The 57,671-nt window shown below is 71.3% G+C and carries 39 protein-coding genes (2 of these 39 cut by a window edge); 17 read left to right on the top strand and 22 right to left on the bottom strand.

Annotation, left to right across the window (positions count from 1 at the left end):
• The 6 genes from pulA to ABEA46_RS02175 all read right to left on the bottom strand — a co-directional run.
• Window positions 1-5,549, bottom strand: partial view of a pullulanase-type alpha-1,6-glucosidase gene (pulA, locus tag ABEA46_RS02200; protein ID WP_345542692.1) — the 5' portion only. 223 nt of this gene lie to the left of the window's left edge; only the first 5,549 of its 5,772 coding nucleotides appear in the window; the start codon lies at window positions 5,547-5,549; its stop codon lies off the left edge, out of view.
• 180 nt (window positions 5,550-5,729) lie between these two features.
• Window positions 5,730-7,841: an MDR family MFS transporter gene (locus ABEA46_RS02195; protein ID WP_345542691.1), complete on the bottom strand. Its 2,112-nt coding sequence runs from the start codon at window positions 7,839-7,841 to the stop codon at window positions 5,730-5,732.
• A gap of 83 nt (window positions 7,842-7,924) precedes the next feature.
• Window positions 7,925-9,103, bottom strand: coding sequence for a thiolase family protein (locus ABEA46_RS02190; protein ID WP_345542690.1), 1,179 nt, complete (start codon window positions 9,101-9,103; stop codon window positions 7,925-7,927).
• 123 nt (window positions 9,104-9,226) lie between these two features.
• Window positions 9,227-10,321, bottom strand: a complete 1,095-nt coding sequence (locus ABEA46_RS02185) for a phosphotransferase family protein (protein WP_345542689.1) — start codon at window positions 10,319-10,321, stop codon at window positions 9,227-9,229.
• The gene (locus ABEA46_RS02180; protein WP_345542688.1) at window positions 10,318-11,514 is read right to left on the bottom strand and encodes an acyl-CoA dehydrogenase family protein; all 1,197 of its coding nucleotides are present in this window, start codon (window positions 11,512-11,514) and stop codon (window positions 10,318-10,320) included. Before ABEA46_RS02180 ends, ABEA46_RS02185 begins: the two co-directional genes overlap by 4 nt.
• Window positions 11,511-12,272: an SDR family oxidoreductase gene (locus tag ABEA46_RS02175; RefSeq protein ID WP_345542686.1), complete on the bottom strand. Its 762-nt coding sequence runs from the start codon at window positions 12,270-12,272 to the stop codon at window positions 11,511-11,513. The genes ABEA46_RS02180 and ABEA46_RS02175 overlap by 4 nt, the downstream gene beginning before the upstream one ends.
• A 188-nt stretch (window positions 12,273-12,460) precedes the next feature.
• Here ABEA46_RS02175 and ABEA46_RS02170 point away from each other — a divergent pair, with 188 nt between their 5' ends.
• Genes ABEA46_RS02170 through ABEA46_RS02155 form a run of 4 tightly spaced genes read left to right on the top strand, consistent with a single transcriptional unit; the run spans window position 12,461 to window position 18,045 of the window.
• Complete coding sequence (locus ABEA46_RS02170; protein ID WP_345542685.1) at window positions 12,461-13,612, top strand: acyl-CoA dehydrogenase family protein; 1,152 nt, start codon at window positions 12,461-12,463, stop codon at window positions 13,610-13,612.
• An 11-nt stretch (window positions 13,613-13,623) separates the two neighbouring features.
• Window positions 13,624-14,826 (top strand): acetyl-CoA C-acetyltransferase, encoded by a 1,203-nt coding sequence (locus tag ABEA46_RS02165; RefSeq protein ID WP_345542683.1) that lies wholly within the window; start codon window positions 13,624-13,626, stop codon window positions 14,824-14,826.
• Between the two features lie 38 nt (window positions 14,827-14,864).
• Window positions 14,865-17,054: a 3-hydroxyacyl-CoA dehydrogenase NAD-binding domain-containing protein gene (locus tag ABEA46_RS02160; protein WP_345542682.1), complete on the top strand. Its 2,190-nt coding sequence runs from the start codon at window positions 14,865-14,867 to the stop codon at window positions 17,052-17,054.
• Entirely contained in the window at window positions 17,047-18,045 is a 999-nt protein-coding gene (locus ABEA46_RS02155; RefSeq protein ID WP_345542681.1) for an NAD(P)H-dependent flavin oxidoreductase, read from the top strand. The genes ABEA46_RS02160 and ABEA46_RS02155 overlap by 8 nt, the downstream gene beginning before the upstream one ends.
• 57 nt (window positions 18,046-18,102) lie before the next feature.
• Here ABEA46_RS02155 and ABEA46_RS02150 read toward each other — a convergent pair whose 3' ends face one another.
• A complete protein-coding gene (locus tag ABEA46_RS02150; protein WP_345542680.1) occupies window positions 18,103-18,714 on the bottom strand; it encodes a TetR/AcrR family transcriptional regulator in 612 nt (203 codons plus the stop codon).
• 159 nt (window positions 18,715-18,873) lie between these two features.
• On the opposite strand from ABEA46_RS02150, the gene ABEA46_RS02145 reads away from it, so the two are divergent.
• Entirely contained in the window at window positions 18,874-20,367 is a 1,494-nt protein-coding gene (locus ABEA46_RS02145) for an aldehyde dehydrogenase family protein (RefSeq protein WP_345542679.1), read from the top strand.
• A 37-nt stretch (window positions 20,368-20,404) separates the two neighbouring features.
• Here the strand turns inward: ABEA46_RS02145 and ABEA46_RS02140 are convergent, their stop codons facing one another.
• Window positions 20,405-21,640, bottom strand: a complete 1,236-nt coding sequence (locus ABEA46_RS02140) for a TetR/AcrR family transcriptional regulator (RefSeq protein WP_345542678.1) — start codon at window positions 21,638-21,640, stop codon at window positions 20,405-20,407.
• A 194-nt stretch (window positions 21,641-21,834) separates the two neighbouring features.
• Here ABEA46_RS02140 and ABEA46_RS02135 point away from each other — a divergent pair, with 194 nt between their 5' ends.
• Together ABEA46_RS02135 and ABEA46_RS02130 are read left to right on the top strand one after the other, a co-directional pair.
• Window positions 21,835-23,430: an AMP-binding protein gene (locus ABEA46_RS02135; protein WP_345542677.1), complete on the top strand. Its 1,596-nt coding sequence runs from the start codon at window positions 21,835-21,837 to the stop codon at window positions 23,428-23,430.
• Window positions 23,431-23,440: 10 nt separating this feature from the next.
• Window positions 23,441-25,069 (top strand): alcohol dehydrogenase catalytic domain-containing protein, encoded by a 1,629-nt coding sequence (locus ABEA46_RS02130; protein ID WP_345542676.1) that lies wholly within the window; start codon window positions 23,441-23,443, stop codon window positions 25,067-25,069.
• Between the two features lie 80 nt (window positions 25,070-25,149).
• Here ABEA46_RS02130 and ABEA46_RS02125 read toward each other — a convergent pair whose 3' ends face one another.
• The 5 genes from ABEA46_RS02125 to ABEA46_RS02105 are packed head-to-tail and all read right to left on the bottom strand — an operon-like array spanning window position 25,150 to window position 29,875.
• Window positions 25,150-25,605 (bottom strand): hotdog fold thioesterase, encoded by a 456-nt coding sequence (locus ABEA46_RS02125; RefSeq protein WP_345542675.1) that lies wholly within the window; start codon window positions 25,603-25,605, stop codon window positions 25,150-25,152.
• Entirely contained in the window at window positions 25,602-26,792 is a 1,191-nt protein-coding gene (locus ABEA46_RS02120; RefSeq protein WP_345542674.1) for a bifunctional 2-methylcitrate synthase/citrate synthase, read from the bottom strand. Before ABEA46_RS02120 ends, ABEA46_RS02125 begins: the two co-directional genes overlap by 4 nt.
• Window position 26,793: 1 nt before the next feature.
• On the bottom strand, window positions 26,794-27,711 hold the full coding sequence (gene prpB / locus ABEA46_RS02115) for a methylisocitrate lyase (RefSeq protein ID WP_345542673.1): 918 nt from the start codon (window positions 27,709-27,711) through the stop codon (window positions 26,794-26,796).
• Window positions 27,711-29,231, bottom strand: a complete 1,521-nt coding sequence (locus ABEA46_RS02110; RefSeq protein ID WP_345542672.1) for an MmgE/PrpD family protein — start codon at window positions 29,229-29,231, stop codon at window positions 27,711-27,713. The genes prpB and ABEA46_RS02110 overlap by 1 nt, the downstream gene beginning before the upstream one ends.
• Window positions 29,228-29,875 (bottom strand): GntR family transcriptional regulator, encoded by a 648-nt coding sequence (locus ABEA46_RS02105; RefSeq protein ID WP_345542748.1) that lies wholly within the window; start codon window positions 29,873-29,875, stop codon window positions 29,228-29,230. Before ABEA46_RS02105 ends, ABEA46_RS02110 begins: the two co-directional genes overlap by 4 nt.
• A 165-nt stretch (window positions 29,876-30,040) precedes the next feature.
• Between ABEA46_RS02105 and ABEA46_RS02100 the strand changes: the two genes are divergently transcribed.
• The 4 genes from ABEA46_RS02100 to ABEA46_RS02085 are packed head-to-tail and all read left to right on the top strand — an operon-like array spanning window position 30,041 to window position 33,675.
• Window positions 30,041-31,009: an ABC transporter ATP-binding protein gene (locus ABEA46_RS02100; RefSeq protein ID WP_345542671.1), complete on the top strand. Its 969-nt coding sequence runs from the start codon at window positions 30,041-30,043 to the stop codon at window positions 31,007-31,009.
• A complete protein-coding gene (locus ABEA46_RS02095) occupies window positions 31,006-32,619 on the top strand; it encodes an ABC transporter permease (protein WP_345542670.1) in 1,614 nt (537 codons plus the stop codon). The genes ABEA46_RS02100 and ABEA46_RS02095 overlap by 4 nt, the downstream gene beginning before the upstream one ends.
• Window positions 32,620-32,639: 20 nt before the next feature.
• A complete protein-coding gene (locus ABEA46_RS02090; protein ID WP_345542669.1) occupies window positions 32,640-33,134 on the top strand; it encodes a GbsR/MarR family transcriptional regulator in 495 nt (164 codons plus the stop codon).
• A 10-nt stretch (window positions 33,135-33,144) separates the two neighbouring features.
• Window positions 33,145-33,675: a ribonuclease H family protein gene (locus tag ABEA46_RS02085; protein WP_345542668.1), complete on the top strand. Its 531-nt coding sequence runs from the start codon at window positions 33,145-33,147 to the stop codon at window positions 33,673-33,675.
• Window positions 33,676-33,685: 10 nt separating this feature from the next.
• On the opposite strand, the gene ABEA46_RS02080 is transcribed toward ABEA46_RS02085, so the two are convergent.
• On the bottom strand, window positions 33,686-35,152 hold the full coding sequence (locus tag ABEA46_RS02080; protein ID WP_345542667.1) for an aminotransferase-like domain-containing protein: 1,467 nt from the start codon (window positions 35,150-35,152) through the stop codon (window positions 33,686-33,688).
• A 91-nt stretch (window positions 35,153-35,243) separates the two neighbouring features.
• On the opposite strand from ABEA46_RS02080, the gene ABEA46_RS02075 reads away from it, so the two are divergent.
• Window positions 35,244-35,531 carry a hypothetical protein gene (locus tag ABEA46_RS02075; protein ID WP_345542666.1) on the top strand — a complete coding sequence of 96 codons (288 nt, stop codon included), beginning with the start codon at window positions 35,244-35,246 and terminating at the stop codon, window positions 35,529-35,531.
• A gap of 19 nt (window positions 35,532-35,550) precedes the next feature.
• On the opposite strand, the gene ABEA46_RS02070 is transcribed toward ABEA46_RS02075, so the two are convergent.
• The 6 genes from ABEA46_RS02070 to ABEA46_RS02045 all read right to left on the bottom strand — a co-directional run bounded on the left by ABEA46_RS02070 (window position 35,551) and on the right by ABEA46_RS02045 (window position 42,409).
• Window positions 35,551-35,916 (bottom strand): VOC family protein, encoded by a 366-nt coding sequence (locus ABEA46_RS02070; protein WP_345542665.1) that lies wholly within the window; start codon window positions 35,914-35,916, stop codon window positions 35,551-35,553.
• 72 nt (window positions 35,917-35,988) lie between these two features.
• Entirely contained in the window at window positions 35,989-36,477 is a 489-nt protein-coding gene (locus ABEA46_RS02065) for an NUDIX hydrolase (protein ID WP_345542664.1), read from the bottom strand.
• Between the two features lie 2 nt (window positions 36,478-36,479).
• Window positions 36,480-37,493, bottom strand: a complete 1,014-nt coding sequence (locus tag ABEA46_RS02060; RefSeq protein WP_345542663.1) for an aldo/keto reductase family protein — start codon at window positions 37,491-37,493, stop codon at window positions 36,480-36,482.
• 63 nt (window positions 37,494-37,556) lie between these two features.
• On the bottom strand, window positions 37,557-39,692 hold the full coding sequence (locus ABEA46_RS02055; RefSeq protein WP_345542662.1) for an ABC transporter ATP-binding protein: 2,136 nt from the start codon (window positions 39,690-39,692) through the stop codon (window positions 37,557-37,559).
• A complete protein-coding gene (locus ABEA46_RS02050; RefSeq protein WP_345542661.1) occupies window positions 39,689-41,422 on the bottom strand; it encodes an ABC transporter ATP-binding protein in 1,734 nt (577 codons plus the stop codon). The genes ABEA46_RS02055 and ABEA46_RS02050 overlap by 4 nt, the downstream gene beginning before the upstream one ends.
• A gap of 243 nt (window positions 41,423-41,665) precedes the next feature.
• On the bottom strand, window positions 41,666-42,409 hold the full coding sequence (locus ABEA46_RS02045) for an SDR family oxidoreductase (protein WP_345542660.1): 744 nt from the start codon (window positions 42,407-42,409) through the stop codon (window positions 41,666-41,668).
• An 82-nt stretch (window positions 42,410-42,491) separates the two neighbouring features.
• On the opposite strand from ABEA46_RS02045, the gene ABEA46_RS02040 reads away from it, so the two are divergent.
• A complete protein-coding gene (locus tag ABEA46_RS02040; RefSeq protein ID WP_345542659.1) occupies window positions 42,492-42,974 on the top strand; it encodes an RrF2 family transcriptional regulator in 483 nt (160 codons plus the stop codon).
• Window positions 42,975-43,067: 93 nt separating this feature from the next.
• Here the strand turns inward: ABEA46_RS02040 and ABEA46_RS02035 are convergent, their stop codons facing one another.
• A complete protein-coding gene (locus tag ABEA46_RS02035) occupies window positions 43,068-44,714 on the bottom strand; it encodes a DUF4407 domain-containing protein (protein WP_345542658.1) in 1,647 nt (548 codons plus the stop codon).
• A gap of 106 nt (window positions 44,715-44,820) precedes the next feature.
• Window positions 44,821-46,065 (bottom strand): dual-specificity RNA methyltransferase RlmN, encoded by a 1,245-nt coding sequence (rlmN, locus tag ABEA46_RS02030; protein ID WP_345542657.1) that lies wholly within the window; start codon window positions 46,063-46,065, stop codon window positions 44,821-44,823.
• A 176-nt stretch (window positions 46,066-46,241) separates the two neighbouring features.
• Here rlmN and ABEA46_RS02025 point away from each other — a divergent pair, with 176 nt between their 5' ends.
• The 4 genes in view from ABEA46_RS02025 to ABEA46_RS02010 are tightly spaced (at most 59 nt apart) and all read left to right on the top strand, a layout consistent with a single transcriptional unit that may run on beyond the window.
• Window positions 46,242-49,970, top strand: a complete 3,729-nt coding sequence (locus ABEA46_RS02025; protein WP_345542656.1) for an AAA family ATPase — start codon at window positions 46,242-46,244, stop codon at window positions 49,968-49,970.
• Between the two features lie 52 nt (window positions 49,971-50,022).
• Window positions 50,023-57,045 (top strand): hypothetical protein, encoded by a 7,023-nt coding sequence (locus ABEA46_RS02020; protein ID WP_345542655.1) that lies wholly within the window; start codon window positions 50,023-50,025, stop codon window positions 57,043-57,045.
• On the top strand, window positions 57,045-57,593 hold the full coding sequence (locus ABEA46_RS02015; RefSeq protein ID WP_345542654.1) for a Pycsar system effector family protein: 549 nt from the start codon (window positions 57,045-57,047) through the stop codon (window positions 57,591-57,593). The genes ABEA46_RS02020 and ABEA46_RS02015 overlap by 1 nt, the downstream gene beginning before the upstream one ends.
• A 59-nt stretch (window positions 57,594-57,652) precedes the next feature.
• Window positions 57,653-57,671, top strand: partial view of a LysE family translocator gene (locus tag ABEA46_RS02010; protein WP_345542653.1) — the beginning only. It continues 620 nt past the right edge of the window; only the first 19 of its 639 coding nucleotides appear in the window; the start codon lies at window positions 57,653-57,655; its stop codon lies beyond the right edge, outside the window.

Raw genomic sequence — 57,671 nt, 5'->3', positions numbered from 1 at the left:
TCCTTGCCGACGAGATCGTCGATGAGCATCACGACGACGCCGGGTGCGGCATCCGGTCCGCTGTCCGGGAACGTGACCTTCTGCTCGATGAGCTTCGCCGAGCCGAGCCGCAGCAGTCCCACCTCGTTGCGCACGCGCAGCAGGTCGAGGGCGGATGCCTCGGCCGTGGCGATGTCGGAGGCGCCCGGCTTGTTGGCGGGGTTCGCCAGCAGCGGCTTCATGATGCCCCAGTTGTCGTCGTTGTCGGCCGCCATCGGCAGCCCCGAGCCGAACGTCGACTGCTGGCTCGTCCAGTCGATCCGGTTGAACCAGTCGCCCGAGTTGTAGCTGTTGCGGTCCAGCGACTTGGAGCGCAGCAGCTCGGTGCCGGCGTGCCAGAACGACGGCGTCTGCGCGTAGGTCGTGGTCGCCAGCTCCAGCGTGTTCATGCGCACGCGGTCGGCCATCGTGGTGTCGGCCGGGAGCTTCAGCATCGACAGGTCGAACAGCGTCTCGTTGTCGTGCGCGTCGACGTAGGTGATGACCTCGTCGGGCTGGTCGGCGTAGCCGGCCGGCGAGCCCCGGTAGTCGAGCTCGTCGCCGGCCTTCGCGGCACCCGTGTGATCGGTCAGCTCGTAGTCGCGCAGGTTGCCCGCGAGGCCCAGCTTGACGAGGTCGGTCTGGTGCGCGAGGTCGGCGAGCGCCTGCTCGGTCGTGCCGTTGATCGGGGCCCCGTTGGGGTCGGTGCCCAGGCCCGTGCCGAAGCCCTGCTGCTGGATCGTCTCGCCGGCGACCGGGCTGCCGCCGTGGACGGCGTCGCGCAGCCGGTCGCTGAACGTGCCGATGCCGGTGCCGCCGAGCTGCCCCTGCGTGGCCTGCTCGAAGAGGGCGTTGTTCGCGACCTCGCCGAAGTTCCAGCCCTCGCCATAGAGGTAGATCGCCTTGCCGTCGACGCCGTCCTTCTTGAGGGTCAGCTTGTCGAGCGCAGCGCGGATCTCGAGCATGTTCTGCTTCGAGTGGTGCCCCATCAGGTCGAAGCGGAAGCCGTCGACCTTGTACTCGCGCGCCCACATCACGACCGAATCGACCATGAGCTTCTGCGCGACCTCGTGCTCGGTCGCGACGTTCTGGCAGCACGTCGAGGTCTCGACGTTGCCGGCGGCGTTGAGGCGCTGGTAGTACCCGGGCACCACCTGATCGAGCACCGACGTGGCGTCCTGCCCCGACGCGGAGGTGTGGTTGAACACCTGGTCGAGGACGACCTGCAGGCCCATGCCGTGAAGCGCCCCGACCATCTCGCGGAACTCCGACACGCGCGCGCCGCCCTGGGGATTCACTGCGTACGACCCCTCGGGGACCGAGTAGTGGTACGGGTCGTAGCCCCAGTTGAAGCCGTCTGTGTCGGCGACCGCGGCGACGCACGCCTGCTGCTGGTCGCTGTCGGCCGGCAGCGACGCGAGGTCGCAGGCCGGCGTCTGCTGCTGTGAGCGGTCCTCCTCGATCGTGGCGATGTCGAACGTCGGCAGCAGGTGCACGGTGTTGATGCCGGCGGCCGACAGCTGACGCAGCTGCTTCGTGCCCGCGCTGTCGCGTGTGAACGCCTTGTACGTGCCCCGCTCGGCGGCGGGCACCGTCGTGTCGCCGATCGAGAAGTCGCGCACGTGCAGCTCGTAGATCGCGCGGTCCACCGGACGGGCGACGACCGGCGCGGCCGTCTTCTCCCACGCCTTCGGGCGCCAGCTCTTGTCGTCGAGGTCGATCGCGACCGATCGCTCCGAGTTGAGGGTCAGAGCGACCGAGTACGGGTCGGTGACGTCGTTCGTCTCGATCTTGCCGGTGGTCGGCGCGTAGACCACAACCTCCCACAGGTACTCGTCGCCGTCGAGCGCCTTCTTGCCCGCGACGGTCCAGATTCCGGATGCCGCGTCCCACTGCGCCGCGTGACGCACCGGGTCGCCGTCCGTGCCGGCATCCCACGTGAGCAGCGTCGCCGACTGCGCGGTCGGCGCCCACAGGCGGAAGGTGGGCTTGTTGCCCTGGTACGCGACGCCGAGGCCGGCGCCGTCCACCGCGTCCGCGTACAGATCGTCGAGCACGCCCGGGATCTGCACGCCGGTGAAGGCCGTGAGCGCCCCGCCGGCGTTGCGCTGGGCGACCATGAGCTGGCCCTTCAGCAGCTCGGCGGCGGCGTCCCGGTCGACGCCGTCGACGTGCAGCGCGACGAAGCCGGCAAGGGCGGGGAACCGCTCCTTCTGATCGTCGGTGAGGCCGCGGCCGATGCGCGTCAGCGTGATCGGGTCGGTGCCGCCGAGGACCTCGCGATCGGCGGTGAGGCCGAGTGCGGCATCCTTGGAGCCGTACAGCTGCCATGCGGCGCCGTCGGCCGGCGCCCCCAGGTCGGCGGGCCAGGCGATGGTGGTGGCGTCGATCCAGTGGGCGCGGAGCTCACCGGTGCCCGCGAGCGGCGGGTCGCTGGCCCTGACGGTGAGCACGTGCGTCTCGAGGGTGTACCGGAAGGTCACGACCTTGCCCGCGGTGGCGCTGAAGGTGATGTTCGCGCCTCCCGGGGCGCCGCCGGCGCCGTAGTTCTCGGTCCACGAGCGGCCGTGGGCGACCTTGACCTCGTACGAGCCGGTGGGCAGATCGTCGGTGGTGAACTGGAACACACCGTCGCCGTCGCGGTCGAACATCATCGTCGCGAGGCAGTCCGGCATCCAGTCGCCCGCGCAGCCGAGCTCGCTCTGCAGCGAACCGGGCAGCGTGATGACGGGGCCGTCGGCCGTGGTGCGGATGTTCTTCGTGCGCGGGTCGAAGAAGAACTCGATCGGTCCGCCCGCGTGCACGAGCGTGATGTTGCCGCCGTTCGGCACACCGCCGGCGCCGTAGTTCTCGTCCCACCTCTTCTCGGTGGCGATCTTGTACTCGTACGTGCCCGCGGGCAGGTCGGCGAGCTTCAACGTCCAGATGCCGTCGACCTTGGTCATCTGCACGGCGTCGCAGTCGGGTTGCCAGTCACCTGGGCAGCCGGCCTTGCTGTCGAAGCTGCCGGGCACGCTCACCGCGCCGTACTCGGTCGGCGTCTGGGGCTCCTCCTCGACCGGCTCCTCGGGGGTCTCTTCGACGCCGGTGCTGACCTTGTTGCCCACCGAGGCGTAGGTCGAGGCGGCGGCGTGGTGGCCGGCCGCGTCGGTCGTGACGGCGCGGTACTCGACCAGCGTGCCGGTGGCGAGTCCGTCGACGGCGTGGAAGACACCCGGGTCGGTGTCTTCCGCGGTTCCGAGCGCGTGCCACTCGTCGGAGCCGACGACGCGCCAGGCGAAGCTCGTCTCCTGCCACGTCGTGTCGTCTACGTCGGCGGTGACGGCGGCGGTGCCGCTGATGCCCGCACCGGCGGCCGGGACGGTCACGGTGACGGCCGGCGCCTCGGCGGGCGTGGTCACCGTCGTGCCGGCGCGGTAGACGACGGCCGAGAGCGCCGGGACGTTCACGGAGGTCGCGGAGGCGGCATCCGTCGAGATCCCCGTCGATGCGCCGTAGACCGGGGTGTACGACGCGTTCGCCGTGAGGGTCGTGAGGTTCACGGCCTTGTCGGCCGTCGTGTTGTTGAGCGCGACCAGGTACTCGACCTTCTCGTCGCGGTCGACGCGCGAGAACGCGTACACACCCGCACCGTTGTCGGCGTAGCGCTCGATCTGCGCGCCGGTGACCAGGGCGGGGTTCGCCTCGCGCAGCGCCGCCAGTTCGGCGATGCGCGCGTAGACGGGCGCCGACGTGTCGTACCGGTCGACCGAGCCGGCGTTCTCACCCGTGATGAGGTTCTGGTTCTGGTACGAGGGCACCTGGCTCGCGAACAGCGACTGCCGGGCGTCCTTGTCGCCTCCGGTGCCGACGAAGCCCTGCTCGTCGCCGTAGTAGACGACGGGCTGGCCGCGGCCCAGGAACATCAGGTCGTGGGCGAGCAGATCCCGCTGCAGCGCGTTGTCGGCGCCCTTGAGGAAGTAGCCGACGCGGCCCATGTCGTGGTTGCCGAGGAAGGTCGGCAGCGCCGTCGCCGACGAGTCCGGGGTCGTGTACCGGTCGTCGCCCGCGTAGAGGTTCTGCAGGCTCTTGGCGTTGCCGCCGCCGGCGTAGCTCACGGCCGACGACTGGAATGTGAAGTCGAGCACGCTGGACATGTCGGTGTCGCGCACGTACGGCGAGAGCTTGACCGGGTCGGCGTCGTACACCTCGCCGAACATGAAGAAGTCCGGCTTGCCCTGGGCGTGTGCGTAGTCCAGCACGCGGGTCGTCCACTGCTGCCAGAACTCGAAGTTCACGTGCTTGGCGGTGTCGATGCGGAACCCGTCGATGCCGAGGTCGATCCACTTCTGGTACACGTCGACGAAGCCGTCCACGACGGTCGGGCTCTCGGTCATCAGGTCGTCGAGACCGTCGAAGTCGCCGTAGGTGACCGATTCGCCCGACCAGGTCGAGTTGCCGCGGTTGTGGTAGAGCGTGGGGTCGTTGAGCCACGCCGGCACCTTGAGGTCCTTGTCGGCGTCGGCGACCACCGGCGTGTACGGGAACGACGTCGCCGGGTCGAGCGCCGGGAACGTGTCGGTGCCCGCGTAAGCGTGCGGGTCGAACGCCGCGCCATCGGCATCGGTGTACGGCGACGTCTTCTGGTCGATGTAGCCGTACTGCTTCTCGGCGTAGTCGATGACGTCGGCGGTGTGGTTGGCGATGATGTCGAAGTAGACCTTGATGCCCTTGGCGTGCGCCTCGGCGATCAGCGCCTGCAGTTCGGCGTTGGTGCCGAGGTGCGGGTCGATCTGCGTGAAGTCGGTGATCCAGTAGCCGTGGTATCCGGCGCTGGCGTTCGCCCCCTCGCCCTGCACGGGCTTGTTCTTGAAGCTCGGCGTGAGCCAGATCGCGGTGGTGCCGAGTCCGTCGATGTAGTCGAGGTTCTGGCGCAGGCCGGCGATGTCGCCGCCGTTGTAGAAGCCCTTGTCGGTCGGGTCGAAGCCGGTGGCCAGGCGGTCGCCGGTGAGCCCGCCGTCGTCGTTGGACGTGTCGCCGTCGGCGAACCGGTCGGTCATGACGAAGTAGAACTGCTCCTGGCTGCCCGGCTCGCGCACCGGCGGCGCGACCAGCGCGTCATCGTCGGCCGTGTAGCCGGCCCGCAGGCTCTTCGCCTCGACGCCCACGCGCTTGGTGTTGTCGTCGAACACGAAGCGCAGCCTCGCGGGGCCCGCGATCGTGAGCGGGATGTTGTCGCTGGAGCCGTTCAGCCCGTACGACTCGTCCCACGCGTCGTTCGCGGCGACCTTGTACTCGTACGTCCCGGCCGGAACCTCGAACTCGGCGGCGTACACGCCGGCGGTGCCCGTGGCGGCGAGGTCGGTCGCGGCGCACTCGGGCTGCCAGTCGGCCGAGCAGCCGAGCTCGGACTGCAGGCTGCCGACGAGGGCGAAGGTGCGCTCGGCGGCGGCCGCCGGCGCGATGGCGACGGCTCCCCCGGTGACGATGAGGGCGGCGGCCGCGAGACTCGCGGTGACTCTGCGCGCTCGGGGACTTGTCGGCTGTGACATCAGGGCTCCTGGAAGGGGCGAAGGCACGACGACGTGCCGGTGAGCTGTGCGCCGACAGTAACAGCGGATTCATAAGAATTGCAAGCGCTTACATCGTGAGAGCCCTTTCATATTGGGGATGCCGCGGCCTCCGACATCCGCGGGCCCGCCGTTTGCGTAACCGCTTGCAGAGCGTGGGTGTCAATCGGCGGTGCGTGCCTCGCGGGCCTGTCGCCGCGTGAGCGGGGCGCCGGCCGGAACGCGGATGCCGCCGGTGTCGACCTCGACCGGGGCGCCCGCCTGGTTCGCGGCGCGCTGGGCCGACAGCGCGGCGTCATCGTCGACGGCCTCCTGCAGCGCCGACTTCGCCCGCAGCGGAGGCGTCTTGAAGAACAGCGACAGCACGAACGCGACGATGACGACCCACATCGCGACCCAGTAGACCGCGACCGCGGAGTCGTTGAACGCGACCAGCATGGGCTTGCTCAGCCGGGGGTCGGCGCCGACGAGGAACGACGTGTCGTCGACCGTGCTCTGGTCGATCTGCGAGTCGCCGCCGCCGTCGGCGAAGCGGTCGAGCATCGTGGGCACGAGGGTGTCGACGAACGCGGCGCGGTCGTCGGCATCCGAGAAGTCGAGGGTCACCGTCCCGTCGTCCGAGAGCCGGGCGGCGGGCACCTGCTTCTGGATCTCGGTGAGCGCCGCCTGCTGCGCCTGCGCCACGGCCGCGGCCGTCGCCGCCTCTTGCTGCGCCGGCGGGATCTGCCCGGCCTCGACCTGCGCCGCGACGGCGTCGGTGGCCGCGGCCGCGGCGTTGTCGACGCCCTCCTGCAGCTGCTTCGTGGTGGCATCGGTCGCCTGCGTGACGATCGGCGTGTAGATCTTCGCCATGATGTCGGCGTTCTCGGGCGCGCCCGCGACCTCGGGGTCGAACGCCGCGTCGAGGGCGCTCGTGAGGGTGTCTTCGTCGGCGAACGAGGCCTGGATGTTCTGCGGCATGAGCGTGAACATCAGCGACAGCAGCACGGCCGTGCCGAGCGTGCCGCCGATCTGCCGGAAGAACGTCGAGGCGCTCGTCGCGACGCCCATGTCGCGCAGCCCGACCGAGTTCTGGCTCGCGATCGTCAGGGTCTGCATCAGCTGCCCGAGCCCGAGGCCGATCAGCAGCATCCCGCCCGCCATGAACCAGTACGACGTGTCGTACCGCAGATGAGTGAGCCAGAAGAAGCCGATCGACAGGAACGCCGTGCCGAGGATCGGGAAGACCCGGTACCGCCCGGTGCGGGCGATGATCTGGCCGCTGCCGATGGAGGCGATCATCATGCCGAGGATCATCGGCAGCATCTGCAGACCGCTCTCGGTCGGCGTGGCGCCGAGCACCAGCTGCAGGTACAGCGGGATGGTGAGCATCGCGCCGAACATGCCGAAGCCGACGAACACGCCGATCACTGTCGCCATCGAGAACGTCGACGAGCGGAAGAGCTTCAGCGGGATCAGCGCGTCGTCCTTCATGAGCGTCTCGACGATGACGAACGCGATGACGCCGAGTCCGCCGACGATGTAGCAGCCGAGCGCGAGCGGCGAATCCCAGCCCCATTCGCGTCCCTGCTCGGCCACCAGCAGCAGCGGCACGAGCGCGATGATCACCGTCGTCGCACCCCACCAGTCGATGCGCACGGAATGGACGGGATGCCGCGGGATGTGCAGGAACCGCAGCACGATGCCCAGCGCCACGAGGCCGATCGGGACGTTGATGAGGAACACCCAGCGCCACCCGGCGATGCCGAGGATCTCGTCGGCGCCGGCGAACAGCCCGCCGATGAGCGGGCCCAGCAGGCTCGAGATGCCGAAGACGGCGAGGAAGTACCCCTGGTACTTGGCGCGCTCGCGGGGCGCGAGGATGTCGCCCATGATCGCCAGGGGCATCGACATGAGGCCGCCCGCGCCGAGACCCTGGATCGCACGGAACGCCGCGAGCTGCAGCATGGACGTCGAGAACGACGCGAGGATCGAGCCGATCACGAACACGACGATCGCGAAGATGAACAGCGGCCGGCGGCCGAAGATGTCGGACAGCTTGCCGTAGATGGGCGTCGAGATCGTCGAGACGATGAGGTAGGCCGTCGTCACCCACGCCTGCTCGCTGAGGCCGTGCAGGTCGTCGCCGATGGTGCGGATCGCGGTGCCGACGACCGTCTGGTCCAGCGCCGACAGGAACATGCCCGCCATCAGGCCGAAGATGACGAACAGGATCATCCGGTGGGTCATCACCGGCGCGGCGACAGTCTCGGACGACGTGCGGGTCTCAGACATGACTACCCCCGAACTGCAGATCAGCGGATGCGATCAGGCGACTCCGTCGTCGTCAGGTCTGGGCTCATCGTAGACCGCCTCTGTCAGAGGCGCTCGATGATCGTCGCGTTCGCCATGCCGCCGCCCTCGCACATCGTCTGCAGGCCGTAGCGCCCGCCGGTGGCCTCCAGGTGCGCGACGAGCGTCCCGAGCAGCCGTGCGCCCGAGGCGCCGACGGCGTGTCCGAGCGCGATCGCTCCGCCCCACGGGTTGAGCTTCGCGGGGTCGGCGTCGAGGTCGCGCAGCCATGCCAGCGGCACCGACGCGAACGCCTCGTTCACCTCGTAGGCGTCGAGGTCGTCGATCGAGAGGCCGCTGCGCTCGAGGATTCTGCGCGTGGCCGGACTCGGCCCGGTGAGCATCATGATCGGGTCGTCGCCCACCACGGCGAACGCGTGGAACCGCGCGCGCGGCGTGAGTCCGAGCTCCTGCGCCTTCTCCTCGCTCATGATGAGGACCGCGGATGCCGCGTCGGTGAGCGGCGACGAGTTGCCCGCCGTGATGCGCCAGTCGAGGTCGGGGAACCGCTCCGCGAGCGCATCCGTGCGGAACGCCGGGGCGAGTCCGGCGAGCCCCTCGACCGTCGTCCCCGGGCGGACGGTCTCGTCGAACGCGACAGCCTCGCCGTCGCCGGGGAGGACCGGGATCACCTGCGAGTCGAATCGGCCGCGGGTCCAGGCATCCGCCGCCCGACGGTGCGACTCGGCCGAGAAGGCGTCGAGCTCCTCGCGGGAGAAGCCCCAGCGCGCGGCGATGAGCTCGGCCGACACGCCTTGGCCCACGAGCCCGTCCGGGTAGCGGCTCGCCACGCCCTGCGAGACAGTGCCGCCGTGGGCCGACGAGCCGAGCGGCACGCGGCTCATCGACTCGACGCCGGCGGCGATCACGATGTCGTAGGCGCCCGCGATGACGCCCTGCGCCGCGAAGTGCGCCGCCTGCTGGCTCGATCCGCACTGCCGGTCGATCGTCACCGCCGGCACCGTCTCGGCGAAACCGGCGGCGAGCACGGCCTGACGCCCGATGTTGAGGGACTGGTCGGCGACCTGGCTGACGCATCCCATCAGCACGTCGTCGATCTGCGTGGACTCGAGCGCATTGCGCTCGAGCAGGGCCGTGAGCACCTCGGCGACGAGGTCGACGGGATGGATACCGCTCAGGGCTCCCCCGGGCTTGCCCCGCCCGGACGGGGTTCGGACGACGTCGACGATGACCGCGCTGCGCATGAGAGTGCCTCCTGGTCCGAGCCTACGTCTCCGCGAAACGCGGGGATCCGGCCTCGCTCGGACGCCTGGGCGCAATTCCTCCGAATCTGGCGAGATCTCCGAGCGTGGCGCGCCGCCGAGACGTCAGCCCAAGGTCGCCGCGCGCTCCTGCGCCGCTTCCAGCAGCCGCGGCACTCCGGCCTCGAGACCGGGACCGAAGGTGTCGCCGGGCCGCTGCCCGTCGAGCCACCGGGTGTACAGCGCCTCGCAGAACACCGCGGCCTTGAACAGGGCGAGCGCCTCGTACCAGGGCAGCATCGAGAGATCGAGCGGATGCCGCCGCGCATAGCGCTCGACCAGCTCCGCGGTCTCGGGAAAGCCGTCGAGCCGTGTGACCGGCGTCAGCTCGAGCGGCGTCGGCACGTCGCCCGGACGCGCGTACGTCACGGTGAAGTAGCCGAGGTCGGCCAGCGGGTCGCCGAGCGTCGCCATCTCCCAGTCCAGGATCGCCGCCACCCGCGCGGGCGCGCGGCGCCCGGTCGAGGGCGCGTACATCAGATTTCCGATGCGGAAGTCGCCGTGCACGACGGCGGCCTGCTGGGTCGCCGGCAGGCGCGCGGCCAGCCACGCCGCGAGCTCGTCGACAGCCGCGAACGAGCGCCGGGAGTTGATCTGCCACAGCCCGGCGAAGCGTCCGACCTGCCGGGCGAGATATCCGTCGGGACGGCCGAGCGTGGCAACCTCGCCCTCGACGGCGACCGCGTGCAGGTCGGCCAGCGCATCGACGGCCGCGAAGGCGATGCCGCGGCGGCCCGGGCCGTCGTCGAGCGCCGGGGGGACGGCATCCGTCACCACGTCGCCCGACACCCGCCCCATGACGTAGAACGGCACGCCGAGCACCGCCGGGTCCTCGCACACCGCGACGATCCGCGGCACCGGTACGCCCGCTGCGCCGAGCACGCGCTGCACCCGGGCCTCGCGCGCCATGTCGTGCGTCGACGGCGGATGCGGCGGCCGCGGCCCACGGCGCAGCACGAGGTCGTGCCCGGCGTAGGCGATGGCGTACGTGACGTTGGACTGCCCCTCGCCGATGCGCTGCCACGACAGCGCCCCGTCGCCGAACCCGTCGGCACGCAGGTAGTCCGACACCGCGTCGACGACGAGCAGCGGCGGCCGCTCCAGCCCCTCGGCGTCCGCCCACGACGCGACGACCTCCGTGCCGTCGGGCTGCGAGATCACGGGGCGACCTCGTCGAGGCGGCGAGCGCCCGCCTCGATCTCGCGGGAGCGGGTGGATGCCGCACGCCGCGCGATCGCCCACCGGTGGGTCTCGCTCGACCCGTCGTAGATGCGGAACGGCCGCACCTCGTTGAGGTACTGCAGGAGCGGCAGGGCATCGGTGACGCCGTCGCCGCCGCACAGCTGGACGGAGCGGTCGATCACGCGGAACACGGCCTCGGAGCAGTGCACCTTCGCGACCGAGGACAGCGCCTCGCCGGCCCGCGGATCGTCGATGAGCGCGCGCGCGGTCTTGTCGATCATCGCGTCAGAGGTCTCGAGGTCGATGACGCTGTCGGCCAGCAGCGCCTGCGCGACGCCGAGGTCGCGCAGCTTTGACCCGAACAGCTCGCGTGCGTTCGCGCGGTCCAGCGCCGTGTCGTGCGCACGGCGGGCCAGCCCGAGCCAGCGCATGCAGTGGGTGAGCCGCGCCGGGCCGAGCCGCACCTGCGCGTAGCGGAAGCCCTGCCCCGGCTCGCCGAGCACGTCCTCGTCGGGCACGAAGCAACGGTCGAAGCTCACGTACGGGTGGCCGCCCGCGATCGCGCCCTCGATGGTGTGGACGTCCGGGCCGATCGTGACGCCGGGGGCGTCCAGTGGCAGGAGGAACATCGTGGCCCCCTCCTGCCACCCACCCACCGGGGGCGTGCGTGCCATCACGATCGCGAACGCGGCCCCGTTGGCCCCGCTGATGAACCGCTTGCGCCCGGAGATGCGCCAGCCGCCGTCGACCCGCTCGGCTGACGTCGACAGCGCCCGCGGGTCGGAGCCCGCGCCCGGATGCGGCTCCGTCATCGCGAAGCTCGACCGCACCTCGCCGCGCACCAGCGGCGCGAGGTAGCGCTCGTGCTGGGCGGGCGTGCCGACGACGTGCAGCAGGTGGACGTTGCCCTCGTCCGGCGCCATGATGCCCAGCACCGTGGGCCCGATCGGCGAGTAGCCGGCCTCTTGGAACACCCCCGACCACTCGTCCAGCGGCAGGCCGAGCCCGCCGTACCCGGCCGGCGCGTGCGGCGCGTACAGCCCGGCCGCGCGCGCACTGTCGCGCAGTCTGTCGAGCGCGGTGTCATCGAGCGCCATGCCCGGTGCCGGCTCGGCGGGCAGCACGACCTCGCGGATGAAGGCGCGCGTGCGGGCGCGCAGGCCGGCGCTCATGCCGCACCTCCTGCCGCGAGCAGGCCGCCGTCGAGCGTGAGCACCTGGCCGGTGATCCAGGCCGCATCGTCGCCCACCAGGAAGGCGACGGCGCCGGCGACGTCCTCGGGCGCGCCGAGCCTGCCGAGCGGATACGCGGCCGCGACCTCGTCCTCGCGCCCCTCGTACAGCGCACGGGCGAAGCGCGTCTTGACGATGGCCGGCGCCACGGCGTTGACCCGCACCCGAGGCGCGAGTTCGACGGCGAGCGTCTCGGTGAGGTGCGACACGGCGGCCTTCGTCACGCCGTACCAGCCGATCCCGGGCGACGCGACCTCCCCGGTGACGGACGACAGATTCACGACGCTGCCCCCGTGTCCGCCAGTGCCGAGACCGCGCGCGAGGGCCTGCTGCGTCCACGCGAGCGTCGAGACGACGTTGACCTCGAGGATCTTGCGGGCCGCCGCGAGGTCGAGCGCGGACAGCGGCCCGTACACCGGGTTGATGCCGGCGTTGTTGACGAGGATGTCGATGCCGCCGAACTCGGCCACGACACGGTCGAGCGCCTCGGCGCGGTGGCCGGGATCGTCGGCGGCGCCCGCGACGCCGATCGCGGACCCGACGGGCAGCGACGACACCGCAGCGGCGAGCTCGTCGGGGTGCCGCGCCGTCAGGCACACGTGGGCGCCGTCGGCGACCAGGCGCGCGGCGATCGAGAGTCCGATCCCCCGGCTCGCGCCTGTCACGACAGCGGTTCGGCCGCTCAGCGGTGTGGTCATCTTCGTCCTCGCTCTCGGGCAGACGACATCGTCTGCGCTTAATCGTGCGTAAGAAACGTGGCGCGCACAACCCTGATTCGCCGTTGCTGCGGCGGGTTGCGGCATCCACTTTCTAATGCATAATAAAAACATGTCGATGCGGCGAGGACGCCGCACCACGACCCCTCACAGGATTCGGAGCATCGGCGATGGCGCTGGCACGAGACATCTACGACGACGACCACGAGCAGTTCCGCGACGTGGTGCGCGCGTTCGCCGAGCAGCACGCGCGGCCGAACGCCGAGCGCTGGGAGGCCGAGGGCAAGGTCGACCGCTGGCTGTTCACGAAGGCGGCCGAGGCGGGCATCCTGGGCTTCTCGATCCCCGAGGAGTACGGCGGCGGCGGAGCTGACGACTTCCGGTTCCACGCGATCATGGGCGAGGAGCTCGCGCGCCACCCGGTGTCGGACGGCATGGCCGGCATCGCGCTGTCGAACGACATCGTGATCCCCTACTTCACCGACCTGACGGACGACGAGCAGAAGCGGCGATGGCTGCCCGGCATCGCCGCCGGCGAGCTCATCGTCGCCGTCGCCATGACCGAGCCCGGCACCGGCAGCGACCTGTCGGGCATCCGCACCTCTGCGGTGCGCGACGGCGACGACTATGTGGTCAACGGCTCGAAGATCTTCATCTCGAACGGGCAGAACGCCGACCTGGTCGTCACCGCGGTGCGCACGAGCGAAGACCCCCACCGGGGGCTCAGCCTGCTGGTCGTCGAGACGGACTCCCCCGGATTCTCGCGCGGCCGCAACCTCGAGAAGGTCGGGCTGCACGCGCAGGACACGAGCGAACTGGTGTTCCAGGACGTGCGCGTGCCCGCCGCGAACCTCCTGGGTGCCGAAGGAGCGGGCTTCGCGGGACTGATGCGCAACCTGCCGCAGGAGCGGCTGTCGATCGCCGCCGCTGCCGTCGCGTCGAGCGAGGGCGTGCTCGAGCGCACGCTCGACTACGTCAAGGGCCGCACCGCGTTCGGCAAGCCGGTCGGCTCGTTCCAGAACACCCGGTTCGAGCTGGCCGACATGGTCACCGCCACCGAGGTGAGCCGGGCGTACATCGACCGCTGCATCCGCGCGCACTCGGCCGGCGAGCTGTCGGCGGAGGATGCCGCGGCCGCGAAGTTCTGGACCACCGAGCAGTACGTGCAGATCGTGGGCCGGTGCCTGCAGCTGCACGGCGGCTACGGCTACATGCGCGAATACCGCATCGCGCGCGACTACGAGGACGCGCGCATCACGACCATCTACGGCGGCACGACCGAGATCATGAAAGAGATCGTCGGTCGCAGCCTCGGACTGTGAGGAGACACCCCATGGCTGACGCATTCATCTACGACGCCGTGCGCACGCCGCGCGGCCGCAACCGGGGCGGTTCGCTCCACGGCACCAAGCCCGTCGATCTCGTCGTGGGGCTCATCCACGCGCTCCTCGAGCGCAACCCCGGCGTCGATCCCGCGCTGATCGACGACATCGTCCTGGGCGTCGTGTCGCCGGTGGGCGAGCAGGGCGGCGACATCGCCCGCACCGCGGCCCTCGTCGCGGGACTCCCCGAGACCGTCGCGGGCGTGCAGCTCAACCGCTTCTGCGCCTCGGGCCTGGAGGCCGTCAACACCGCGGCGCACAAGGTCGCGTCGGGCTTCGAGGACCTCGTGCTCGCAGGCGGCGTGGAGTCGATGTCACGCGTGCCGATCGGCTCGGACGGCGGCGCCTACGCGCAGGACCCGACGACCAACTACGACCTGTACTTCGTGCCGCAGGGCATCGGCGCCGACCTCATCGCGACGCTCGAGGGCTTCTCGCGCGATGACGTCGACGCGTACGCCGCAGAGTCCCAGCGCCGCGCCGACACCGCGTGGCGCGAGGGCCGCTTCGACGGCTCGGTCGTGCCGGTGCGCGACCAGAACGGCGTCACCCTGCTCGACACCGACGAGCACCGCCGGCCCGACACGTCCGGCCTCGGCGGCCTGCCCGCCGCGTTCGCGGCGCTCGGCGACGCCGCGGGCTTCGACGCGGTCGCGACCCAGAAGTACCACGCCGTCGAGCGCATCGACCACGTGCACACCGCGGGCAACTCGTCGGGCATCGTCGACGGCGCGGCGCTGATGCTGATCGGCAGCAAGGAGGTCGGCGAGCGCCTCGGGCTCACCCCGCGCGCCCGCATCGTGGCGACCGCCGTCACCGGCTCCGAGCCGACGATCATGCTCACCGGCCCGACGCCCGCGACGCAGAAGGCGCTCGCGAAGGCGGGGCTGGAGGCATCCGACATCGACCTGTTCGAGCTCAACGAGGCCTTCGCCGCCGTCGTCATGAAGTGGATGAAGGACCTCGACATCCCCCACGACAAGGTCAACGTCAACGGCGGGGCGATCGCACTCGGCCACCCGCTCGGCGCGACCGGCGCCATGATCCTCGGCACGCTGCTCGACGAGCTCGAGCGCCGCGACCAGCGTCGCGGGCTCGCCACGCTGTGCGTCGGCGCCGGCATGGGCATCGCGACAGTCATCGAGCGGGTCTGACCCGCGGCATCCACTCACGACCGAGGAAGAAGACACTCATGAGCACCACGATCGACGAGACGACCGTGTACCAGGGCTACGCCTGGGAGCAGGATGCCGACGGCGACGTCATCATCACGCTCGATGATCCCGACAGCACCGTCAACACCATGAACCCGCATTTCGTCGCGGCGCTGAAGGCGACGGCCGACCGGCTCGAGGCGGAGCGTGACAGCATCCGCGGCGTCGTCCTGGTCTCGGCCAAGCGCAGCTGGTTCGCCGGCGGCGACCTCAACCTGCTGCGCGCCGCCGACCCGGCGAAGGCGGCGGAAGAGACCGCGCACATCGACGCGGTCAAGGCCGACATGCGGCGGCTGGAGCTGCTGGGCAGGCCCGTCGTCGCGGCGATGAACGGCACCGCGCTCGGCGGCGGCCTGGAGGTCGCGCTCGCGACTCATCACCGCATCGCGGCCGACGTGCGCGGCGCGCAGTTCGGCGTGCCCGAGGTCTCGCTGGGACTGCTGCCCGGCGGCGGCGGCATCACACGGCTGGTCCGCATGCTCGGGCTGCAGAAGGCGCTGACCGACGTGATCCTGCCGGCGACGAAGTTCTCGCCGTCCGATGCGCTCGCGGTGGGGATCGTGGACTCGCTGGTCGCGACGTCTGAGGAGCTCGTGCCCGCCGCCAAGGCGTGGATCGCCGCGAACCCGGCACCGGTGAAGCCCTGGGACGAGAAGGGGTTCCGCATCCCCGGCGGCGCACCGACGTCGCCGTCGCTCGCGGGGGCGCTGCCCGCGTTCCCGGCCTCGCTGCGCAAGCAGCTGAAGGGCGCACCGCTGCCCGCACCGCGCGCGGCGATGGCGGCGGCCGTCGAAGGCGCGTACGTCGACTTCGACACCGCGTCGAAGGTCGAGACGCGGTACCTCGTCGAGCTGACGCACGGTCAGGTCGCGAAGAACATGATCAAGGCGTTCTTCTTCGACCTGCAGCACATCAACGCGGGCGGCTCCCGCCCGCAGGGCATCCCGACGTACCGGGCCGAGAAGCTCGGCGTCATCGGGGCCGGCATGATGGGCGCCGCGATCGCCTACGTGTCGGCCAAGGCCGGCATCGAGGTGGTCCTCAAGGACGTCTCGCTCGAGGCGGCGGAGAAGGGCAAGGACTATGCGCGCGGGCTGGAGGACAAGGCGCTCGCGCGCGGCCGCACGACCGCCGAGAAGTCCGCGGCACTGCTCGCGCGCATCACCCCCACCGCCGATGCGTCCGACTTCGCCGGCGTCGACTTCGTGATCGAGGCGGTCTTCGAGGCCGTGCCCGTGAAGCAGGCGGTGTTCCAGGAGATCCAGCACGTGGTGCGGCCGGACGCCGTGCTCGGCTCGAACACCTCGACGCTGCCGATCACGGTGCTGGCCGAAGGCGTCGAGCGCACCGACGACTTCATCGGCATCCACTTCTTCTCGCCCGTCGACAAGATGCCGCTCGTCGAGATCGTCCGCGGCGAGCGCACCAGCGACAAGGTGCTCGCGAAGACGTTCGACTTCGTGCAGCAGATCCGCAAGACCCCGATCGTCGTCAACGACGCCCGCGGGTTCTTCACGTCGCGGGTCATCGGCACCTTCATCGCCGAGGCCGTCGCGGCCGTCGGCGAGGGCGTCGAGCCTGCGTCGGTCGAGCAGGCCGCGCTGCAGGCCGGATACCCCGCCGGCGCGCTGCAGCTCCTCGACGAGCTGACGCTGTCGCTCACGCAGAAGATCCGGCTCGAGACCCGCGCTGCGGCCGAGGCGTCGGGCGAGGTGTGGGTGGCACATCCTTCGGAGGCGGTCGTGGACTACATGGTCGACGACGCCCACCGCATCGGCCGCCGCGAACGGGCCGGGTTCTACGACTACGACGAGAACGGGCGCCGTACCGGCATCTGGCCAGGGCTGCGCGAGAGATACGGCTCGGGGCGCACGGTGCTCCCCTTCGCGGACCTGCAGGAGCGGATGCTGTTCGCCGAGGCGCTCGACACGATCGCGTGCCTGGATGCCGGCGTGCTCACCTCGGTGCCCGACGCCAACATCGGCTCGATCTACGGCATCGGGTTCCCCGCGTGGACGGGCGGCGTGCTGCAGTACATCAATCAGTACGACGGCGGGCTGGACGGCTTCATCGCGCGCTCGCGGGAGCTGGCGGAACGCTACGGCGACCGGTTCCTGCCGCCGGCGTCGCTGCTCGCCAAGGCCGAGGCGGGTGAGACCTATGAGTGAGGTCGTGGTCGACACGTCGCCGCGCCTCAGGACCCGGTTCACCGAAGCGCTCGGCATCGAGCACCCGGTCGTGCAGGGCGGGATGATGTGGGTGGGCCGTGCCGAGCTCGCCGCCGCCGTGTCGGAGGCGGGCGGCCTGGGCATGATCACCGCGCTCACCCAGCCCACCCCGGCCGACCTCGTGAACGAGATCGAGCGGGCGCGCACCCTCACCGACAGGCCGTTCGGCGTGAACCTCACGATCCTGCCGTCGATCAGCCCGCCGCCGTACGACGAGTACCGGCGGGCGATCATCGACGCGGGCGTGACGATCGTCGAGACCGCCGGCGCCAACCCCGAGCCGCACATGGACATGTTCCGCGAGCACGGTGTGCGCGTCATCCACAAGTGCACGTCGGTGCGGCACGCCCTCAAGGCCGAGAAGGTCGGCGTGACGGCCGTGTCCATCGACGGCTTCGAGTGCGCCGGGCATCCCGGCGAGGACGACGTGCCCGGCCTCGTCCTGATCCCGGCGGCCGCCGACGCCCTCTCGATCCCGTTCATCGCGTCGGGCGGGTTCGCCGACGGCCGCGGCCTCGCGGCGGCGCTCGCGCTCGGCGCCGACGGCGTCAACATGGGCTCGCGCTTCATGTGCACCGTCGAGTCGCCGGTGTCGCAAGCCGTCAAGGAGCGCATCGTCGCGGCCACCGAGCTCGACACGAACCTCATCTTCCGGTCGCTGCGCAACACCGCACGGGTCGCGAAGAACGCGGTGTCCGACGAGGTGGTGCGCATCCTCGCCGACGGCGGGCAGTTCCCCGACGTGCGCGAGCTCGTCGCGGGCGCCCGAGGCCGCAGGGTGTTCGAGGACGGCGACCTCGACGCCGGCATCTGGACGGTCGGTCAGGTCCAGGGCCTCATCCGCGACATCCCCCGCGCCGGCGAGGTCGTCCGCCGCACCGTCACGCAGGCCCACGAGGTGCTGCAGCGACGCCTGGCGCTCTTCGCCTGACCCTGTCGAGAAGTGGATGCCGGCGGCCCGTGCCGCCGGCATCCCTTCGTCTGCGCGTCAGGCGCCGGCGCCGTGGCGGACGAGGTCCTGAGTCTGGCGGACGAGGTCGTCGAGGCTGCGGGTGCGGGGGTTCCACCACTCCACGGCCCAGTTCATCGAGCCCAGCAGCAGCAGGCGGAAGATGTTGATGTCGAGGTCGGCGCGCAGCTGTCCGGCATCCTGCGCGGCGTGGAACAGGTCGCGCCAGATGCGGCTGTACGAGGCCTCTTCGGCGGCCGGCCGCACCCGCAGGTGCTCAGGCACCTGGCCGGCGTTGCGCACCGACGCTGTCGTGTAGTCCGAGATCTGCAGCTCGTAGCGCAGGTGCGCGTCGACGGCGGCGAGGATGCGGTCCAGCGGCGTCGACTCGGCCGGCAGCGCTGCGATCACCTCATCGACGTGCACGCGCACGCGGTGGGCCCCAGCCCACATGACCTCTTCGACGAGGTCGTCGCGCGAGCCGAAGTAGTAGTAGATCGCGGGGGCCTGCACGCCCGCGACATCGGCGACGTCGGTGAGCCGCGTGCCCGCGTAGCCCTTGCGGCTCAGCACCTGCGCCGCGGCGTCGAGGATCCGCTCACGTGTGCGCTGCGACTTCAGCGTCGCGCCGTCTTCGCCGCCCTGCGACACGCGGCCTCCTCTCGTCGGTCACATTCTAACTGGGATTCGAAAATCTCCGCTTGTTCTCTTGCGGGGCGACAGCGGTGGCGATAGCGTGAATCGCCGTTCACTTATCGGCGCAGCGCGTCCCGACGACGACGTCGGGGCCCGGAGCTGGAGGAACCCGACATGACCCTCGTCCACGACGACAGCAGCACCGAGGTGCTCACCACGACAGATCCTCGCGACGGCAGCCCGATCGCCTCGTACCCGGTCGCGACCGCCGACGACGTCCGCCGCACCGTCGAGGCCGCGCGAGACGCCGCCGCCTGGTGGGCGGCACAGGGCTTCGACGGCCGCCGTCGGATCCTGCTCGCTTTCAAGGGTGCGATCGCCCGTGACGCGAAGCACCTCGCGGCGATGATCGCGCGTGAGACCGGCAAGCCCGAGGGCGACGCGCTGCTCGAGGTGATGCTCACCCTCGGCCACCTCGACTGGGCCGCGAAGAACGCCGAGCACGTACTCAAGCGCCGCAAGGTGAAGGCAGGCCTCGTGAACTACAACCAGCACGCGACGCTCGGGTACGAGCCGCACGGAGTGGTCGGCGTCATCGGCCCGTGGAACTACCCGTTCTACACGCCGATGGGCTCGATCTCGTACGCGCTCGCAGCCGGCAACGTCGTCGTGTTCAAGCCGAGCGAGCTCACACCGGGCACCGCCGTGTGGGTCGCCGACAGATGGCGCGAGGCGTGCGACCACCCCGTGCTGCAGGTCGTGACCGGCGACCGCGGGACGGGCGCCGACCTCGTGCGCGCCGGCGTCGACAAGGTGGCGTTCACCGGATCGACGGCGAGCGCCAAGAAGGTCATGGCCGCGTGCGCGGAGTCGCTCACGCCGCTGGTCGCAGAGTGCGGCGGCAAGGACGCGCTCATCGTGGCCGCCGATGCCGACCTCGACGCCGCGGCGGACTTCATCGCGTTCGGGGCGCTCGGCAACGCGGGCCAGACGTGCGTGGGCGTCGAGCGCGTGTACGTCGAGCGATCGGTCCGCGACGCGCTGGTCGACAGGGTCGTCGAGCGGGCGGGCCGCATCGCTGTCGGCGGCGACACCCCCACGTACGGGCCGATGACGCTCGCGACGCAGACCGACGTCGTCGCCGCGCACGTCGAGGACGCCCTCGCCCGCGGCGGCCGCGCCGTCTACGGCGGGCCCGACTCGATCCACGGACGCACGGTGTCGCCGATCGTGCTGGTCGACGTGCCCGAGGACTCCGACGCCGTGCAGCGCGAGACGTTCGGCCCGACGGTCGTGATCAACGCGGTCGCCGACCTCGACGAGGCCGTCGCGCGCGCGAACGCGACCGACTACGGTCTGGGCGCCGCGGTCTTCACCAAGGACGCCCACAAGGGCGAGCGCGTCGCCGCACGCCTGCGCGCCGGGGTCGTGACCATCAACTCCGTGCTGGGCTTCGCGGCGGTCGGAGCGCTCCCCTTCGGCGGGGTCAAGGGCTCGGGCTTCGGCCGCATCCACGGCGCCGACGGCCTCCGCGAGTTCAGCGTGCCGAAGTCGATCGCCCGCCAGACCGGCAAGGCCGCGCTCAACCTGCTGACCCTCGAGCGCTCCCCGCGCGACATGCACCTGGTCGAGCGCATGATCCCCATGCTGCACGGCAAGGGCCGCTGACCCGACGACGCAAAGAGTGGATGCCGCGCCCGGCCGCTCAGGACGGGTGCGGCATCCCTCGCACGCCCAGCACGATCTCGACGAGGCAGGCCAGCCGCTCGGCGGCCGCGGCGTCGCGCACCCCGAGCGACGGCGCCTGGTCGGCCACGACGCCGAGGCCGGCGTGCACCAGCACGGCCGCCTCGCGTCCGCCCAGTTCGGGACGGACCGCCTGCAGCACCGCGACCCAGTCAGCGACGTGCGCGCGCTGCAGAGCGCGCAGCCGGCGCTGCTCATCGGGGGCGAGGTTGGCGATCTCGGAGAAGTACACCCGCGTGAGCTCGAGGTTGCCGAAGGTGTGGGCGACGTACGCGCGCACCAGGCCGTGCATGAGCTCGGAGGGGGATGCCGCGTCTTCCCGCGCACGGAGCACGGCACGCTCCAGCGACACGGCGGCGCGGTCGCAGGCAGCCAGCAGCAGCGCGGACTTTCCGTCGAAGTGGCGGTAGACGCCGGACGGCGTGAGATCGACCGCGACGGCGATGTCTTCGATGGTCGCCTCGTTGTACCCGCGCGCGGCGAACTGGCGGATGGCGGCGTCGATGAGCTGTGCACGCCGGCCCAGAGCGGCCGACACCCCGACGGCCGGGGCGGGCGGCGGTGCGGCATCCACCGATTCCGGGACAGGGAGGGTGCCGTCCAGCGCCCGCCACGCGGCGTCCGACAGCAGGGTGCGCAGCGTGCGCGCGCCGACCGTCGTGTGGTGGGCGGTGATGCTGGCGACCGCGCTCAGCGCGCCGAGGACGAGAAGTCGCCGGTCGATCTCGTCCGCTGACGGCCGGTACACGACGTGCGCGTGCTCGAACCGGCGGCGCAGCGTCCGGAACTCGGATGTCAGCAGCTCGCGGTCGTCGGGTTCGAGGTAGCGCCCCTCCCACCGGTAGATGCCGCCGGTGGCGCGCAGCTCGACGGTGGTGGCGATGACCGCGTCCAGGAGGGCGTCGAGGGCTTCGCGCGCCTCGTCGGCGGAGTCGAGCGGGAGGGCTGCGGCCTCGTCGGTGCCTTCGACGAGCCGATGGGCCAGCGTGAAGGCGGTGCGCACGAACAGCGCGTACTTGTTCGGGAAGTGCCGGTACAGCGCGGGCGCCGAGATGCCGACGGCGGCCGCGATGTCCTGCATGCCGACCGCGTGGTACCCGTGCTGCGCGAAGGCCAGCGCGGCGGCCTCTTCGATGCGGCGCTTGCGGTCGCGGGGCCGGGTGCGCGGGGCGGCGGACGGCGCGGCGGCGGGCATGCGCACAGCCTACCGGCGCCGCCGCGGACCAGGCCCCCGCGCGAGCGGCGGTTCACTTGCCACGCCTTCTCAGATGTGAATTCTCGTTAACAAAAAGCGTGACATCCGCCCTCGCCGGTGGCATACTCGACACACCAGCCCGGTGCCGCAGAGTCGCGGCATCCGTACGACGACGTGACGAGAGGCAACCCGAGATGACCGACGCCGCCCCCTCCGCGAGCCCCGCCCCCTCCGCCATACCGACCGCGGTGCGCCGCAATCACTGGATGAACCAGGTCGCGACGCACGCCGAGATGAAGCCGGATGCCGCGGCCTTCAAGTTCCTCGGCGAGACGACCACGTGGCGCCAGGCCGCCGAGAGCATGGACGCCTTCGCCGCCGCGCTCGCACGTCGCGGTGTCGGCTTCGGCGACCGCGTGCTGCTGCTGACCCTGAACCGGCCCGAGGTCGTGCTGTCGGTGTTCGGCATCAACCGCCTCGGCGCCATCGCGGTGCCTCTCAACATCCGCCTCACCCCGCCCGAGATCGCGTACATCGTCGACGACGCCGATGCCGACGTGCTCATCGTCGAGGCGCCGCTCGCACCGCTCGTCGGCGCGGTCGCGCAGATCACCGACCGCATCAAGAAGGTCATCGTGATCGGCGACGCCGGCGAAGGGCAGGAGTCCTGGGCCGACCTCGTCGCCGAGGACCCGGCCGGCTTCGACGCACCCGACGTGCCCGAAGACACCACGTGCCTCATCATGTACACCTCGGGCACCACGGGCCGGCCGAAGGGGGCGATGCTCGACCACGTCAACCTCTTCGCGCAGAGCCTCACCCTGCTGCGCGTGAACCAGGTGTTCGGCGAGGACGACATCTCGTTCATGACGGCGCCGCTGTTCCACATCGCCGGCCTCGGATCGATCGCACCGAACTTCGTCATCGGCATCGTCACGGTGATCCATCCGCTGGGCGCGTTCAACCCGACCGAGCTGCTCGACGCGTGGGAGCGGGAGAAGGCGACCATCGTCTTCAACGTGCCGCAGCAATGGCAGGTGATCTGCGCCGATCCGTCGATCCCCGACCGCGATCTGCACCTGCGCATCATCAGCTGGGGCGCGGCGCCTGCCTCCGACACGCTGCTGCGTCAGATGAGCGACTGCTTCCCGAGAGCGATCAACGTCGCCGTGTTCGGGCAGACCGAGATGACCCCCATCACGTGTGCGCTGAGCGGCGAGGACTCGCTGCGCAAGCTGGGGTCGGTCGGCCGCCCGATCCCGACGCTGCAGTACCGCGTCGTCGACGACGAGATGAACGACGTCGAACGCGGCGAGGTCGGCGAGATCCTGTACCGCGGACCCAACCTGATGAAGGGCTACTGGCGCAAGCCGACCGAGACCGCCGAGGCGTTCGAGGGCGGCTGGTTCCACTCCGGCGACCTCGTCCGGCAGGACGCCGAGGGCTTCGTGTGGGTCGTCGACCGCAAGAAGGACATGATCATCTCGGGCGGCGAGAACGTGTACTGCGCCGAGGTCGAGAACGTGCTGTTCGCCCACCCGAAGATCGTGGATGCCGCCATCTACGGCCGCGCCGACGAACGCTGGGGCGAGGTGGCCGTGGCCGCTGTCGCGCTGGCGCCGGGCGAAGAGCTCACGATCGAGGAGCTGCAGTCGTGGCTGGGCGACAAGCTGGCGCGGTTCAAGCAGCCCAAGGCCCTCGTCGTGGTGCCCGCGCTCCCCCGCAACGCCGGCGGCAAGGTCAACAAGGTCGCGCTGCGCACCGCCGACCGCGAACTCGCCCCGGCGTGAGCGGACGCGCATGACCGACAGGATCGACCGCCTCCCGACGATCGACCGCGCCGCCGCCGAGCCCTCGTCGGTGACCACCCGGGCCGCCGTCGTGCACGAGCGCGGCGGCGTCGCGGTGATCGCCGACATCGCTCTCGCCGCTCCCGGCCCTGACGAGCTGCTCGTCGAGGTGAAGGCCTCCGGCGTATGCCCGACCGACCTGTTCGGGATCGACGGCGGCGCGGGCGACCGGTTCCCGGCCGTGTTCGGCCACGAGGGCGCCGGCGTCGTGCTCGCCGTCGGCGACCGGGTGGACGCCATCCGTCCCGGCGACCATGTGGTGCTGAGCTTCGCGTCGTGCGGCGCGTGCGACGCGTGCCTCGGCGCGCACCCGGCGTACTGCGCGCGCTTCGGCGAGCTCAACTACGGCGCGCGCGCCGCGCAGGCTCACGACGGCGAACGCGTCACGACCGGCTGGATGTCGCAGTCGTCGTGGGCCGAGCATGTCGTCGTGCCGGCATCGAGCGCCGCCGTGATCGGCGACGACGTGCCGTGGCGGGTCGCCGCGCCGCTCGGCTGCGGCATCCTCACCGGTGCCGGGACCGTGCTGGGCGCGCTGCGCCCGGGTCCCGGCGACGCGCTGCTGGTGCTGGGCGCGGGCACGACCGGGCTGGCGGCCGTCCTCGCCGCCCGCCACCGCGGCGTCTCGCGCATCGCCGTGAGCGACCCGGCGGCAGGGCGCCGCGCGCTGGCCCTCGAGCTCGGCGCCACCGAGGCGCACGACCCGGCCGCTCTCGACCGGGTGACCGGGTTCACCCATGCGCTCGACACCGTCGGCACGCAGGCCACGGTCGACACGGCGCTGGCCGCCCTCGCCCCGCAGGGTGTCGCCGCGACCGTCGCACTCAAGCCCGGCGCGAACCCCGTCACGGTGTCGCAGACCCGGCTGCTGTGGGGCCGCACACTCACCGGCGTGATCGAGGGCGACGCCGTCGTCTCGCGCGACGTGCCGCTGCTGGCCGCTCTCTGGCGCGCCGGACGGCTGCCGATCGAACGACTGGTCACGCAGTACGCCTTCGCCGACGTCGATACCGCGATCGCCGAGGCGCGCGGCGGTCGGGTGATCAAGGCGGTGCTGACGATGGATCAGGATGCCGCAGAGCCGCCGGCCGCGGCATCCACTCCGCCGTCACTGCTCGACGCGCTGCGGGCGGGCGCCGTGCCCGACGCCGATCTGCCGGCGCTGTGGCGCTCGCTGCCGCCGGTCGCGACCACGACGCTGCGCGGATTCTGGCGGGGCTGGGGGCTCACGCACGACCATCGCGCCGGGCGCCTGCTGGAGCGCAGCCGGTGGCGCGGCAAGCTGTTCCGCTCGGACGACGAGGTGGCGCCCATCGTGTGCGAGGCCGGCGACGGCACGCTCGTGGCCGATGTCGCCCTGGCCCGTGGCGGAGCCACCCTGCGCACCCTCGCCCACGACGGCGTGACGACGGCGGCCATGGTCTACGACGGCCAGCCGATCATCGACCACTTCGTGCGTCTCGCCCCGGATGCGGTGCTCGGAGTGATGACCGGTCGCGACACCGACGACCAGGGCCGGCCGTTCTTCTTCGTGCTGGACCGGTCCGACGACGATCCGCGCGCCGCGGGCATCGCGTGAGACTCGGAGATCACGCCTGACTCGGACGCATGGCACGCATGCGTCTGAGATTCGCGAGATCTCCGAGTGAGGCGCGCGCCTCAGCCGCGGGCGGCGGGCGTCGCGTACGTGCTGCGCTGCTCGATGACCGCGAGCGTGCACCGCGAGATGCACACGAGGCGCGAGGCGTCGTCGACGATGCGGATCTCCCACACGTGCGCGCGGCGCCCGATGTTGGCGGGGGTCACCGTGGCCGTCACCCAGCCCGACGAGATCGGGCGGATGTGGTTGGCGTTGATCTCCTGCCCCACCACGTGGAACTTCTCGCGGTCGACGGCGAGGTAGCCCGCCCACGACGCGAGGGTCTCGGCGAGCGCGACCGACGCACCGCCGTGCAGCACGCCCGCCGGCTGCACGGTGCGCCGGTCGACCGGCATCCGTCCGACCAGCGCGTCCTCGCGGATCTCGACGATCTCGATGCCGAGGTTCTCGATCAGCGTGCCGCCGGCCATCGCCGTGAGGTCGATGCCGGCGACATCGCCGAACCAGAGGGTCATCCTGCCGCTTCTTCTGCCCGGTCGGCGACGGCGAGCGCCGCGGTGTCGGCGACGTAGCCGTCGACGTGGCGCTCGTCAGGGCCGTTGTACTCCGACAGCGGCCGGATCAGCGCGTTCGAGGCGAGCTGCTCCATGATGTGCGCGGTCCAGCCCGTGACGCGAGCGGCCACGAACAGCGGCGTGAAGGTCAGCGTGTCGAAGCCGATGAGGTTGTACGCCGGGCCCGACGGGTAGTCGAGGTTCGGGTAGATGCCCTTGCGCGCCACGAACTCGGACTCGAGGGTGTCGTACAGTGCGGCGACATCCGGGCGGTCGTAGTGCTCGACCAGCGTGTCCAGCGCAGCCTTCATCGTGGGCACGCGCGAGTCGCCGCGCTTGTAGACGCGGTGGCCGAAGCCCATGATCTTGCGCTTCTCGGCGAGCGCCCGGTCGAGCCACGGACCGACGTTGTCGGCCGTGCCGATCTCGTCGAAGATGTGCAGCACGGCCTCGTTGGCGCCGCCGTGCAGCGGGCCCTTGAGCGCGCCGATCGCGCCCACGACGGCCGAGTACAGGTCGCTCAGCGTCGACGTGATCACGCGGGCGGTGAACGTCGACGCGTTGAACGAGTGCTCGCCGTACAGGATCATCGAGCGGTTGAAGGCGTCCACGACGACCTCGTCCGCCTCTTCGCCGAAGGTCATCCACAGGAAGTTGGCGGCGTAGTCCAGATCGTCGCGGGGTTCGACGGGCGGCAGGCCCCGGCGACGGCGCTGGCCGTACGCGACGATCGCCGGCAGCACCGCGAACAGGCGCACGCTGCGCTCGAGGTTCTGCTCCTCGCTGCCGCTGACCTCGAGCACCGAACCCGTGCCGGCGAGGTCGCGCGCGCCGATGAGGCTCACGGCGGTGCGCACCTCGTCCATCGGGTGGGCATCCAGCGGCACCAGGTCGATCGTGGCGCGCACGTCGTCGGGGATCGCACGGTGCGCGCGCTCGGTCAGCCGCAGCTGCGCGAGCTGCTCGGCGTCGGGCAGCTCGCCGTTCCACAGCAGGTACGCCACCGCCTCGAACGGCTGCGTGGCCGCGAGCTCCTGCACGGGGTAGCCCCGGTACAGCAGCGAGTTCGTCTCGGGGTTGACCTTCGAGATCGCCGTGTAGTCCACGAGGACACCGGCGAGGCCCTTCTTGATGTCAGGTTCGGTCATGTCAGTCCCCTGTTCGTTCGGGCCGTGCGATCTGGAAGTCGAACACCGAAGTGTCGAAGTGGTTGTACTGCTCGTAGTCGATGAGGTCGTAGAGGTCGGCGCGATGCTGCATCTCGCCGAGCTTCGAGGTCAGGTGGCCCTCCTCGACGAGCGTATCGAGTGCACGGGATGCCGCGCCCATCGCGATCCGCAGGAGCGAGACCGGCCAGATCACGATGTTCACGCCGACGTCCCTCAGCTGGTCGACGCTGAACAGGTCGGACTTTCCGAACTCGGTCATGTTGGCGAGGATCGGCACGTCCACGGCCTTGCGGATCGCTTCGAACTCGCCGAGCGTGCGCATCGCCTCGGGGAAGACGGCGTCGGCTCCGGCATCCACGAGCGCCTGGGCGCGCCGGATGGCGGCATCCATTCCCTCCACGGCGCGGATGTCGGTCCGCGCCATGATCAGGAAGGTCGGATCCCGCCGCGCGTCGGCGGCGGCGCGGATGCGCTTGATCGCGGTGTCCTCGTCGACCACGGCCTTGCCGTCGAGGTGCCCGCACCGCTTGGGGTTGATCTGATCCTCGATGTGGGTGCCGGCGATCCCGGCGTCTTCGAGGGTCTGGATCGTGCGGGCGACGTTCATCGGCTCGCCGAAGCCGGTGTCGGCGTCGATGATCGCCGGCAGGTCGGTCATGCGCGCGATCTGCTGCCCGCGGCCGGCGACCTCGCTGAGCGTCGTGAGGCCGATGTCGGGCAGGCCCAGGTCGGCCGAGAGCACGGCGCCCGAGATGTACACGCCCTCGAAGCCCTTGCGCTCGATGAGCCGCGCCGACAGCGGGTTGAACGCGCCGGGGAAGCGCAGCAGCTCGCCCGAGGCCAGCCGCTCGCGCAGCAGCCGGCGCTTCTCGTGCGCGGGCACGGTGGAGTACAGCATCAGAACAGCCCCTTGGGCGCCGGAGCGCCGGCCAGCACGCCGAACGCCGCGACGATCGTCAGCTGCTGCACCTCTTCCGGCGTGAGTTCGGGCAGGCGCTGAGCGAGGTCGAGGAACCGCTCGATCTCGGCTGCTTCGAGCACCGGCTCCGCGAGCAGGCGGAACTTTCGCACGTAGTCCTCGCGCGCGAAGGGCCGGGCGCCGAGCGGGTGCGCGTCGGCCACGGCGATCTCGTCCTCGACCACGGTGCCGTCGGTCAGGCGGATCTCGATGCGACCGCCGAACGCCTTCTCGTTCGGGTCCTCCGAGTGGTAGCGGCGGGTCCACTCCGCGTCCTCGGCCGTCGTGATCTTGTGCCACAGCGCCACGGTGTCTTCGCGACCCGCGCGCTCGGGGGTGTACGAGTCGACGTGGTGCCAGCCGCCGTCCTGCAGCGCGACGGCGAAGATGTACGGGATCGAGTGGTCGAGCGTCTCGCGGGATGCCGTCGGGTCGTACTTCTGCGGGTCGTTCGCACCCGAGCCGATGACGTAGTGCGTGTGGTGCGACGTGTGCAGCACGATCGACTCGACATCGGCCGTGTCGAACGAGGCCTCGTTGTGGAGCTTGCGGGCCAGGTCGATCCAGGCCTGCGCCTGGTATTCGGCCGAGTGCTCCTTCGTGTACGAGTCGAGGATGCCGCGCTTGGCCTCGCCGGCACCGGGCAGCGGCACCTCGTAGGTGGCGTCGGGTCCGTCCAGCAGCCACGCGATGACGCCGTCCTCGCCCTCGTAGATCGGCGACGGCGACGTCTCGCCGCGCATCGCGCGGTCGACGGCCTCGACCGCCATCTTGCCGGCGAACGCCGGGGCGTGCGCCTTCCACGTCGAGATCTCGCCCTTGCGGGACTGCCGCGTCGCGGTCGTCGTGTGCAGCGCCTGGCCGATCGCCTGGTAGATCGTCTCGACGTCGAGGCCGAGCAGCGTGCCGATGCCCGCGGCGGCCGACGGGCCGAGGTGTGCGACGTGGTCGATCTTGTGCTTGTGCAGGCTGATCGCGCGCACCAGGTCGATCTGGATCTCGTACCCGGTCGCGAGGCCGCGCACGAGCGCGTGGCCGTCGGCGCCGACGTGCTGGGCGACCGCGAGGATCGGCGGGATGTTGTCGCCCGGGTGCGAGTACTCCGCGGCGAGGAAGGTGTCGTGGTAGTCGAGCTCTCGCACGGCGACGCCGTTGGCCCAGGCCGCCCATTCGGGGCTGGTCTTGCGGTCCAGTGCGCAGCCGAACACCGTGGCGCCCGAGCCGCCCACCGACACCGCGTGGTCGAGCGCCTGCTGGCGGGCCGCACTCACGGGCGCGCGGGTGAGGGATGCCGCGGCCACCGCCGCGTTGTCGATGACGCGGTTGATGATCATGTCGACCACGTCGGCGTCTACCTCGACCGGGTCGGCCGCGATCTCGGCGAGGTGCCAGGCCAGCTGGCCCTCACGTGCGAGGTTCTCGTCGCTGCGGTGCACGCGGAGGTGATGGATGACGGTCATGACGCGCCTTTCTGGTCGAGTTCGAGGGCACCGAGGATGCTCTCGAGCGCGTTGTGAAGATGGACGTGGGTGGCGTGCGCGGCGAGGTCCGCGTCGCGCGCCGCGATAGCGGACGCGATGAGTCGGTGCTCCGAGACGGATGCCGCCAGCCGGGCGGGGTTGTCGCGGGCGAGTCTGCGCACCCGCACGAGGTGCGTGCGCACCGTCCGCAGTGCGGCGGTGAGGTAGTCGTTCGCGACCGCTGCGTCCAGCGACGCGTCGAAGCGGGCGATCAGGGCGTAGTAGCCGTCGGCGCCGCGGGCGGTGCCGAGGTCGACCCGCGCGAAGTCGTGTGCGAGGGCGGCGAAGGCGGCGGCATCCCCCCGCTCGGCGGCGAGCCGGGCGGCGGATTCCTCGAGGGCGCGACGCACCTCGAAGATCTCGCGGATGTCGCCCGCATCGATCGCGGTGACCACCGTGACGCGCGGGGACTGCTGGGCGACGAGCCCGTCGGCCGCGAGGCGCCCGAGCGCTTCGCGCAGCGGCGTGCGGCTGACGCCGAGGCGCGCGGCCTGGTCGACCTCGCCGAGCACCGTGCCGGGGCTCAGCACGCCGGACTGGATCTCTTCGAGAAGGGTCGCGTACGCGCGGTCACTCGCCCGCATCCGCACCACCTCCTCGTCACGCACCTCGGTCAGTGTATACATAAACTCCTGCGAGGGGCCAGCCGGAGCGGCGTCTACCCTCTCACGGTATACAACAAGCCGTCGGGCGTATGGATAGCGTGAGGAGTATTCACGAAATTGTGAAACCGGCGTAGCGTCAGCCGCATGTCCACAGTCATCCGCACCAGCGGCCTCACCAAGCACTACGGCCGCGTCCACGCCCTCGACGGTCTCGACCTGACCGTCGACCAGGGCCAGATCCACGGGTTCCTCGGACCCAACGGAGCCGGCAAGTCCACCACCATCCGCATCCTCCTCGGGCTCGCCCGCGGCACCAGCGGCGAGGCGACCGTCTTCGGCAAGGATCCGTGGAACGACAGCGTCGAGCTGCACCGCCGCATCGCGTACGTGCCGGGCGACGTCAGCGTATGGCCGAACCTGTCTGGCGGCGAGGCGATCGACTTCCTCTCGCGCCTGCGCGGCGTCGGCAAGCGTGAGAGCGCATACCGCACCGAGCGCCAGCGGCTCATGGAGGCCTTCCAGTTCGACCCGCGCAAGAAGGGTCGCGCGTACTCGAAGGGCAACCGCCAGAAGGTCGCGCTCATCGCCGCGTTCGCGGTGCCCGCCGACCTGTACATCCTCGACGAGCCCACCAGCGGCCTCGACCCGCTGATGGAGGTCATGTTCCGCCGCGAGATCGCCCGCGTGAGGGATGCCGGCGCCACCGTACTGCTGTCGAGCCACATCCTGTCCGAGGTCGAGCAGCTGTGCGACCGGGTGTCGATCATCCGCGCCGGTCGCATCGTCGAGTCCGGCACGCTCGCCGAGCTGCGCCACCTCACCCGCACCGAGATCTCGTTCGAAGGCAGCGACGCCTCCGCGGCGGCGGGCATCGCCGCAGCCCACGACGTCTCCGTCGAAGAGGGACGCGTGAAGTTCACTGTCGACAGTGACGCCGTGGCGGCCACCCTTCCTGCGCTGGCCCAGCAGCAGGCCGCCGGCCTGCGGATCGCGCCGCCGTCGCTGGAAGAGCTGTTCCTGCGCCACTACGGCGACGAGCTCGCCGCCGACGAGGCCGCCCAGGACGGTGCGGGCACGTCCGGCGACCGTGAGACCGCGGGAGCGTCGCGATGACCGTTCCCTCCCTGCTGCGCCAGCGGATGCGCCGCGACTGGCTGCAGCTGACGCTCTGGATCCTCGGCACCGCTGCGCTCGCAGCCTCGGCCGTGAGCGGCGTCGAGCAGTCGTACGGCACACTGCAGGACCGGCAGGAGGTGCTCGTCGCGGTGGCGGCGAACCCCGTCATCATGCTCTTCCGCGGCCTGCCCTCGGGCGCCGAGCGGCAGGCGTTCACGCTGTTCCTGATCCTGCCGTTCCTCGCGATGATGGCCGCGTTCATGTCGTCGTTCCTCGCGGTGCGGCACACCCGCGCCGAAGAGGAGCTCGGTCGCGCCGAACTCGTCTCGGCGACGCCGGCCGCCCGCACCGCGCCGACGATCGCGACGATCCTCCACGGTGTGACCGCCAACGCGATCCTCGCCGTGCTCGTGATCGCGGTGTACGCCGGCTCGGGCTTCGACACCGCGGGCTCCGTCATCGCCGGGGTCGCCGCGGGCGCGGTGGGGCTCGTGTTCCTCGGCGTGGCGCTGGTCGCCGCCCAGCTCATGCGCACCTCGCGCGGGGCGAACTCGCTGTCGGTGTGGGTGCTGATCATCACGTTCCTGCTGTCGGGCATCGGCAACGCGCTGGGCACGCCGTCGGAGGATCTGCAGCGCATCGAGAGCTCGTGGCTGACGTGGCTGTCACCCTTCGGCTGGGCCGAGAACGCCCGCCCGTTCGCGGATGACGCCTGGTGGCCGGTCCTGCTGTGCCTGGGCACCGGTGTCGTGCTCACGGTGCTCGCTCTCGTGCTGCAGCCGCTGCGCGACGTCGGCGAGAGCTTCATCGCCCAGCGCCCCGGCCGCCTGTACGCGCACGCCTCGCTGTCGGCGCCGATCGGGCTGGTGTGGCGGCTGAGCCGCGGCTCGCTGGTCGGATGGTGCGTGGGCGGCCTGCTCACCGGCCTGCTGTCGACGAGCCTCGCGTCGGTCGTCAGCGATCTCGGCACCGACATCCCCGCGCTGCAGAACGTGCTGTCGGCGCTGTCCGACAACGGCAGCCTGCAGGCCGGCATGGTCGTCATCTTCTTCCTCATCGTCGGCGTGCTCGCCGCGTGTGCGGCCGTGCAGACGGTGTCGCGCGCCCGGCAGGAAGAGACCCACGGCACGGCCGAGCTCGTGCTCGCTGCGCCGGTCGGCCGCGTGCGGTGGCTCGGCGGGTACCTCCTCATCGCGTTCGCCGGCGTGCTCGCGGTGTGCGCCTTCGGCGTGCTGGGCGCGTGGCTCGGCGCGCTCAAGGAGGGCGACACCGACCTCGTGCGCGACGCGGTGCTGGCCGGCTTCGGGCAGGCTGTCGCGGCATCCGTGTTCCTCGCGATCACGGCCTTCGTCTTCGTCGTGGCTCCGCGCGTGACGATCGCGCTGGCGTGGGTGCTCGTGCTGGGCGGTCTGATGCTGGGCCTGTTCGGCGCGCTGTTCGCACTGCCGGATGCCGTCATCAACCTGTCGCCGTTCACGTCGGCCCCCACCGTCGACGGCGGGGACCTCGACATGAAGGGCGGCTGGTGGCTGCTCGGAGCGACCGTCCTGCTCGCGGGCGGCGCGCTCGTGCTCATGCGGCGGCGCCAGCTGGCCACGAACGGATAGCCTCGACGGAGGGGGTGCGGATGCCAGCGGAGCACGCGGGAGTCGAGGCGGCCGAGCAGTCGGCCGCCATGCTCGCGGCCGTCGGCATGCCCCGCATGCCGGCGCGCGTCATGATGGCGCTCGCCGGCGCCCCCGACGACGGCTACACCGCCGCCGACCTCGCCGAACGGCTCGGCGTCTCGGCCGCGGCGGTCTCGGGTGCCGTGCGATACCTCGTCTCGCTGCGCCTCATCCACCGCCGATCGCGGCCGGGTGATCGGCGCGATCGCTACGATCTCACCGAGGACGCCTGGACCGGCATGATCGCGGCGAACGCCCCGCTGTACGCCAACCTCGCCGGATACCTCGACCGCATCGCCGACGAGAATCCGGCACCGGCCTCGGCGGCGAGGGCGCACGACATCGCCGACTTCCTGCGGTACCTGTCGGTGCGGATGCCGCAGCTCGCCGCCGAGTGGCGGTCCGAGCGCGGCGGGACCGAGCCCGAGGCCGGCGACGTCGCCACGGCCGGGTAGCCTTGCCCGAGTGACAGACGCGCCCCGCTACATCGTTGCCACCGACGGAGCCTGCAAGGGCAACCCCGGCCCGACCGGGTGGGCGTGGGTCGGCGAGGACGGTCACTGGGCCGCGGGCGCCATCCCCGTCGGCACGAACAACATCGGTGAGCTGATGGGGCTGCTCAAGGCCATCGAGGACCACGCCGACGTCGCCCAGCTGACCGTGCAGGCCGATTCGAAGTACGCGATCGACACGTACACGAAGTGGATGGACGGTCACCGCCGCCGCGGCTGGAAGACCTCGACCGGCGCCCCCGCCAAGAACGTCGACATCCTCGAGCAGCTCATCGCGGCGCGCGACGCCCGCCGCGCCGCGGGCCTGCCCGATGTCGTGCTCGAGCACGTGCGCGGGCACTCCGGCCACGTGCTGAACGCGTGGGCCGACGAGCGCGCGGTGCGCGCGTCCGAGCACGCGGCCAAGGGCGTCGCGAGCGCGTGGTCGTCGCTCGGCGCGCAGGACCGCATCGACGTCTCGGCGCGCCCGAAGAACGGCCGCTGACCGCCGCGCGTCAGAGCTGCGCGCGGTACTCGCGCCAGGCCTCGCCCAGGCGGCGCATGCCCTCGTTCAGCACGGGCTCGGGGGCGGTGTACGGCAGCCGGATGTGATCGTCGTACGTGATGGATGCCGTGAACTCGGTGCCGCCGGCGACCGAGACGCCGTGCATCGCGGCGACACGCGCGAACGCCGTCGCCGACCCGACCGGCAGTCGCGCCCACATCGCGAGGCCGCCCCGCGGCGGGGTCGCCTGCCAGCCCGGAAGGTGCTCGTCGATCGCCGCCGCGACGTGAGCCGCGGCCACGGCATGCGTCTCGCTCACCGCGAGACGCAGCGCGCGGGCCTCGTCGACGAGGTCGAGGGCGAGCAGCTGCGCCGGCACGCTGGTGGACTGGTCGACGAGCTGCCGCACGCTGCGCAGGCGGCGCACCAGCACCGGGTCGGCCCGCAGCCAGCCCACCCGCAGTCCTGACCAGCACCACTTCGACAGCGAGTCGACCACGATGACGGGAGCGTCGGGGCGCAGCGCGGCGAGCGTGGGAGGCACGACGCCGTCGAACGAGATGTGCGCCAGCACCCGGTCTTCGAGCACCGGGACGCCGTACTCGGCCGACAGGTCGGCGACCCGCTGGCGGCCCACGGCCCGCAGCCGCGTGCCGGTCGGGTTGTGATGGTGCGGGTTCACCGCGATGAGCACGGGCCGCAGCGCGACGATCGCCGCCTCGAGCTCGTCGACGTCGATGCCGTCGGGCCCGATCGTGATGCCGTGCACGCGACCGCCGCGCCGCCGCACCGAATCGGCGAGTCCGGGCCAGGTGACCGACTCGGTCAGCACGATGTCGCCCGGCGACACGAGCTCGTCCACGACGAGGCTGATGGCCTGCTGCGCGCCGTGCGTGACGAGGATCTGCGCTGCCGTGGCGGGCGTGCCCTCCTCTTCGAGCAGCGCGGCGACGCGTGCGCGCAGCATCGGCAGGCCCGCCGGATCGGTCTCGGCGAGCGTCACGGGGTCGAGCACCGGGGTGTGCGCGCGCACGACGTCGAGCGCGGGCTGCGGCATCGCGGGCACGGCCCGCAGCAGGTCGATCCCGGACGGCAGCGCCGAGAACAGCCCCTCGCCGCGCGCCGTGCGTTCACGCGCGGGCAGCGCGGCGGTGTGATGCCCCGCGACGCGGGTGCCGCTCCCCTGCCGCCGTTCGACGAGGTCGTCTTCGGCGAGCAGCGCGTAGGCGGCCACGACGGTGCCGCGCGAGACAGAGATCGCGGTCGCGAGGCCCCGCTCGGGCGGCAGCCGATCCCCGGGACGCAGCTCGCCGCCCTCGACGAGTGCGGCGATCGCCTGCGCCAGCCGGACCGTCAGCGTGCCGTCGCCGTGGGCCCATCGTCCGAGACGCGCGGCGAGCCGGGATGCCTCGACCGTGCCGCCGAGGGCCACCCGATGGTCCACCAGCCGCTCATTGGCCCTGTCGGCAGTCGTCATGACACCGCATTCTGGTCCAATGTTCCGCACTCACACCAGCGTTCTCGCCCCGGTCGGTCCAGTTTCTGCCGATTGGACCATTCGCGAACTGATGGCGTGGATCGCGGCCGACGATGCCCGCTGCCACGACGAGGCGTTGCGCATCACGCTCACGGCGATCGAGGCGTCGCTGACCGGCGCAGAGGTCGAACACCTGCGCCCGGCCTCCGTCGTCGCCCTCGTACGGGCGATCGCCGGCCACCTCCGGCGGCACCCGTCGGCGGGTGATCGGCGGGTGAGCGCGCACGGCGCACTGCTGACCGCGGCGGACCGGCGCGTGGTGCCCGCACGCGCCGCGAACGCCCGGGCAGCGGCATCCGCTCTCGTCGTCCTCGGCTGAGCCGCTCGAGGCCGACAGGTCAGCCGGCGTCGGTGGTGCCCTCGTACAGCGCGATGGTGTTGCCGTCGAGGTCCTCGATCACCGCCCACCAGCTCGTGGGCGAGATCTCGCTCTTCTCGGTCAGCACCTTGCCGCCGGCGTCCTTCGCCTTGGCGAGGGTCTCGTCGATGGAGTCGACCTCGACGTACGAGCGCGGCTGTGTGAAGCCCTCGTCGCGCGGCGCGAGTCCGCCGCCCGAGATCTTGTTGGGCGCCTGCCACATGGGGTAGCCCTCGAAGCCGGGCACTTCTGCGATCTGCCAGCCGAACAGCGCCGTGTAGAACGCGCCCGCCTTCTCGAAGTCGCTGACCGGGATGTCGATGTGGGTGATGTCGCCGTGAGCCATGGTGGGTCCTCTCGTGCATTCGACCCGGTCAGTCTCACCCCGTCGTCACCGCCGCACAAGGCCCCCTTGGGGTCAGCCCTCGGGAGGAGCGGATGCCGCGGCCACGTGCGCGGCGAGGGCATCGAGTGCGGGGCGCTGGCCCTTCACGAGGCGGTCGCGGGCGGCATCCAGTCCCGCCCATTCGACGCGGTCGACCTCGGGGAAGCGCGCCAGGCGGCCCGACCGCGGCGGCCACTCCAGCTCGAACTCGCCGAACTCGAGGCCGTCGAGAGACAGCGCGGACCCCTCGGCGACGAACACCGTCACGCGCTTGCCCGAGGAGTACGCGAAGGTGCCGAGCTCGGCGTACGGCGGCGCGGGCGGATCGATGCCGAGCTCTTCGCGGAACTCGCGTCTCGCGGCATCCAGCGCGCTCTCTTCAGCCTCGTCGTACTCGCCCTTCGGGATCGACCAGGCGCCGGCATCCTTGCTCGCCCAGAACGGTCCGCCCATGTGTGCGATGAGCACCTCGAGGTCGGGCACGAGCCGGTACAGCAGGACGCCGGCGCTGGTCGTCACCATGGTCAGACCAGCCGGGCCTTCGGCGACACCGTGTAGGTGTCTTCGGCGTCGCGGTAGACGACGTCGCCGAGGGCGGTGTCGATCGCGGCCAGGGTGTCGGCGTCGAGCACGACGCCCGAGGCCTTGACGGTCTCGGCGAGCTGCTCGGGACGGGATGCCCCCACCAGCGCCGACGCCACGTTCTGGTTCTGCAGCACCCACGCGATCGCGAGCTGCGGCATCGAGAGCCCGGCCTGCTCGGCGATGGGCTTCAGGCGCTGCACTGACTCGAGCACCTCGTCGCGCAGGAACGACTTGATGAAGTTGGCGCCGCTCTTCTCGTCGGTCGCGCGCGAGCCGTCGGGCAGGGGCTGACCGGGCAGGTACTTGCCCGACAGCACGCCCTGCGCCATCGGCGACCACACGATCTGCGAGATGCCGAGCTCCTCGGACGCCGGCACGACCTTGCCCTCGATGACCCGCCAGAGGGCCGAGTACTGCGGCTGGTTCGAGATGAGCTGCACGCCGTAGCTCTTGGCGAGCGCCTGGCCCTCGCGCAGCTGCTCGGCGGTCCACTCCGAGACGCCGATGTAGAGCGCCTTGCCCTGGCGGACGACGTCCGCGAAGGCCTGGAAGGTCTCTTCGAGCGGCGTCTCGTAGTCGAAGCGGTGCGCCTGGTAGAGGTCGACGTAGTCGGTGCCGAGGCGCTTCAGCGACCCGTTGATCGACTCGAAGATGTGCTTGCGGCTCAGTCCGGTGTCGTTCGGGCCCTTCGGCCCGGTCGGGAAGTAGACCTTCGTGAAGATCTCGAGCGACTCGCGCCGCTGGCCGGCGAGCGCCTTGCCGAGCACGACCTCGGCGGCGGTGTTGGCGTACGTGTCGGCCGTGTCGAACGTGGTGATGCCGGCGTCGAGCGCCGCGTGGACGGTCGCGATCGCGGCGGAGTCGTCGACCTGCGAGCCGTGGGTGACCCAGTTGCCGTAGGTGATCTCACTGACCTTGAGACCGCTGTTTCCGAGATATCGGTAGTTGACCATGAGAAAACGCTACCCGCCCCGGCGGGCATGCCGGGGCGGGTAGACGTTCGACGACACGCAGCGTCAGAGGACGGGGGCGGTCTCTCCCTCGCTGGCGTCCTCGCTCGGCTCGCTCGCTTCGCCGGGCTCGCCGACGCCCTCGGCCTCGGCCAGCAGCCGCGCCTCTTCGTCCAGGTCGGCTGCGGCCTGCTCGAACTGCGAGTTGTACAGGCGGAAGTACGCGCCCTTCGCTGCGATCAGCTGGTCGTGCGTGCCCTGCTCGACGATGCCGCCGTTCTCCATCACGAGGATGAGATCGGCGTCGCGGATGGTGGACAGGCGGTGCGCGATGACGAACGAGGTGCGTCCTTCACGCAGCGCCGCCATCGCGTGCTGCAGAAGCAGCTCGGTGCGGGTGTCGACCGACGAGGTGGCCTCGTCGAGGATCAGCACCGAGGGCTGCGCGACGAACGCACGTGCGATCGTGATGAGCTGCTTCTCGCCGGCCGAGATGTTCGACGCGTCCTCGTCGAGGAGCGTGTCGTACCCGTCGGGCAGCGAGTGCACGAACCGGTCGACGTACGTCGCCCGCGCGGCGGCGAGGATCTCGTCGTCGGTGGCGTCGGCGCGGCCGTAGCGGATGTTCTCGCGGATGGTCCCTGCGAACAGCCACGGGTCCTGCAGCACCATGCCGGTCTCGGCACGGATGTCGCGGCGCGTGAGCTCCGCGATGTTCTGCCCGTTCAGCAGGATGCGGCCGCCGTCGAGCTCGTAGAAGCGCATCAGCAGGTTGACGAGCGTCGTCTTGCCGGCGCCCGTCGGCCCCACGATCGCGACAGTCTGGCCGGGCTCGACCCGGAACGACAGGTCGTGGATGAGGGGCCGCTCGGGCGAGTACGAGAACGCGACGTCCTGGAACTCGATCGTGCCGTCGCCCTCGGCCGGTGCCGGGGCGTCCGCGGCGTCGGGCTCCTGCTCGGGCTCGTCGAGCAGCTCGAACACGCGCTCGGCCGACGCGGTGCCGGACTGCACGACCGCGGCCATGCCGCCGAGCTCGGCCAGCGGCTGCGTGAACTGCTGCGAGTACTGGATGAAGGCCTGCACGTCGCCGAGCCGCAGCTGGCCGCCGGCGACCATGAGCGCACCGAAGACCGCGATGCCCACGTAGGTCAGGTTTCCGATGAACATCATCGCCGGCATCATGATGTTCGAGAGGAACTGCGCCTTGAACGAGGCCTGGTAGAGCTCCTCGTTCTCGTCGCGGAACGCCTCGCGCGAGGCCTGCTCGCGGCCGTAGACCTTGACCAGGGCGTGACCCGAGAACGACTCCTCGACGCGCGCGTTGAGGCGGCCGACCTTGCGCCACTGGATGCCGAACGCCTTCTGCGAGCGCGGCCCGATGACGCCGAACAGCACGCCCATGAGCGGGAAGCTGATGAGCACCACCAGCGTGAGCTGCCACGAGATGGTGAGCATCATGATGAGCACGCCGATGACGGTCAGCACGCTGGTCAGCGCCTGCGACAGCGACTGCTGCATCATCTGCGTGATGTTGTCGATGTCGTTCGTGACGCGCGAGATCAGTTCGCCGCGCTGGACGCGGTCGAAGTAGCGCAGCGGCAGGCGGTTGATCTTCGCCTCGACGTCCTCGCGCAGGCGCCACATGACGCGCACCATGATCACGTTGATGACGTAGCCCTGCAGCCACATCAGCAGCGACGAAGCGAAGTACAGCGCGAGCACGATGAGCAGCACGCGGCTGAGGGCCATGAAGTCGACCCCGGCTCCGGGTACGAAGTGCTCCATCGCCGAGACCATGTTGGCGAGGTCCTGCTGGCCCTGCGCCTCGAGGCCGGCGACGACCTGCTCCTTCGTGGCGCCCGCGGGAGCGAGGGACGATACGACGCCCTCGAACAGGATGTTGGTCGCCTCGCCGAGCACCTTCGGCGACAGCACGGCGAGCACGACGCCGATCGAGCCGAGGAGCGAGACGAACACGAACGCCCAGGCATTCGGGCGCAGCAGTCCGATGAGCCGGCGGAACGACGGCCAGAAGTGCGCGGCCTTGCCCGGTGCGACGGCGCCGCTCCAGTCGTCGGCCGCGATGCGGGCCTGCTCGCCGAGTTCGATCTCGGCCTTCTCTTCGGCGCTCAGCTCGGCGACGGCCTTGCGCACGCGCCGGGTGGTCTTCTCGTTGGTCGAACGCTGTTCGTCGCTCATCGGGCGACCTCCGCTCCGAGCTGGGATTCGACGATCTCGCGATAGGTCTGGCTGGTCTCGAGCAGCTGCTCGTGCGTGCCCATCCCCACGATGCCGCCGTCATCGAGGACGACGATCCGGTCGGCGTCGGTGATCGTCGAGACGCGCTGGGCGACGACGATCTTGGTGACCTCGGGAAGCTCGCGCCACAGCGCCTGCCTCAGCCGCGCGTCGGTGGTGAGGTCGAGCGCCGAGAACGAGTCGTCGAACACGAGCACCTTCGGCTGGTGCACGATGGCACGCGCGATGGCGAGCCGCTGGCGCTGCCCGCCCGACACGTTCGTGCCGCCCTGGGCGATCGGAGCGTCGAGTCCGGCCTCCATCTGGCTGACGAAGTCGCTCGCCTGCGCGATCTCGAGCGCGCGCCAGAGCTCGGCGTCCGTCGCATCCTCGCGGCCGAACCGCAGGTTCGAGGCGATCGTGCCCGTGAAGAGGAACGGCCGCTGCGGCACCAGGCCGATCGTGCTCCACAGCGCCTCGAGGTCGGCCTTGCGCACGTCGACCCCACCGACCTCGACCACGCCGCCGGTGACGTCGAACAGTCGTGGGATCAGCGAGATCAGGGTGGTCTTGCCGGCGCCGGTGGAGCCGACGATCGCGACGGTCTCGCCGGCCGCCGCCCGGAAGCTGATGCCCGACAGGATCGGGTGCTCGGCGCCCGGGTAGGTGAAGGCGACGTCGCGGAACTCGATGGTGCCCGGCGCCGGGAACTCCGAGACCGCGTCGGCCGGACGCGCCAGCGACGAGTGGGTGTCGAGCACTTCGCCCACGCGCTCTGCCGAGACCGCGGCGCGCGGGATCATCAGCGTCATGAAGCTCGCCATCATCACGCCCGAGAGGATGATCATGGCGTACTGCATGAACGCGAAGAGCGTGCCGATCTGGATCTCGCCGCTGTCGACCTGCATGCCGCCGAACCAGATCACGCCGATCACGGTGACGTTGAGGATCAGCATGACGGCGGGGAACAGCACGACGAACAGCGAGCCGACCTTGCGGCCGACGACCATGATGTCGGTGTTGGCCTCGCGGAAGCGCTCCTCTTCGATGGGCTCGCGCACGAATGCGCGGATGACCCGGATGCCGGTGAGCTGCTCGCGCATCACGCGGTTCACGCCGTCGAGCTTGCCCTGGTAGCTGCGGAACAGCGGCACCATGCGGGCGATCACCAGGCCGGCGACGACGAGCAGCACGGGCACCGAGATCGCGATGATCCACGCGAGGCTCGCGGCCTGCTCGATCGCCAGGATGATGCCGCCGATCGCGAGGAGGGGCGCCGTCACCAGGAAGGTGGCGCCCATCATCGCGAGCATCTGCACCTGCTGCACGTCGTTGGTGTTGCGGGTGATGAGCGAGCCGGCGCCGAAGCCGGTGACCTCGCGCTCGGAGAAGCCCGAGACACGTTCGAAGATGTCGTCGCGGATGTCGCGACCGAGCTTCATCGCGGCGCGCGCGGCGAACCAGGTGGCGATGATGGAGGCGACGATCTGCCCCAGCGACACCGTCAGCATGACGATGCCGGTGCGCCAGATGTAGTCGGTGTCGCCCTTCGAGACGCCGTTGTCGATGATGTCGGCGTTGAGACTCGGCAGGTACAGCGAGGCGATGGCCGAGGCGGACTGGAACAGCAGGACGCCGAGCAGCAGCCAGCCATATGGTTTGAGATATCGGACGAGGAGTTTTGCCAGCACGAGGATCCCCTGGGGCGCGGAAAAGCACGCGGAAGTGCGCGCTTCGAGGTGGTGTGTTCCCACCCTGGCACGAGCCGCCGACATCGCGGCAGGCCCGTTCGCGGAGGGCGGATTGTGGACGCGGGATGCCGTGGCCGCCGACATCCGCCCGTCACAGTAACACGATATATCGTGATTTGTGAAGAGTGGATGCCGCTGCCCCGGCTCCTCGCGCGGCCGGGTGCGGCATCCATTCTTCACGGGTCAGCGCGCGGCGAGCCACTCCTCGTACGTGACGTCGTCGATCGCGGCGTCGCCGACGGGCACCAGGCTCGTCTCGCCGACGACGCGGCCGAAGTACCCGGCAGCCGGGTCGACGACGAGCGAGCGGGCGTCGCCGCGGGCGGCCAGGTCGCGCCGCAGGAAGTCGCCCAGCGGCGCCCGCTCGGGCCCGGCGACGTCGACAGCACCGCCGGCGGGCGCCTCTGCCGCGTCCGCGAGAGCGCGTGCGACGGCCTCGGCCGCCACCGGCTGCATCAGCGCCGTGCCGATGCGCACCTCGCCGTCGACGGTGCTCGCGTCGGCGATCTGCGGAAGGAACTCGAAGAACTGGGTCGCACGCACGATCGTCGAGGGCACGGGGCTCTCGGCGACCAGCCGCTCCTGCACGACCTTGCCGGCGAGGTATCCGCGCGCCTCGGGGTTGCGGTCGATCCCGACGATCGACAGCGCGACGTGGTGCGCGACGCCCGCCCGCGCCTCGGCCGCGAGCACGTTGCCGGTGGCGGCCGTGAAGAAGTCGATCACGCCCTGCTCGTCCCACGCCGACGACTCGGTCGCGTCGACGACGGCGTCCGCACCGGCGAAGGCCTCGTCCAGCCCTGTGCCCGCGACGGCGTCGACGCCGGTCGAGCGCGAGGCCGCGACGGCCTCGTGACCGCGCTCGGTCAGCAGCGCCACCACTCGCGCGCCGATGCGTCCCGTTCCACCCAGCACCACGATCTTCATGAGTCACTCCAAACTCGGATTGATGTTGTCCGAGTTCAATCTACTCGGACAACCTGTATCCGAGTCAAGTAGTGTTTCTGACATGAAGATGTCGGGTGGAGTCGAGTGGGCGGTGCACTGCTGCGTCGCGCTCACCGGCGTGACCGAACCGGTTCCCGCCGCGACGCTCGCGCGACTCAACGACGTCTCGATGTCGTACCTGGCCAAGCAGATGCAGGCCCTCGCGCGGGCCGGGCTCGTCCGCTCCGTGCAGGGCAAGTCCGGCGGCTATGTGCTGACGCGGCCGGCCGCCGAGATCTCGGTGCTCGACATCGTCCTGGCGATCGAGGGCCGCGAGCCGCAGTTCGTGTGCACCGAGGTGCGCCAGCGCGGGCCGCTGGCGGCATCCCCCGAGGACTGCCTGCGCGCGTGCGCCGTCCACCGGGCGATGCTCGCCGCCGAGCAGGCCTGGCGCACGTCGCTGGCCGGCGTCAGCGTCGCCGACCTGGTCGCGACAGTCGACCGGGACTCGGGCCCCGATGTGCTGTCGCGGGTGCGCGGCTGGCTGGTCTCACCCACGTCCTGAGCTGCGCCGCCCCACCTCTCGCTCGGTTCGTTCGTGCAGAAAGCGGGAGGGGATGCCGGGCGCCCGGCATCCCCTCCCCGAAGGCTCAGCGGGTCAGGCCTCGCCGCCCTGGGCGATGTCGGCGCGCTCGCGCCAGCTGCGGGCGGTGACCTTGTCGAGGGCCACCTGCTTGCGCAGGGCGTCGGCCTGCTCGTAGAGGGTCGGGTCGCCGTAGCTCGTCATCGCCTTCACCAGCACCGGCAGCAGCTCGATCATGAAGAACAGCCCGGCGATGAGCCAGTGCGCCCACATCAGGGTCGGCTCACGCTGCGACAGGCGCTCGAGCCCGCTGATCTGGCTGAGCAGACCGGTCGCCCCGGCGTTGCCGCCGGCGATCTCGGCGGCCCGTGCGTTGTATGCCGCGAGCGCGGTCTGGTACTGCTCGCGCGCCGAGGGCAGCTCGTCCTTGGCCTGCTTCTTGTTCTGCGCCTCCGACGCTCCGGCGTCGGCGGTGCCGGCGGACTGCGCGTCGGCGAGATCGGCCTGTGCGGTGCGGAGCTTGGTGGCCAGATCGTCGTACGACGCCTGAGCGGCGGCGAGCTGGTCCTTCGCCGCCGTCGAGCTCGCGCCCTCGCCGGCGACGCCCGTGCAGCCGGCCACCTCGCCGGCGCCCTGGCCGGTGAGCTCGCACTGATAGATCGCCCGCGCCTGGTCGATGACCGTCTGCTGCGCGGCGAGCTTGGCGGTGAGGTCGTCGACAGTCGCCTGCGCCGAGGCCGTGGCCGCCGAGGTCGTGTCGGCGCCGGCCACCACGCCGCTGGCCGCCTGGCTCTCCAGCGTCGAGACACGCTCGCGCGCGGCATCCAGAGCCTTCTTCTCGGGGCCGGAGGTGACGGCGTCCTGATCGGACTGGGCCTGCACGAGGTTGGTCGCGTTGACCTCGCGCGCGATGTCGCTGTGGAACACCTGCAGCACGAGCGGCTCGGCGACGACCATGCCGATGATGGCGGCCATGATCACTCGCGGGATCGCCATCCCGATGAGCTTGCCGATGTTGCGCGTGGAGCGCATCGTCGAGGTCAGGAAGCGGTCGAGGTTGAAGATGATGAGCGCCCACACGATCGCGAGCGGCACCGCGAACCATGCCGCGACCCGCACACCGGTCATGAGGGCGAACATCATCGAGATCGCCGAGACGAGGGCGGTGCCGGCGAGCACGAAGAACATCTGCACGAAGCGCGACGTCTCGGTCGGCACCTGGTCGAGCACGCTGCCGTCGGCGCCGCCGAGGATGGCCAGGCGCCGCCAGCCGGATCCGGGCACGCGCTCGCGCGTGACGCGCGGCTGCTTCGGGGGCTTCGGCGGCTTCACGGGGGTGACCGGCGGTGCCGGCTCGCTCGGCGCGTCCTCGGAGGGGGATGCCTCGCCCACGGCGCCCCAGTCGGCAGTGGCCGGCATCACGACGGTGTCGGCCTGGTCCGCCTCGGACGGGGCGGTCACCGCCACCGGCTGGGTCGGGTTCATCGCGAGCGCGTCCTCCAGAAGGTCGCGCGTCGCGGGGTACGGGTCCTCGGGGCCGTCGTCCGCGGTGTCGGCCACGGCGGGCGTGTCGGGAGCCTCGGCATCGGCGTCCTGCGCAGCACGCGCCTGCGCGGCGCGGACGTCATCGACGTACAGATCCTCGGGCTCGGAGCCCGGTGTCTCGAACTCGATACGGCCGTCGGAGCCGAACCTGCCCGGCCGATGTGCGGAGTAAGACATCCGAACACCGTACGCACGCCACCTGGACGACTGGTGCATGAATGCCCAGCGCAGCCCGGCGGAGGCCGGTGGATAGTGGATGCCGGGCGCCCGGCATCCACGGCTCTCAGACCTCGAGCGGCGTGACGGCGGCGACCGCCTCGTCCTCCTCGGTGGCGACGAGCTGACCGCACGCGCCGTCGATCTCTTTGCCGCGGGTGTCGCGCAGCGTCGTGGGGATGCCGGCGTCGTTGAGGCGGCGCACGAACTCGTTCTGCACACTGACGTCGGAGGCGGTCCAGATCGAGCCGGGCGTCGGGTTCAGCGGGATCGGGTTGACGTGCACCCAGCCGCGGCCGCGGTCGTTGAGCTTCTTGGCCAGCAGGTCCGCGCGCCACGCGTGGTCGTTCATGTCTTTGATGAGCGCGTACTCGATCGAGACGCGACGGCCGGTCTTGTCGAAGTAGGCGCGGGCGGCGTCGAGGGCCTCGTCGACCTTCCAGCGCGAGTTCACCGGGATGAGCTCGTCACGCAGGGTGTCGTCGGGCGCGTGCAGCGACAGCGCGAAGGTGACCGGGATGTCTTCGTTCGCGAGCTTGGTGATCGCAGGCACGAGGCCGACAGTGGACACCGTGATGCCGCGGGCGCTCATGCCCATGCCATGTGTCTTGTCGGTCATGACGCGGACCGCCTGCATGACGCGGGCGTAGTTGGCGAGCGGCTCGCCCATGCCCATGAACACGATGTTGGACACCCGCTCGGCGGAGTGGTCGTCCTTCTTCTTGCCGCCGAGGCCCCCGTCGGCGATGAGGCGGTTGGCGCGCACGACCTGCTCGATGATCTCGGCCGCCGACATGTTGCGCGTGAGGCCGGCCTGGCCGGTCGCGCAGAACGGGCAGTTCATGCCGCAGCCGGCCTGCGACGAGACGCACAGCGTGATGCGGCCCGGGTAGCGCATGAGAACGGACTCGACGAGAGCACCGTCGTGCAGCTTCCACAGGAACTTGATCGTGTCGCCGCGGTCGGTCTCCAGGCGCCGCACCTCGGTGAGGAGCGCCGGCAGCATGCCGTGGACGAGCTCCTCGCGCCCTTCGGCCGGGAGGTCGGTCATGTCGGCCGGGTCGTGCGTCCAGTGCTGGAAGTAGTGCTTCTCGAGTTGCTTCGCGCGGAAGCCCGGGAGCCCCAGCTCCTTGAGCTTCTCGACGCGCTGCGCGGGGGTGAAGTCGGCGAGGTGCACGGGCGGCTTGCCGCGCTTGGGGCTCGCGAACTGCAGCAGCGGGCGGCCCTCGGCATCCTTCTGCTGGGTCCAGCCCTCGGTCGCCGGCCGGACCTGGCGGGGCTTGGTGGAGCGCACGGGCGAGGACTCGGTCATGCCTTCCAGCGTACGCGGCGAGTCTGGACGAACCCGAGAGGTCGGATGCTGCAGACGACAGCCTCTGGTGCACGCGGCGAGTTGGTGCCATTCTGACCCCAGCGGTCCGCGGGGAACGCCGTCTGGGAACGGTGCCGGGCCCGAACTGGGGAAGGGGAACGGCACTGGGCGCGCACGTGACGGCGGCGGCGCTGACGCCGCGACTGCTCCACGGTCTGAGCGACCTCGAGCAGCAGATCCTGCGCGTGGACGGCACGGCCGTGGTGGTCGACATCTCGGGCTTCACGACGCTGTCGGAGCAGCTGGCCGCGGCCGGCCGCGAGGGCACCGAACAGCTCATCGCCACGCTGTCGCGCATCTTCACGGTGCTGCTGCCGGCCACCGACGACGGCGGCGACGTCGTCAAGTTCGCCGGCGACGCGCTGTTCCTCCTGTTCACCGGCGACCAGCACGCGCGTCACGCCGTGCACGCCGCCTGGAACATGAACCGCGTGCTCACCGCGATCGGCGACATCCACCTTCCGCTCGCCCGCGCGAAGCTGCGGATGTCGGTCGGCGTGCACTCGGGGACGTTCGAGTTCGTCCTCACCGGCGATCAGAACGTCAGCGCGATCCTCACGGGTGGTGCGACCTCGCGCGTGCTCGAGCTGCAGAGCGCCGCCGAGGCGGGGAGGATCCTCGTCAGCGACGAGACGGCCGCCGTGCTGCCGGCCGCCCAGGTCGCGGCCGCGGAGGGCGTCACCGGTGCTCACCGCCTGCTGCGCGCGGGCTCGGTGGCGACCGCGTCGCTGATGGCGCTCTCGGTCGGGCGCACCGACGCGGCCGAGCGCTTCCTGCCGCGCGCCTTCGCGGAACGCCCCGATCTGCTCGGCGCCGAGCCCGACCACCGCTGGGCGGCGATCGCGTTCGTGCAGGTGTCGGGCCTTCCCGACAGCGTTGAGCCGGAGGACCTCGAGCGGATGTCGCTCCTCACCGCGCTCGTGGAGCAGACCGCGGCCGACACCGGCGTGACCCTGCTGGACGTCGATCCGGCGCCGGGCGGCTACCGCTACTTCCTCACGGCGGGAGCGCCGACGACGGTCGAAGACCCGGAGGGCCGCCTGATCACCGCCGTCCTGCGGATCGTGCAGAACGCGCAGTCCGGATCACTGGTGCGCGCGGGCGTGACGTCCGGACGGGTGTTCGCAGGGTTCGTCGGAGCGTCGTTCCGCCAGACGTACACGGTCATGGGCGATCCGACGAATCTCGCCGCCCGCCTGACCGCCAGGGCCGAACCCGGTGGAGTCCTCGTCACGCGCTCGGCGCTGGAGCGCTCCGGACGGGCCTTCGAGACCGTCGACGGCGGGGAGATCACCGTCAAGGGCAAGGCGCAGTCGATCCCCGTCGTCGCGGTGACGGGCGCGGCGGCCGCCGGCGCGCTCGACGCCTTGAGCGCCTTCATCGCGCGCGAGAGCGAGCTGGCGCAGCTGCGTGAGGTGCTGGATGCCGCCGAACGCGGCGTGGGCGGCGTCGTGACGGTCTCGGGACCGGCCGGCATCGGCAAGTCGCGCCTCGTGGCGCACGCGCTCGAGGCCACCGAGCTGCCCATCCTGCGCGCACACGGGGATCGCTACGGGATCTCGACCGCCTACAGCGCCGTCTCGTCGCTGCTGCGCCCGCTGCTGGACATCCCGATCGCCGCGGACGCCGCCACGGCTGGTGCGATGCTCACCGCCGCGGCGACACGGCTCGATCCGCAGCTGGTGCCATGGCTCCCCCTGCTGGCCCCCGCCGTCTCGGCAGCGGTCCCGACCACCCCGGAGGTCGACGCCCTCGACGACGCCTTCCGCTCCGAACGTGCCACGGCGGTCATCGGCGAGCTGATCGAGCTGCTGACCACGCGGAACGGATGCCTCGTGCTGGAGGACGCGCAGTGGATCGACCCGGCATCGGCCGGCGTGCTGAGCGAGGTCATCCGCAACGACCGCCGCCACGGCGTCGTCATCGTGCGCCGCGACGAGACGGGCGGCCTCGAACTGGACGGCCGGACCATCGCGCTCGGACCGTTCTCGGACGACGACACCGCCGACCTGATCGAGGGCATCGCCGGGCGCCGGCTGCTCCCGGCCGATCTCCGCCCGCTCGTGCGCCGCTCGGGCGGCAATCCGCTGTACGCGATCGAACTCGCTGCGGGCCTCGCGACCGGCCGCGACGCCCTGGCGATCGAGCAGCTCGTCGGCGAGCGGATCGATGCGCTGAGCGAGGCCGACCGGACTACCCTGCGGCGCGCGTCGGTGCTCGGCACCCGCATCCCGCTCGGACTCTACGTCCGCTGCGTCGGCGTGCCGATGATCTCGGGCGAGCTGGCGACGATGCTCGAGCTGGGCGTGGACGGCGTGTCGTTCCGCAGCGAGCTGTTCCGCGATGTCGCCTACGCGCAGCTCAACTTCCAGGCCAAGCGGGAGCTGCACCGCGCGGCCGCCGCCGCGATCGAGGCCGATCGATCGGCGGCGGGAGCCACGCGCGACGCGATGCTCGCCCACCACTACCAGGCGGCCGGCGACTGGGGTGCGGCGCGCGAGGCCGCCGTCCGCGCCGCCGAGAACGCCGAACGCGCCTTCGCTCTCGAAGAGGCCGTCCACGCGTACCGGGTGGCCGTCGAGGCGGCCCGGCGTGAGCCGGCCGGCGCCGACGACCTGCCGGAGCTCCTCACGGCGCTCGGGCGGGTCAGCCTTGCCGGCGGGTGGGCCCAGGAGGGCCTCGACGCCTTCTCGCACGCACGCAAGCTCGTCACCGACGCCGTCGAGCGGGCGCGGCTGGATCGGGAGCGCGCGTTCGCGCTGAACGTGCTCGGCCGCCCGGTCGAGGCGGTGCGCGCCCTGCGCGCGGCCCGGCGCGGGGTGGCCGGAGTCGGCGACGCGGCGCAGAGCGTGCTCGCGGCCGTCGCTGTGACGGAGTCCGGCCTGCGCCTGCGTCAGGGCAAGTGGCAGGAGGCGCGCAGCCTCGCCCAGGAGAGCATCGGCATCCTCGCCGGTCACACCCTCGAAGACGATGCGAAGGGCGTGCTCGCGGACGCGTACCGGTACCACGACATCGCGTCCGGCGAGCTCGAGGGCGACCAGGCGATCCAGTACACCCAGCTCTCGCTCGAGCTGTACGACCAGATCGGCGACGAGCTCTCCAAGTCCAAGGTGTACAACCTGCTGGGGGCGCGCGCGTACTACCGCGGCGAGTGGAGCCTCGCGATCGCGCTCTACTCCCAGGCGCAGCTCGCCGCCGAGAGTGCGGGCGACGTGGTCGGGGCAGCCATCGAATCCGTCAACGCCGCCGAGGTGCTCGTCGACCAGGGCCGCGTCCTCGAGGCGCGTCCGCGGATGCGCGACACGATGCGCGTGTTCGAGGCATCCGACAATCCCTATCTGATCGCGATCGCGACGGCGTTCTCGGCGCGGGGCCACCTTCGCGCGGGAGATCCCGATGCCGCCCGCGCCGACTTCACGCGCGCCGCCGAGCTCTTCTCGACGCTCGACGACAACGACTGGGCGCGCGACAACCGCATCCGGCTGGCCGAGACCGAGCTGGATGACGGCGAGGTCGACGCGGCACGCACGATCCTCGACGGGATCGGCGACGAGGCGACGGGTGCCGCACTGAGCCGGCTGCTGCGCCAGCGCGCCCGACTCGCCCGACGGGACGGCGACCCCGACGCCGCAGCAGCGCTGACGCGCGAGGCCATGGCGGCGGCATCCGCTCTGCCCTATGAGCGCGCGCTGTCCATGGCGCAGCTGGCCCGGTGGAGCGAGCCGCCCGACGATGCGCTGGCCGCCGAGGCCGAGCGGATCCTGACCGGCCTCGGTGTCGTCGACCTCGAGCCGGTCCTCGCCGCCTCTTCCGACCCGTCCGCCGGAGCGGGGCACGGACGATGAACCACCCGTGCTCCGGCACCCGCTGCGCCCTTCCGATCCCTGTGAGGCGACGATGAACCGTTCCCGCTCTGCTCCCGGCCGCCCGCTCCGCACTGTCGCGCTGCTGGCCGTTCCGACCCTCGTCGTCACGGGACTGGCGACGCTGACCTCGACGGCGGCCGCGGCCCTCCCGGTCGCGGCGGCGGTCGATCTGCCCTCCGGCGCGGAGCGATTCGCCGTCCGCGACGGCGCCGGCGGCGCGTCGACCGAGCCCTTCCTCACGCCCGACGGCCAGCAGGTCGTCTTCACGTCGACCGGCGCGGACCCGGCGGGAGGCACCGACAACGGGCTTCCCGACATCTACCGGTCGACGGCGATCATGTACTCGGACGATCCCTTCTCCGGCGCCCCGCAGATCGTCAGCGTGCCCGACGGCCCGGTGGGCGCCGGCCGGGCGAACGGGGGCAGCTCGCAGCCCGTCGCGAGCGCGGAGGGCCGCTATGTCGCCTTCACCAGCGTCGCGACCAACCTGACCGCCGACGCGAGCACGGTGCCCGGGCGCACGTACGTCTACGTGCGCGACACGCTCCGCGACCACACGTTCCGCGTCCAGGGGCCGGCCGAGCCGAACGGGGACTCGTCCGAGCCCGACCTGAGCGACGACGGCCGCTACCTCGTCTTCACCTCCGGAGCAGACAACCTCGTCGCCGCCACCCCGACGACCGTCGCCGACACGAACGGCGTCGTCGACACCTACGTCGCCGACCTCGACGCGAACGGCGACGGCGTGTACGGCGATGTCGCGCTGCGCAAGGCCTTCCCGGCCCTCGGACTGCCCACCGGGTCGTCCGGTGCGGTGATCAGCGGCAACGGGGACGTCGTCGCCCTGCTCTCGCGCAGCGACCCCATCGCGGGCCAGCCGGCGACCGACCTGCCGAGCCTGTACACGGTGGATCGCGACTTCACCGTCAACCGTGCGCGGCTGATCGCCACCGCGGCGAGCGCCCTGTCGATCGACGCGACCGGCACGAACATGGCCTACATCCGCTCCGACGCCTGCAAGAACTTCGCCGGCGAGATGAAGGACGTCGTCGTCGCCACCACCGTCGAGGGCAACGTGACGAGCTACTCGGTAGGGCTCGGCACGATCGACGCCGACCGCCGCGTGGGCGACGTCGCCGACCCGCAGATCTCACCCCAGGGCAGCGACGTCGCGTGGTCGACGACCGTGCCGTCGCTCGTGGGACTCCCCGATGACGTCGACCCCGTGGCGCTGACCGTGCCGGTGATCCGCACGCAGCGGATCGACTGGATCGATGCGCAGTCCGGCACCGCCATCGAGTGCGTCGCCACGTTCTCGGACGACTGGATCGACGTGGCCGAGGGCACGCACCCGAGCATGTCGGTCGCGGGACGCTCGGTCGCCTTCCAGTCGCCGGACCCGTCCGAGATCGCCGTCGTCGACACCCATACCTCGGCCTACCTGTCGGTGGAATCCGTCGACGGCTGGATCCCGACGCCCGGGTACATGACCCAGGTGAGGATCCAGAACATCCCGCTGACGACGCTGCGCGACTACGCCGCGCAGCTCGCGGGCGCGCCGGTCTACCGGCTCCCCGTCTACCGGCTGCCGGTCTACCGGCTCCCCGTCTACCGGCTCCCCGTCTACCGGCTGCTCATCGACGATTCGCCGGTGTACCGGCTGCCCGTGTACCGCCTGCCCGTCTACCGGCTTCCCGTCTACCGGCTCGACCTCCCCGGCGGCTGGGACCAGATCCTCGCCGACACGCCGTTCGCCGGCGAGCTCTCGCAGACCGTGACCCTGGACGAGGTGCTGGGCTGGGCCGCCGGCATCCTCGACGACGGCAACCCGGCCACCGACGCGCAGCATGCCGCCGCCGAACGCATCCGCTCGCTCACTCTGCAGGATCTGGGGCTCGACGAGAGCGGACTGGCGGGGCTCTCGCTGACGTCCTACGCGTTGGGCTCAGCTCCGGTCGGCCAGATCCCGCTCCCGGGCGCGGGCGAGACCGAGGACGAACGACGCGCGGCCTGGCAGGCGCTGCTGAAGGGACAGGGCATCGACCTGACGCTCGACGACAATGCCGTGCTCGCCGAGCTGGACTCCGCGGGGCTCTCCCTCGACACCTCCGGCATCGACGCGGTACCCCTGCGCGATCTGCCGATCGAGCTCACGCTCCTGTCGGAGATCCCCGCGGACCGGCTGTTCCTGGCCGACACGCCGCTCGGCGCCGTCGACGTGGCGACGCTCTCGCCCGACAGCCGCACCGCGCTGTTCGGGACCGCCGACGTGACGGGCACACTGGCCACGCCCTCGACGCCGCTGCTGGCCACCGGCACGGCAGCCGACATCGCCCGCGGCGCCCCGCAGGACGTCACCGTGGGGACGCTCCTGTTCTCGCTGCTGGATGCTGAGAGCTATCCGTGGGAGGACATCGCGCCGAGTGCGATCGACCCGCGGTACGCCAGCGCCCGCTCCGTCGGCAACGCCTGCACGACCGATGTGCGCTGCCGGTACTGGACGGGCTACCGCTTCGCCTTCGACCTCGGTCCGGGCGAGCCGCAGGTCGGTCCCGGCGGTCCGGGCGACGATCCGCTGACGATCGCCGCGCCCACCGCCTACGTCGACGCGCCGGCATCCACCGTCCCCACCGACGTGTACGCCGCAGGCTCCGGGCCAGGTGTGCGATGGGGCACAGAGGAGGGCGTCTACACCGGCCCGCTGATCCGCTCCGGCCAACGGGTCACGGCACCGCTGCCCGACATGCGTGCTGGCACGGTCTTCGCCCTCGGCACCTTCTTCTCGTGGGCGACGACCATGACGGACTTCGGCGCGGACGGCGGCATCACCTCCGGCATCTACGCCGCGTCGGCCGGCAACACGGACGTGCGCACGGACGACGCGTGGGACGAGCCCGACACCAATTACGAGAACAGCGAGTGGATGGGCGTGCCCACGCAGCTCACCGAGGGCAGCATCTTCTACGGCTGGATCGCCCCGGACCACTTCATCTACGACGAGGAGACGGGGACGGAGTCCCAGAGCGCATCGAGCGATCAGGACTACTTCGTCGTCGATCCGGCGCCCGCGGGAAAGCGACTCGTGATCTCGACGAACGCCCAGGACGGGCAGATCGCGATCTCGCTGTTCAGCCCGTCCGGGTCGGCATCCTCCGCCTCGCTGGGTGTCACCGGTGCCGGCGCTGCCCCCGGCAACGCCGTGACCGAGCAGAGCGACCTGGGAGGGACCGCCGAGTCCGGTTCCGACGCCGGCGGTGCCCTTCCCGGGCAGACACTGATCGACCAGGCCGTCGTCCGCGACGGCACGGCCGCCGAGATCGAGGCGGCGGGGGTCGACACCGCGCCCGGCGAGCAGCTCGTCGTCCGCGTGACCAGCGGCAACGGCATGCCGAGCTCGTCGCTGTACTCGCTGCGCGTGAGGTACCTCGACGACACCGACGAGACCGTCTGCACCGCCGTCACCGCCCCCGACATGGGCGAGCCCGGCCAGAGCGACGCCGTGACCGGCACGACGAACACGCTCTACCTCTTCGACGCGACCCGGTACGCGCAGACGTACGGGTGGGACGGGGCGGATGCGGTGCGCGAAGCGCTGGCGTCGATGAACGGCGTCGGTCCGTCGGGCCAGGAGGTGGACGGCGCGGTCCTCTCGGTCGACTCCGATGCCGCCGTGCGCGCGGCACGCACCGCGTACAACCAGAACCCGTGCTCGCTCTCGGCGCGGGCGGCGCTGACGACGGCGATCAACCGCTACGTCGCCGCCGCCGTCGACGGCCACCGCGACCAGATCACCTCGGTCGTGGTGGTGGGCGGCGACGACATCCTCCCGTTCGCCCCGGTGCCGCAGAACACCGCGCAGTTCACGGAGGAGAGCCACGCCACCGACCTGCGCCGCACGACCACCCCGACGGGCGGCCCGTGCCCCGTGGACGTCCCGCCCGGCGACGTCGATCCCTGCGCGACGCCGTTGTCGGCTGCCGCGGCGGCCGGCAACATCCTGACCGACGATCCCTATGGGCTCGCGACAGCCTACGAGTCGCTCGGCGGTCATCTGTACGTGCCGACCGTGGGTCTCGGGCGGCTCGTCGAGACGCCGGCCCAGATCCAGGCCACCGTGGCGCGCTTCCTCGTCGCCGACGGAACGATGGATGCCGCGGGCGAACTCGCCGCCGACTCCAGTGTCACGGCGGGCTACGGCGCGTGGGCCGAGCTGCCCGACCAGGTCACGGCGGCCCTGCAGTGGCGCTCCCCCGACAACACCGAGCTCACCGGCACCTGGACGCAGCAGGACATGGCGGACGCCCTGTTCCCGGCGGACGGCACCGAGAGCCCGCGCCTCGTCTCGCTCAACACCCACGCCGACGAACGCCGGATGCTCCCCGGCGTCGAAGGAGCCGAGTCCGGTCGGTTCGCCGACACCGACCTCTTCCTGACCCAGGGCCGCACCGGCCAGGCTCAGCTCGCAGGCGCCCTCGTGTTCCTGATCGGCTGCCACGCCGGCAACAACCTGCCGACGGCGTACTACGGCGACGTCGAGGACTGGGTGGACGTCTTCTCGGCCGCGGGCGGGTTCGTCGGCAACACCGGGTACGGGCTCGCCAACAACACCACGACGGCGCTGGGCGAGCGCCTGCTCGCGCTGTACGCCGACTGGATCGGGGTCACAGTCGACGACCGCAGCGTCACCTCGGCCCAGGCCCTGGCGTACGCGAAGCAGTCTTACCTGGGCGGCCTGGGGCTGTACTCGGGCTACGACGAGAAGGTGCTCATGGGTGCGGTCTACTACGGCCTCCCCATGTACACGTTCGCCCCTGCGGCGACCGGGCAGACCAAGTCCGCGCCGGTCCCGCAGGTACCGGCGGGTCTCAGCGAGGTCGGCGATCACGACGGGCTGCTGTCGGCGTCGCTGCGGCTGCAGCCGAGCTTCGCGACGGTGCCCTCGGCGAGCGCCGACGGCACGGCCTACCTCACCGCGGACGGGCAGTCTCCGGCCGTCGTACCCGGCCAGCCCGTGCTGCCCCGGCTCGTGTCGGCGCTCGGCCCGCGCCCTGACGGACTCGTGCCGCGCGGAGCGATCATCACCGAGCTGACCTCCGAGACCGAGTCGGGGGTCGATCCCGCGATCGCCACCGCCGGGGTGGGCGTGCCGCAGACGGAGCTGAACCGCACCGGCATCGCGTTCCCGTCGAGCTTCGCGACGATCTCGCGGCAGGACACGCCGGACGGGCCGGTGGATCTGCTCGTCGTGACGCCGGCGCGGGTCGCGGTGGCGCGCGACGGCACCGGTTCGACCGAGAAGTTCACCGATCTGAGCGTCGAGGCGGTCTACGGACCGGCCGACTCGGCCGACGACACCCCGCCGGTCGTGACATACATCGAGGCCCCGGGCGAGGGCCGCAGCCGGATGTCGTTCAGCGCCGACGGCACCGGCAGCGACGTCGTGAAGATGATCCTCCTCGTGCAACGCCAGGGTCAGACGACGTGGGAGCGGGTGCCGGTCACCCGGAGCATCAGCGGCGAGACGTGGGACGCCGACGTCCCGAACGACGGCACGCCGTTCCGCTGGCTCCTGCAGGTGGTGGATGCCGCAGGCAATGTCGCCACGGAGTCGCAGGACGGGCATCTCGACCCGGCCTCAGCCGCCGCGCCGACGCTCGGCACGATCGGCGACGACGCCACCGTGGATGCCGGCGACCGCCTCGCCCGCACGGTCGAGGTCACGGATGCCGCGCCCGGCGAGGACCTGACCGCGACGGTGCACGTCCTCGACGGCAAGCGGTCCGTGGCCTCGGGCCCCGCCGCGGTCGAACAGCGCGACGGATCCACGCGCGTCCGCGTCGACGAGCTCTTCACGACTCCTGGCTCGTACACGGTCGAGGTCAGCGTATGCCGCTCGACCTCGTGCACCACGGCGACGTTCGCCGTCAAGGTCGTCGATGCCAACCAGGCGCCGGCGGCGGCGGTGAGCCTGGAGCCGGGCGGCGCGGTGTTCCCGACCTCGGTGCTCACCGCGACAGGTCTGGGCACCGACCCGGACGGTGATCCCGTCAGCATGTCGTACCGGTGGACGCGCAATGGCACGCCCGTCGGCGCCGACGCGACCTCGCTGGCGCTGGACGGCGTGGCCCAAGTGGGCGACGTGATCACCGTCACCGTCATGCCGAACGACGGCAGGACCGACGGCCATGCGGCGTCGGTGTCGGTCGTCGTCCAGGCGCCGTCGACGGCACCGGCCATCGTCGCGTCCGCGACGAGCGCCGGCGGCGCGTACACCGAAGGGGCGTGGAGCACGAGCGCGGTGACCGTGACCTTCCAGTGCACGTCCGGCGTCGCGATCTCGTCGTGCCCGGTGCCCGTGACCGTCGCCACCGACACCCCTCCCGGGGGCCGCACCGTCACCGGCACGATGACCGACGTGAACGGTCGCACCGCCACGACGCAGCTGCTCGTCAAGGTCGACGTGACAGCTCCGGCGCTCGCGCCGGTGGTCACACCGAATCCGGTCGTGGTCGGCGGTACGGCGACCGCCGCCGCGAACGCCACGGATCCCGCCTCCGGCGTCGCCTCGCAGAGCTGCGACGCTCCGTCGACCACGACGGCCGGCGCCAAGAGCGTCACCTGCCGGGCGACGGATGCGGCCGGCAACACCGGGTCGGCGAGCGCCGCCTACACCGTCACCGCCCCCGCTCCCGCCCTGTGCGGCGGCGTGCGCGACCGCTCTCCGCTGATCGGGGTCGACACGGACGGGTCGAGCGTGTTCGCACGCGTGTCGGGCGTGCCGATCGTGTTCCGCGCGTGCGACGCGGCCGGAAAGCCGATCAGCACCAAGAAGTTCGTCACCGGCGTCGTCCTCGTCACGACCGCCGACCTCCCCTCGTCGGCCAAGGTCAACGAGGCGTTCTACCCGCCGATCGGCAGCTTCACGTACTCGAAGCTCACCAAGACGTGGGTGGGGGCCATCCCGACGGTCAAGCTCAAGAGCGGCAAGAAGTACACGTACCGCGTCGACCTCGCCGACGGCACCTCGTTCACCGTCACGTTCGGGGTGCGCTGATGACCGACGTGCAGCATCCTGACGCCCCGGCGCCCGACCCGGCGTTCGACGGGCCGCCCCGCGACACCGCCGCCCTCGCCGCCGAGATGCTGGCCGAGGTGCGCGATGAGATCGACCGCGCCGATCAGAAGGCGTCGCTGCTCATCGGGTCGCTCGGCATCGCCTTCTCGATCGTGCTCAGCGGCATGATCGGCGGCGACTGGACGCCCGTGACCCTCAGCCCGTTCGGGGCAGCGGTGTGGCTGCTCGGCGTGGTCGCGGCGGCGGCCTCGGTCGTCGCCGCGGCCGCGGCCGTCTGGCCGCGCTTGAGCCGTGGACCGGGACCGGGCGCGATCACCTACTGGGGGCAGATCCGCGGCCTCGGGTCGCCCGCCGAGGTGGAGCGCGCCCTCACCGAGCGCGGCGTCCATCCGCCCGAGCGCACCTTCCAGCAGCTCCTGGTGCTGTCGGCGGTCGTGCAGCGCAAGTACCGGGCGATCCGCCTGTCGATGGCCCTCGCGGGCATCGGCGTCGCGCTGATCGTGATCGGGTTCCTCCTGACGCGCTGACCCCGCGGCCGCCCCTTCCCTCTCCCCCGGTTCATTCGTCGTATAGGTACGCTCGACTCGTGGTGTCCGCCCCGAACC

The organism is Microbacterium jejuense (assembly GCF_039544225.1).
GTDB classification, from domain to species: Bacteria; Actinomycetota; Actinomycetes; order Actinomycetales; family Microbacteriaceae; genus Microbacterium; species Microbacterium jejuense.
Note: the sequence above shows the minus strand (reverse complement) of the source record. Positions and strands in the feature narration are given on the sequence as shown.

Coding starts and splice junctions, on each gene's coding strand:
- ABEA46_RS02195 (WP_345542691.1), bottom strand. CDS start 7,841: ATGTCTGAGACCCGCACGTCGTCCGAGACTGTCGCCGCGCCGGTGATG.
- ABEA46_RS02190 (WP_345542690.1), bottom strand. CDS start 9,103: ATGCGCAGCGCGGTCATCGTCGACGTCGTCCGAACCCCGTCCGGGCGG.
- ABEA46_RS02180 (WP_345542688.1), bottom strand. CDS start 11,514: ATGAGCGCCGGCCTGCGCGCCCGCACGCGCGCCTTCATCCGCGAGGTC.
- ABEA46_RS02175 (WP_345542686.1), bottom strand. CDS start 12,272: ATGACCACACCGCTGAGCGGCCGAACCGCTGTCGTGACAGGCGCGAGC.
- ABEA46_RS02170 (WP_345542685.1), top strand. CDS start 12,461: ATGGCGCTGGCACGAGACATCTACGACGACGACCACGAGCAGTTCCGC.
- ABEA46_RS02165 (WP_345542683.1), top strand. CDS start 13,624: ATGGCTGACGCATTCATCTACGACGCCGTGCGCACGCCGCGCGGCCGC.
- ABEA46_RS02160 (WP_345542682.1), top strand. CDS start 14,865: ATGAGCACCACGATCGACGAGACGACCGTGTACCAGGGCTACGCCTGG.
- ABEA46_RS02155 (WP_345542681.1), top strand. CDS start 17,047: ATGAGTGAGGTCGTGGTCGACACGTCGCCGCGCCTCAGGACCCGGTTC.
- ABEA46_RS02145 (WP_345542679.1), top strand. CDS start 18,874: ATGACCCTCGTCCACGACGACAGCAGCACCGAGGTGCTCACCACGACA.
- ABEA46_RS02140 (WP_345542678.1), bottom strand. CDS start 21,640: ATGCCCGCCGCCGCGCCGTCCGCCGCCCCGCGCACCCGGCCCCGCGAC.
- ABEA46_RS02135 (WP_345542677.1), top strand. CDS start 21,835: ATGACCGACGCCGCCCCCTCCGCGAGCCCCGCCCCCTCCGCCATACCG.
- ABEA46_RS02130 (WP_345542676.1), top strand. CDS start 23,441: ATGACCGACAGGATCGACCGCCTCCCGACGATCGACCGCGCCGCCGCC.
- ABEA46_RS02125 (WP_345542675.1), bottom strand. CDS start 25,605: ATGACCCTCTGGTTCGGCGATGTCGCCGGCATCGACCTCACGGCGATG.
- ABEA46_RS02120 (WP_345542674.1), bottom strand. CDS start 26,792: ATGACCGAACCTGACATCAAGAAGGGCCTCGCCGGTGTCCTCGTGGAC.
- prpB (WP_345542673.1), bottom strand. CDS start 27,711: ATGCTGTACTCCACCGTGCCCGCGCACGAGAAGCGCCGGCTGCTGCGC.
- ABEA46_RS02110 (WP_345542672.1), bottom strand. CDS start 29,231: ATGACCGTCATCCATCACCTCCGCGTGCACCGCAGCGACGAGAACCTC.
- ABEA46_RS02105 (WP_345542748.1), bottom strand. CDS start 29,875: ATGCGGGCGAGTGACCGCGCGTACGCGACCCTTCTCGAAGAGATCCAG.
- ABEA46_RS02100 (WP_345542671.1), top strand. CDS start 30,041: ATGTCCACAGTCATCCGCACCAGCGGCCTCACCAAGCACTACGGCCGC.
- ABEA46_RS02095 (WP_345542670.1), top strand. CDS start 31,006: ATGACCGTTCCCTCCCTGCTGCGCCAGCGGATGCGCCGCGACTGGCTG.
- ABEA46_RS02090 (WP_345542669.1), top strand. CDS start 32,640: ATGCCAGCGGAGCACGCGGGAGTCGAGGCGGCCGAGCAGTCGGCCGCC.
- ABEA46_RS02080 (WP_345542667.1), bottom strand. CDS start 35,152: ATGACGACTGCCGACAGGGCCAATGAGCGGCTGGTGGACCATCGGGTG.
- ABEA46_RS02075 (WP_345542666.1), top strand. CDS start 35,244: ATGGCGTGGATCGCGGCCGACGATGCCCGCTGCCACGACGAGGCGTTG.
- ABEA46_RS02070 (WP_345542665.1), bottom strand. CDS start 35,916: ATGGCTCACGGCGACATCACCCACATCGACATCCCGGTCAGCGACTTC.
- ABEA46_RS02065 (WP_345542664.1), bottom strand. CDS start 36,477: ATGGTGACGACCAGCGCCGGCGTCCTGCTGTACCGGCTCGTGCCCGAC.
- ABEA46_RS02060 (WP_345542663.1), bottom strand. CDS start 37,493: ATGGTCAACTACCGATATCTCGGAAACAGCGGTCTCAAGGTCAGTGAG.
- ABEA46_RS02055 (WP_345542662.1), bottom strand. CDS start 39,692: ATGAGCGACGAACAGCGTTCGACCAACGAGAAGACCACCCGGCGCGTG.
- ABEA46_RS02045 (WP_345542660.1), bottom strand. CDS start 42,409: ATGAAGATCGTGGTGCTGGGTGGAACGGGACGCATCGGCGCGCGAGTG.
- ABEA46_RS02040 (WP_345542659.1), top strand. CDS start 42,492: ATGAAGATGTCGGGTGGAGTCGAGTGGGCGGTGCACTGCTGCGTCGCG.
- ABEA46_RS02035 (WP_345542658.1), bottom strand. CDS start 44,714: ATGTCTTACTCCGCACATCGGCCGGGCAGGTTCGGCTCCGACGGCCGT.
- rlmN (WP_345542657.1), bottom strand. CDS start 46,065: ATGACCGAGTCCTCGCCCGTGCGCTCCACCAAGCCCCGCCAGGTCCGG.
- ABEA46_RS02020 (WP_345542655.1), top strand. CDS start 50,023: ATGAACCGTTCCCGCTCTGCTCCCGGCCGCCCGCTCCGCACTGTCGCG.
- ABEA46_RS02015 (WP_345542654.1), top strand. CDS start 57,045: ATGACCGACGTGCAGCATCCTGACGCCCCGGCGCCCGACCCGGCGTTC.